Origin of the sequence: Bradyrhizobium elkanii USDA 76, from assembly GCF_023278185.1 — a bacterium.
GTDB lineage: Bacteria > Pseudomonadota > Alphaproteobacteria > Rhizobiales > Xanthobacteraceae > Bradyrhizobium > Bradyrhizobium elkanii.
In genome coordinates this window covers 55,086-111,141 of the sequence record NZ_CP066356.1, presented here as the reverse complement: position 1 = coordinate 111,141, position 56,056 = coordinate 55,086, and the positions used below count along the sequence as shown (strand labels likewise).

The 56,056-nt window shown below is 64.8% G+C and carries 51 protein-coding genes and 1 tRNA gene (1 of these 52 running past the window's edge); 25 read left to right on the top strand and 27 right to left on the bottom strand.

Annotation, left to right across the window (positions count from 1 at the left end; all coding sequences use genetic code 11):
* Positions 1–126: the end of an Hsp20 family protein gene (locus tag JEY66_RS00555; RefSeq protein WP_021082592.1), read on the top strand. 300 nt of this gene lie to the left of the window's left edge; only the last 126 of its 426 coding nucleotides appear in the window; the start codon falls outside the window, past its left edge; the stop codon is at positions 124–126.
* Between the two features lie 50 nt (positions 127–176).
* Positions 177–446, top strand: a complete 270-nt coding sequence (locus JEY66_RS00550) for a BQ00720 family protein (RefSeq protein ID WP_016843536.1) — start codon at positions 177–179, stop codon at positions 444–446.
* A 72-nt stretch (positions 447–518) separates the two neighbouring features.
* Here the strand turns inward: JEY66_RS00550 and JEY66_RS00545 are convergent, their stop codons facing one another.
* Positions 519–866, bottom strand: coding sequence for a DUF6665 family protein (locus JEY66_RS00545; protein ID WP_016843537.1), 348 nt, complete (start codon positions 864–866; stop codon positions 519–521).
* 287 nt (positions 867–1,153) lie between these two features.
* On the opposite strand from JEY66_RS00545, the gene JEY66_RS00540 reads away from it, so the two are divergent.
* Complete coding sequence (locus JEY66_RS00540) at positions 1,154–1,711, top strand: cytochrome P460 family protein (protein WP_016843538.1); 558 nt, start codon at positions 1,154–1,156, stop codon at positions 1,709–1,711.
* A gap of 118 nt (positions 1,712–1,829) precedes the next feature.
* Here the strand turns inward: JEY66_RS00540 and JEY66_RS00535 are convergent, their stop codons facing one another.
* The 3 genes from JEY66_RS00535 to JEY66_RS00525 form a co-directional block, all read right to left on the bottom strand.
* Positions 1,830–3,359, bottom strand: coding sequence for an AMP-binding protein (locus tag JEY66_RS00535; protein WP_016843539.1), 1,530 nt, complete (start codon positions 3,357–3,359; stop codon positions 1,830–1,832).
* 205 nt (positions 3,360–3,564) lie between these two features.
* Positions 3,565–4,695 (bottom strand): DUF5938 domain-containing protein, encoded by a 1,131-nt coding sequence (locus JEY66_RS00530; RefSeq protein WP_016843540.1) that lies wholly within the window; start codon positions 4,693–4,695, stop codon positions 3,565–3,567.
* 36 nt (positions 4,696–4,731) lie between these two features.
* Complete coding sequence (locus JEY66_RS00525) at positions 4,732–5,535, bottom strand: SDR family NAD(P)-dependent oxidoreductase (protein ID WP_016843541.1); 804 nt, start codon at positions 5,533–5,535, stop codon at positions 4,732–4,734.
* Between the two features lie 329 nt (positions 5,536–5,864).
* On the opposite strand from JEY66_RS00525, the gene JEY66_RS00520 reads away from it, so the two are divergent.
* Positions 5,865–6,503, top strand: a complete 639-nt coding sequence (locus tag JEY66_RS00520) for a TetR/AcrR family transcriptional regulator (RefSeq protein WP_050383465.1) — start codon at positions 5,865–5,867, stop codon at positions 6,501–6,503.
* Between the two features lie 214 nt (positions 6,504–6,717).
* Here the strand turns inward: JEY66_RS00520 and ptsN are convergent, their stop codons facing one another.
* The 8 genes from ptsN to JEY66_RS00480 form a co-directional block, all read right to left on the bottom strand.
* Positions 6,718–7,179 carry a PTS IIA-like nitrogen regulatory protein PtsN gene (gene ptsN / locus JEY66_RS00515; RefSeq protein ID WP_016843543.1) on the bottom strand — a complete coding sequence of 154 codons (462 nt, stop codon included), beginning with the start codon at positions 7,177–7,179 and terminating at the stop codon, positions 6,718–6,720.
* A 231-nt stretch (positions 7,180–7,410) separates the two neighbouring features.
* On the bottom strand, positions 7,411–8,010 hold the full coding sequence (gene hpf, locus JEY66_RS00510; RefSeq protein ID WP_016843544.1) for a ribosome hibernation-promoting factor, HPF/YfiA family: 600 nt from the start codon (positions 8,008–8,010) through the stop codon (positions 7,411–7,413).
* Positions 8,011–8,195: 185 nt separating this feature from the next.
* A complete protein-coding gene (gene rpoN / locus JEY66_RS00505; RefSeq protein WP_016843545.1) occupies positions 8,196–9,851 on the bottom strand; it encodes an RNA polymerase factor sigma-54 in 1,656 nt (551 codons plus the stop codon).
* Positions 9,852–9,941: 90 nt separating this feature from the next.
* Positions 9,942–10,928 (bottom strand): LPS export ABC transporter ATP-binding protein, encoded by a 987-nt coding sequence (lptB, locus tag JEY66_RS00500; protein ID WP_018269289.1) that lies wholly within the window; start codon positions 10,926–10,928, stop codon positions 9,942–9,944.
* Positions 10,929–11,270: 342 nt separating this feature from the next.
* Positions 11,271–11,993, bottom strand: a complete 723-nt coding sequence (locus JEY66_RS00495) for an LptA/OstA family protein (RefSeq protein ID WP_026192041.1) — start codon at positions 11,991–11,993, stop codon at positions 11,271–11,273.
* Positions 11,994–11,998: 5 nt separating this feature from the next.
* On the bottom strand, positions 11,999–12,727 hold the full coding sequence (lptC, locus tag JEY66_RS00490) for an LPS export ABC transporter periplasmic protein LptC (RefSeq protein WP_018269292.1): 729 nt from the start codon (positions 12,725–12,727) through the stop codon (positions 11,999–12,001).
* 154 nt (positions 12,728–12,881) lie between these two features.
* On the bottom strand, positions 12,882–13,496 hold the full coding sequence (locus JEY66_RS00485) for a ribonuclease D (protein ID WP_016843549.1): 615 nt from the start codon (positions 13,494–13,496) through the stop codon (positions 12,882–12,884).
* Positions 13,497–13,726: 230 nt separating this feature from the next.
* On the bottom strand, positions 13,727–16,510 hold the full coding sequence (locus tag JEY66_RS00480) for an autotransporter family protein (protein ID WP_129964797.1): 2,784 nt from the start codon (positions 16,508–16,510) through the stop codon (positions 13,727–13,729).
* 440 nt (positions 16,511–16,950) lie between these two features.
* Here JEY66_RS00480 and JEY66_RS00475 point away from each other — a divergent pair, with 440 nt between their 5' ends.
* The gene (locus tag JEY66_RS00475) at positions 16,951–18,219 is read left to right on the top strand and encodes an MFS transporter (RefSeq protein WP_016841255.1); all 1,269 of its coding nucleotides are present in this window, start codon (positions 16,951–16,953) and stop codon (positions 18,217–18,219) included.
* Between the two features lie 57 nt (positions 18,220–18,276).
* Here the strand turns inward: JEY66_RS00475 and JEY66_RS00470 are convergent, their stop codons facing one another.
* The gene (locus JEY66_RS00470; protein WP_016841257.1) at positions 18,277–19,173 is read right to left on the bottom strand and encodes a LysR family transcriptional regulator; all 897 of its coding nucleotides are present in this window, start codon (positions 19,171–19,173) and stop codon (positions 18,277–18,279) included.
* 93 nt (positions 19,174–19,266) lie between these two features.
* Between JEY66_RS00470 and styA the strand changes: the two genes are divergently transcribed.
* A complete protein-coding gene (gene styA, locus JEY66_RS00465) occupies positions 19,267–20,517 on the top strand; it encodes a styrene monooxygenase subunit StyA (RefSeq protein ID WP_016841259.1) in 1,251 nt (416 codons plus the stop codon).
* A gap of 129 nt (positions 20,518–20,646) precedes the next feature.
* Positions 20,647–21,174: a flavin reductase family protein gene (locus JEY66_RS00460; RefSeq protein WP_026192042.1), complete on the top strand. Its 528-nt coding sequence runs from the start codon at positions 20,647–20,649 to the stop codon at positions 21,172–21,174.
* Between the two features lie 470 nt (positions 21,175–21,644).
* Here the strand turns inward: JEY66_RS00460 and JEY66_RS00455 are convergent.
* Positions 21,645–21,731, bottom strand: a tRNA-Leu gene (locus JEY66_RS00455).
* A gap of 146 nt (positions 21,732–21,877) precedes the next feature.
* On the opposite strand from JEY66_RS00455, the gene JEY66_RS00450 reads away from it, so the two are divergent.
* Positions 21,878–22,849: a complex I NDUFA9 subunit family protein gene (locus tag JEY66_RS00450; protein ID WP_018269295.1), complete on the top strand. Its 972-nt coding sequence runs from the start codon at positions 21,878–21,880 to the stop codon at positions 22,847–22,849.
* 183 nt (positions 22,850–23,032) lie between these two features.
* On the opposite strand, the gene JEY66_RS00445 is transcribed toward JEY66_RS00450, so the two are convergent.
* The gene (locus JEY66_RS00445; protein ID WP_016839973.1) at positions 23,033–23,839 is read right to left on the bottom strand and encodes an undecaprenyl-diphosphate phosphatase; all 807 of its coding nucleotides are present in this window, start codon (positions 23,837–23,839) and stop codon (positions 23,033–23,035) included.
* A gap of 263 nt (positions 23,840–24,102) precedes the next feature.
* Here JEY66_RS00445 and JEY66_RS00440 point away from each other — a divergent pair, with 263 nt between their 5' ends.
* The 3 genes from JEY66_RS00440 to JEY66_RS00430 all read left to right on the top strand — a co-directional run bounded on the left by JEY66_RS00440 (position 24,103) and on the right by JEY66_RS00430 (position 26,871).
* Complete coding sequence (locus tag JEY66_RS00440; protein WP_016839974.1) at positions 24,103–24,795, top strand: glutathione S-transferase family protein; 693 nt, start codon at positions 24,103–24,105, stop codon at positions 24,793–24,795.
* Positions 24,744–25,940 carry a tRNA epoxyqueuosine(34) reductase QueG gene (queG, locus tag JEY66_RS00435; RefSeq protein WP_016839975.1) on the top strand — a complete coding sequence of 399 codons (1,197 nt, stop codon included), beginning with the start codon at positions 24,744–24,746 and terminating at the stop codon, positions 25,938–25,940. Before JEY66_RS00440 ends, queG begins: the two co-directional genes overlap by 52 nt.
* A gap of 133 nt (positions 25,941–26,073) precedes the next feature.
* Complete coding sequence (locus JEY66_RS00430; protein WP_016839976.1) at positions 26,074–26,871, top strand: acyl-CoA thioesterase domain-containing protein; 798 nt, start codon at positions 26,074–26,076, stop codon at positions 26,869–26,871.
* Positions 26,872–26,972: 101 nt separating this feature from the next.
* On the opposite strand, the gene JEY66_RS00425 is transcribed toward JEY66_RS00430, so the two are convergent.
* On the bottom strand, positions 26,973–27,440 hold the full coding sequence (locus JEY66_RS00425; RefSeq protein WP_016839977.1) for a nuclear transport factor 2 family protein: 468 nt from the start codon (positions 27,438–27,440) through the stop codon (positions 26,973–26,975).
* Positions 27,441–27,597: 157 nt separating this feature from the next.
* On the bottom strand, positions 27,598–28,389 hold the full coding sequence (locus JEY66_RS00420; RefSeq protein WP_018269296.1) for an alpha/beta hydrolase: 792 nt from the start codon (positions 28,387–28,389) through the stop codon (positions 27,598–27,600).
* 229 nt (positions 28,390–28,618) lie between these two features.
* Between JEY66_RS00420 and infC the strand changes: the two genes are divergently transcribed.
* The 3 genes from infC to rplT all read left to right on the top strand — a co-directional run bounded on the left by infC (position 28,619) and on the right by rplT (position 30,172).
* Complete coding sequence (gene infC / locus JEY66_RS00415; protein WP_026192043.1) at positions 28,619–29,158, top strand: translation initiation factor IF-3; 540 nt, start codon at positions 28,619–28,621, stop codon at positions 29,156–29,158.
* A 378-nt stretch (positions 29,159–29,536) separates the two neighbouring features.
* On the top strand, positions 29,537–29,737 hold the full coding sequence (gene rpmI, locus JEY66_RS00410; RefSeq protein ID WP_008539890.1) for a 50S ribosomal protein L35: 201 nt from the start codon (positions 29,537–29,539) through the stop codon (positions 29,735–29,737).
* Between the two features lie 75 nt (positions 29,738–29,812).
* Positions 29,813–30,172 carry a 50S ribosomal protein L20 gene (rplT, locus tag JEY66_RS00405; RefSeq protein WP_018269297.1) on the top strand — a complete coding sequence of 120 codons (360 nt, stop codon included), beginning with the start codon at positions 29,813–29,815 and terminating at the stop codon, positions 30,170–30,172.
* Positions 30,173–30,187: 15 nt separating this feature from the next.
* Here rplT and JEY66_RS00400 read toward each other — a convergent pair whose 3' ends face one another.
* Positions 30,188–30,598 carry a hypothetical protein gene (locus JEY66_RS00400; RefSeq protein ID WP_026192044.1) on the bottom strand — a complete coding sequence of 137 codons (411 nt, stop codon included), beginning with the start codon at positions 30,596–30,598 and terminating at the stop codon, positions 30,188–30,190.
* A 208-nt stretch (positions 30,599–30,806) separates the two neighbouring features.
* Here JEY66_RS00400 and pheS point away from each other — a divergent pair, with 208 nt between their 5' ends.
* The 5 genes from pheS to JEY66_RS00375 all read left to right on the top strand — a co-directional run bounded on the left by pheS (position 30,807) and on the right by JEY66_RS00375 (position 36,919).
* Positions 30,807–31,889, top strand: coding sequence for a phenylalanine--tRNA ligase subunit alpha (pheS, locus tag JEY66_RS00395; RefSeq protein WP_026192045.1), 1,083 nt, complete (start codon positions 30,807–30,809; stop codon positions 31,887–31,889).
* A gap of 191 nt (positions 31,890–32,080) precedes the next feature.
* The gene (locus tag JEY66_RS00390) at positions 32,081–32,515 is read left to right on the top strand and encodes an endonuclease domain-containing protein (protein ID WP_038372709.1); all 435 of its coding nucleotides are present in this window, start codon (positions 32,081–32,083) and stop codon (positions 32,513–32,515) included.
* On the top strand, positions 32,512–34,920 hold the full coding sequence (gene pheT, locus JEY66_RS00385; protein ID WP_018269298.1) for a phenylalanine--tRNA ligase subunit beta: 2,409 nt from the start codon (positions 32,512–32,514) through the stop codon (positions 34,918–34,920). The genes JEY66_RS00390 and pheT overlap by 4 nt, the downstream gene beginning before the upstream one ends.
* A gap of 242 nt (positions 34,921–35,162) precedes the next feature.
* On the top strand, positions 35,163–35,939 hold the full coding sequence (locus JEY66_RS00380) for a sulfite exporter TauE/SafE family protein (RefSeq protein WP_018269299.1): 777 nt from the start codon (positions 35,163–35,165) through the stop codon (positions 35,937–35,939).
* 35 nt (positions 35,940–35,974) lie between these two features.
* Positions 35,975–36,919, top strand: coding sequence for an MBL fold metallo-hydrolase (locus JEY66_RS00375; protein ID WP_018269300.1), 945 nt, complete (start codon positions 35,975–35,977; stop codon positions 36,917–36,919).
* 251 nt (positions 36,920–37,170) lie between these two features.
* On the opposite strand, the gene JEY66_RS00370 is transcribed toward JEY66_RS00375, so the two are convergent.
* Positions 37,171–38,583, bottom strand: coding sequence for a flavin monoamine oxidase family protein (locus JEY66_RS00370; protein ID WP_018269301.1), 1,413 nt, complete (start codon positions 38,581–38,583; stop codon positions 37,171–37,173).
* A 198-nt stretch (positions 38,584–38,781) separates the two neighbouring features.
* On the opposite strand from JEY66_RS00370, the gene JEY66_RS00365 reads away from it, so the two are divergent.
* On the top strand, positions 38,782–39,663 hold the full coding sequence (locus tag JEY66_RS00365) for a YiiX/YebB-like N1pC/P60 family cysteine hydrolase (RefSeq protein WP_240536770.1): 882 nt from the start codon (positions 38,782–38,784) through the stop codon (positions 39,661–39,663).
* A 3-nt stretch (positions 39,664–39,666) separates the two neighbouring features.
* Here JEY66_RS00365 and JEY66_RS00360 read toward each other — a convergent pair whose 3' ends face one another.
* Positions 39,667–41,871: a TonB-dependent receptor domain-containing protein gene (locus JEY66_RS00360; protein ID WP_370145644.1), complete on the bottom strand. Its 2,205-nt coding sequence runs from the start codon at positions 41,869–41,871 to the stop codon at positions 39,667–39,669.
* Positions 41,872–42,018: 147 nt separating this feature from the next.
* Between JEY66_RS00360 and nikR the strand changes: the two genes are divergently transcribed.
* Entirely contained in the window at positions 42,019–42,456 is a 438-nt protein-coding gene (nikR, locus tag JEY66_RS00355) for a nickel-responsive transcriptional regulator NikR (RefSeq protein ID WP_016840000.1), read from the top strand.
* Positions 42,457–42,568: 112 nt separating this feature from the next.
* Here the strand turns inward: nikR and JEY66_RS00350 are convergent, their stop codons facing one another.
* Together JEY66_RS00350 and JEY66_RS00345 are read right to left on the bottom strand one after the other, a co-directional pair.
* Positions 42,569–43,516: a beta/alpha barrel domain-containing protein gene (locus JEY66_RS00350; RefSeq protein ID WP_016840001.1), complete on the bottom strand. Its 948-nt coding sequence runs from the start codon at positions 43,514–43,516 to the stop codon at positions 42,569–42,571.
* A 7-nt stretch (positions 43,517–43,523) separates the two neighbouring features.
* Entirely contained in the window at positions 43,524–44,693 is a 1,170-nt protein-coding gene (locus tag JEY66_RS00345; protein ID WP_016840002.1) for a CaiB/BaiF CoA transferase family protein, read from the bottom strand.
* A 170-nt stretch (positions 44,694–44,863) separates the two neighbouring features.
* Here JEY66_RS00345 and JEY66_RS00340 point away from each other — a divergent pair, with 170 nt between their 5' ends.
* The 4 genes from JEY66_RS00340 (at position 44,864) to JEY66_RS00325 (ending at position 49,902) form a co-directional block, all read left to right on the top strand.
* Positions 44,864–45,787, top strand: coding sequence for a LysR family transcriptional regulator (locus JEY66_RS00340; RefSeq protein WP_016840003.1), 924 nt, complete (start codon positions 44,864–44,866; stop codon positions 45,785–45,787).
* Positions 45,788–46,150: 363 nt separating this feature from the next.
* A complete protein-coding gene (locus JEY66_RS00335) occupies positions 46,151–47,440 on the top strand; it encodes an IS4 family transposase (RefSeq protein WP_209910253.1) in 1,290 nt (429 codons plus the stop codon).
* Between the two features lie 192 nt (positions 47,441–47,632).
* The gene (locus JEY66_RS00330) at positions 47,633–49,045 is read left to right on the top strand and encodes an MFS transporter (RefSeq protein WP_018269307.1); all 1,413 of its coding nucleotides are present in this window, start codon (positions 47,633–47,635) and stop codon (positions 49,043–49,045) included.
* Between the two features lie 104 nt (positions 49,046–49,149).
* Entirely contained in the window at positions 49,150–49,902 is a 753-nt protein-coding gene (locus tag JEY66_RS00325) for a sulfate transporter family protein (RefSeq protein WP_016841521.1), read from the top strand.
* 97 nt (positions 49,903–49,999) lie between these two features.
* Here JEY66_RS00325 and JEY66_RS00320 read toward each other — a convergent pair whose 3' ends face one another.
* The 5 genes from JEY66_RS00320 to JEY66_RS00300 all read right to left on the bottom strand — a co-directional run bounded on the left by JEY66_RS00320 (position 50,000) and on the right by JEY66_RS00300 (position 56,046).
* Positions 50,000–51,502, bottom strand: a complete 1,503-nt coding sequence (locus JEY66_RS00320) for a DHA2 family efflux MFS transporter permease subunit (RefSeq protein ID WP_016841520.1) — start codon at positions 51,500–51,502, stop codon at positions 50,000–50,002.
* A 62-nt stretch (positions 51,503–51,564) separates the two neighbouring features.
* Positions 51,565–52,077, bottom strand: coding sequence for an isoprenylcysteine carboxyl methyltransferase family protein (locus tag JEY66_RS00315; RefSeq protein WP_016841519.1), 513 nt, complete (start codon positions 52,075–52,077; stop codon positions 51,565–51,567).
* The gene (locus JEY66_RS00310; RefSeq protein ID WP_026192047.1) at positions 52,074–53,126 is read right to left on the bottom strand and encodes a type III polyketide synthase; all 1,053 of its coding nucleotides are present in this window, start codon (positions 53,124–53,126) and stop codon (positions 52,074–52,076) included. Before JEY66_RS00310 ends, JEY66_RS00315 begins: the two co-directional genes overlap by 4 nt.
* Positions 53,127–53,279: 153 nt before the next feature.
* The gene (locus JEY66_RS00305; protein ID WP_016841517.1) at positions 53,280–54,908 is read right to left on the bottom strand and encodes an MFS transporter; all 1,629 of its coding nucleotides are present in this window, start codon (positions 54,906–54,908) and stop codon (positions 53,280–53,282) included.
* Entirely contained in the window at positions 54,895–56,046 is a 1,152-nt protein-coding gene (locus JEY66_RS00300; protein ID WP_038374062.1) for an HlyD family secretion protein, read from the bottom strand. The genes JEY66_RS00305 and JEY66_RS00300 overlap by 14 nt, the downstream gene beginning before the upstream one ends.
* Positions 56,047–56,056: the final 10 nt, after the last annotated feature.

Here is a 56,056-nt window from a genome sequence, read left to right as displayed (position 1 = left end):
TTCGTGCTGGCGGAGGGGATGCAGGTGCTGGGCGCGGATCTGAAGAACGGGTTGTTGTCGATTGATCTGGCCAGGCCGGAACCTGAACGGGTCATTAAGACAATCGCTATCAATGAGCACGAATAATAGAAACAACGAGCGGACTCGACCGCTTATCTGACTGAGGAGTCGAGACCATGAGTGAACTGAGTACCACCACCATCGAATCCGAGAGCGTCACGCCGGAAGCGCTGGCCCATCTGGGCGAAGGTCATATCGCCTATGTGAAGCAGGTCCGCTCCGAGGACGTGCCAGATCTCTTTCCGCAGGCGCCGAAGATCGCGCCGGGCCTCAAACTGTTCGCACTGCACGCCGCCGACGGCACGCCGATCATGCTGACCGACAGCCGCGAAGCCGCGGTCGCGAATGCGTGGAGCAACGAGCTGCAGGCCGTCAGCGTCCATTGACGCAGGGTTGAATTAGCATCCGCGAATTCAATGCGCGGGCATGCCTCGACACCGAGGCGGCCCGCGCGTTTTTTATGGCGATGTGGTCGACGTGGCGAGCAGCGGGCCCATGCTGAGCTGCACCTCGCCGGGCACGTTGTAATCGCGCATCAGCATGCGGTTGTTGCGCAGCCCGCAGGCCTCCCGCTGCACCACGAACATCCAGAGCGCATGGCCGGCCTCCCGCACCAGGAGGCGCCGTGCCTGTTGTGTGGACGCCGGTGCTTCAGCGCGCGGATGGGCGGCGTCGAACTCGCGCAGCCTGGCGAGCGCCTGTTCCAGCGCGCGGCCCATGCGGCCAAGCGCACTCGCCCTCTCTTCGGCGAGCTCGTAAGCGAGAACGTCGACGGGAACGCGATCAAGGCGAAAATCGCGGGACATCAGCCATCCCTTGGTTCGATATTGCGCGTGTTCGTCTTCTGGCGTGACCGGCCGCTTGTCAATAGGCGCTCACACTTCTCAATTCCTCCGGTCGCGGCCGACTCTATTTGAGCCGTTCTTTGCGTCGCTTTGGACGGCGGCTCCATTTCGCTCGTCGCAATTCCGTGCTGTTATCAGTTCCCGCGACCAGCGTTCAGCGCAGTCCTGAGCTTTGCAGAGAGCAACGTCGCGATAAGGGGATTTCCAGCAAGATTCATTCGCCGCCAAATCGATAAGGAGATGCGACCATGCAGAAGAGCTCGCTGATCAATCTCGTTGCTTCGGTGTCGATTTCCGCCCTCGCGACTGGTGTCGCGATTTCCGCGCAGGACAAGTACAGCCTGCAGGTGCCCAATGGTCTCGCGTTCTCCGAGTTCAGGGGATACGAGGACTGGCCCGTGATCGCGATCAGCGAGAACGAAGGCGTCATCGCCGCGATCCTGGGCAATCCGGCGATGATCGGCGCATTCCGGGAAGGCATACCCGGCAATGGCAAGCCGTTCCCGGATGGCGCCAGGATGGCGAAGATCCATTGGATCCCGAAGAAGCAGGAGGCGTATCCCGGTCAGCCGACGGTGCCGGGCGCGCAGCACGACGTCGACTTCATGGTCAAGGACAGCAAGAGATTCGCGGACAGCGGCGGATGGGGATACGGCGCGTTCGAGTATGACGCGGCGTCAGATGTGTTCAGGCCCGCCACCACGGCGGACAACCCGCCCCAGGAAAACGACGCGAAGTGCGGCTACGCCTGCCACACGGTGGTACAGAATCGCGACTACGTCTTCACCGAGTACGGCAAGAGGTAGACACCGGATCGCACGGGCTAAAGCATGATCCGGAAAAGTGCGCAGCGGTTTTCCGAAAAGATCATGCTCAAACAAGAAGCTAAAGCGCGATGACGATTCGACCCAATCTCATCGCGCTTTAGCGTGGCACCAGCCGCGCGCGGATGTCCGGCTTCAGGACCTTGCCGACCTTGGAACGCGGAAGATCGTCCCAGACCTCGATCTGCTTCGGCGTCTTGACGCTGCCGATCTGCTGCTTGACGAAGGCGGCGAGCGCGGTCGCCTCGACGGTGTGGCCGGCGCGCGGCTGCACCACGGCGACGATCCGCTCGCCCCATTTGTCGTCGGGCAATCCGATGACGGCGCAATCCTGCACCGCCTCGTGGGCACGCAACGCGTTCTCGACCTCGATCGAGTACACGTTGAAACCGCCGGTGATGATCATGTCCTTGGCGCGATCGACGATGTACAGGTAGCCGTCGCCGTCGATGTAGCCGATATCGCCGGTGTGGTGCCAGCCATGCGCCGAAGCCTCGCGCGTGGCCTCGGGGTTCTTGTAGTAACCTTCCATGACCAGCGATCCGCGCACCACGATCTCGCCGCGCGATCCCGCCGGCAACAGCTTGCCGTCGCCATCCATGATGCCGGCCTGAACCAGCGGGCCGATCCGCCCGGCCGACGAAAGTCGCTCCATCGCGATGGTGCCGTCCGGATTGTAGTGATCGGCGGGCGGCATCATCGAGATCATCATCGGCGCCTCGGTCTGGCCGAACAGCTGCGCCATCGGCCCGATCCGCTTCAGGGCTTCCGCGAGCCGCGTCGCCGAGATCGGTGCCGCGCCGTACCAGAAGCATTGCAGCGAGCTGCGATCGGCCGCGTCGAGCCCGGGATGATCGAGCAGCATGTAGATCACGGTCGGCGGCAGGAAGGTGTGGGTGACGCGATAGCGCTCGATCAGCGCCAGGAACTCGCCGATGTCAGGGTGGTGCATGATCACGACGCGGCCGCCCAGCGTCATGATCGGAAAACAGAGCACGCCGGCGGCATGCGTCAGCGGCGCCAGCGCGAGATAAATCGGACGGCCCTTGAACGGGTAACCCATCAGGGTCAGCGCGGTCATCGCTTCGATGTTGCGTCCCGACAGCATCACGCCCTTCGGCTTGCCGGTGGTGCCGCCGGTGCCCGGGATCATCGCGAGATCGTCGATCGCCTCACGCTGATAGACTTCATCAGTAAGGCCGCCGAGCCAGCGCTCGAATGACGGCGCGAACGGCAGCTCGGCGTCGAGACAGACCAGCGTACGCAGCTTGGGCAGATCCTGCCTGACGGCGTCGACCATCGGCGCGAAGCTCGAATGGAACAGCAGCAGGCTGCAATCGAACTGGTCGAGAATGAACTTGTTCTCGGCCGCCTCGTTGCGCGGATTGATCGGGCACCACACGGCGGCCGCGCGCGAGATGCCGAACACGCAGGCGAAAGCGAGCGGATCGTTGCCGGACAGGATCGCGACCTTCTCGCCGGGAGCGATGCCCGACCGCTCGAGGCCGCGCGCGATGCGATAGCTCAGCCGCTGCACCTCGCCGTAACTGAGGTCGCGCCCATCCATCGTGAGACACGGCGCGTCGGCGCCGAGCGAGGCACCCTTGTCGAGATAATCGATGAAGCGCATGGTCGCCTCTCAAGCATCATGAGGTTGGGTTGGGCTCGAATCGCGACGGAAGTCCACCTCTCCCTTGGGAGAGGTCGGCGCGTAGCGCCGGGTGAGGGGTTACGGCCCATCATCGGAGCCGCGGCCCCTCACCCGATTTGCTGCGCAAATCGACCTCTCCCCAACGGGGAGAGGTGAAGAACGATCGCGGTCGCAGCCGCGTCGCTCAATCATGCACGGTCAGGACCGGCTTGCCGACCAGCCCAAAACTGCGCAATTGCCCGAGCAGTTCGCGATGGCCGAACGCCTGACAGCCGGAGGCGAAGCCTACGCGCTTGGGCGGCTGCTGCAGCAGGTGCGCGGCAGCATAGGCCTGCAGCATGCCGGTCTGCTTGTAGTTGCTGTTGCCGTAGATGACGCAGTGCGCGCGCCCCAGCGGGCCGGAGGCATACACCGAATCCAGCGACTTGTTGACGCGCGGGTTCTCGCGCGGCGGCATGGTGTTCATCACGCCGGCAGCGGTCTGCGCCAACGCGGCGTAGCGATCGTCGGGATTCATGTCCTTGGTCGCCTCCAGCGCGGCGGCGACGATCTGCGGCACGCCCAGCATCAGCGCACGATTGAACACGCCGCCCAGCACCTTCACATTGGCCACGCGCGGATCTTGCTTGAACCACACCGGGTGCGAGGTGCCGCCCCACGGCAGCGCCAGCGCCAGCTCGTGCTGGCCGGGGATGGCGAGGTTGTAGAGGCCGGCATCGGGCTGATGCTCGACGTACTTGTTCTGCTCCAGGTAGTACGCCTTGGCCATCGCGGCGTTGACCAGGATGGTCTGCGTCGAGGCGATGGTCGGGCTGCCGCCCCAGAACACGGCGATGTCGAGCGTGTCGAGGCCGGGCGTTTCCAGGCACAGCTGCGCAGCGATCTCGCCGGTGGTGTACATCTGCGCGATGCCCGGCGCCAGCAGCAGGCCGGCATTGGCGAACCTCGTGCCGAACTCATGTTCGAGCGTGATCAGCCAGTCCTGCTCGCCGGTCGTGTCCGTATAGTGGCACCTGGCAGCCAGGCAGGCCTGTACCACCTCGCCGCCGAACTTGGCGAAGGGGCCCACAGTGTTGAGCACCACCGACGCGCCCTTGAACAATTCGGTCAGCGCGGCCACGGTGTGCGGCACCGACACGACCTCGTAGTCGGCGGTCTCGATGCCGGCCACGTTCGACTTCATCGCGGCGTTGAGCTTCTCGGCGCTGCGGCCAGCGGCGATGAAGGGGATGTTGTACTCGCGCAGAAATTCGCAGACCAGCCGGCCGGTATAGCCGGAAGCGCCATAGACGATGACGGGCTTCTTCTCGCTCATTGCGATCCTCCGAAATGCTTGTTGTCAGCCTTGTTGCTACATGCCCATGCCGCCGTCGACCGGCAGGCCGATGCCGGTGATGAAGCGCGCATCGTTCGAACACAGGAACACGGCGGCGTCGGCGATGTCGGAGACCTCGGCGAGCTTGCCGAGCGGGGTCTGCTCCACCACCGAGCCGACCGCCGCGTTGACGTCGGGCGCGAGACCGATCTTCACGATGTCATTGGCGAGCTGCAGGCCCATGTCGGTCGGGATCAGGCCGGGATAGATGCAGTTGACGCGCACGCCGTAGCCGAGCTTGCCGGCTTCCATCGCGCCGACGCGCGTCATGCGGTCGACCGCGGATTTGGTGCCGGAATAGACCGCGATGCTCGGAAAGGCGATCGTCGCCGCGACCGAAGCGATGTTGACGACCGCGCCGCCCTTGCCCGCGGCGCCGCCCGGCCGCATCGCACGGAAGGCGTGCTTCATGCCGAGCACGGTGCCGACGATGTTGACGTCGCACATGCGGCGCGCGTCCTCGGCCTTGATGTCGGCGACCAGCGAGGTGATCTCGATCCCGGCATTGTTGATCAGGATGTCGAAGCCGCCGAGGGTTTCGACCGTCGCTGCGGCGGCCCGCTCCCATTGCGCATCGTCAGTGACGTCGAGCTTGACGAAGCCGGTCTTCACCCCGGCCTTGGCGATCTCGGCGGCGCTGGCCTTGCCGGCGTCGTCGAGAATATCGCCGATCATGACCGCGGCGCCGGACCGCGCCAGTGCCTGCGCGATCGCCGCGCCGATCCCCCGGGCGCCGCCGGTGACCAGGGCTTTCCTGCCTTCAAGGCTCTTCCCACTCATGACGTAGTCCTCCCTTTGCTTGCCGATTGATGGTGGTGCTGAGGCAGCGTGGGCCGGGGGCCTGCGCATTTGAAGCGCATTGATGGTCGCGGCCGGCGTCGGCAGGGCGCAGCGTTGGCGCGCCCCGGCGGTGCATTTCCTCCTGGTTTGTCGATTGGTCAGCCGTCTTGACGGTTGTCCAAATTATTGGACCAACCCTCGTCCAGGAACTTGACACTTGTCAAGTCTCAATTTGACAAGTGTCAAAGAGGGTGGTTGTGAAGAGATGGAGCGCGCCGCGGTCGCCGCGGTATAGTCGCTTGAGGGAAGAAGCAGAGGAAAGGCACGGAATGGCGCGGCAAGCGACAGGGGCGGCCCAACGCGTGGCTGTGGCGGCCGAGGCGCTGCGCGACGAGAAGTTCAACGCGCGTCGCGTCGAGCTCGCGGAGGCCGCGCTGGAAACGCTTGGCGAGCTCGGCTTCGCACGCACCAGCCTGCGCGAGATCGCGCAGAACTCCGCATTCACGCACGGCGTGTTTCACTACTACTTCAGCGACAAGCTCGACCTGATCTGCTGCTGCGTCCGCCACTACAAGGCGAAATGCGTGACGCGCTATGACGAGGTGGTGACGACAGCACGCAGCCGCGACGAATTGACCGAAGGCTTCCTCGCCAAGCTCGCGGCCACGCTCGAGAACGAAGCGCGCATGCATCGGCTCTGGTACGATCTGCGCTCGCAGGCAATGTTCGAGCCCGCGTTCCGCAAGGATGTGCTCGAGATCGACAAGAGCCTGGAAGCGATGATCTGGCGCATCGCGACGCGCTACGCCGAGCTCGGCAACAAGCGGCCGGCATCGTCACCGGCTGCGCTGTACGCGCTGTTCGACGGCCTGTTCCAGAGCGCGCTGCTCCGGCATCTCGCCAATGACGAGAAGGCTATCCCCGATCTGCTCGACGAGGTCCGCCGTCTGCTGCCGACGATCTGCTGAGAGACTTGCGAAGCATGCAGCTTCGTAGCCCGGATGGAGCGAAGCGAAATCCGGGACTGAACTATCCGCGGTTAGAGTAGCCCCGGATTGCGCTTCGCTTCATCCGGGCTACGGGGCCTGAACGATCGACAACGCATTGGCGCACGCCAGCGCGTGACGCACTGGCTGCGCTCTGATGACAATGGCGCGAAAACGAATTCGCGAATTCGGATGATTACGCCGCGCTCGCCGGCGGCAATGCGAGCACCGAGTAGATCGCCTGGGCGTCGCGCGAGGCACGCAGCTTCTTGGCGACGTCCTGGTCGCGCAGCAGGCGGGCGATCCGCGCCAGCGCCTTGAGATGGTCGGCGCCGGCGCCTTCGGGGGCCAGCAGCAGGAAGATCAGGTCGACCGGCTGGCCGTCCATCGCCTCGAAATCGATCGGGCGCTCGAGGCGGGCGAAGAAGCCGAACAGCTTCTCCAGCTTGGGCAGCTTGCCGTGCGGAATGGCGACGCCATAGCCGACCGCCGTGGTGCCGAGCTTCTCGCGCTGCAGCAGCACCTCAAAGATGGCGCGCTCATTCTGCCCGGTCAGAGCGGAGGCACGCGCGGCAAGTTCCTGCAGCGCCTGCTTCTTGCTGATGACTTTTAAAGCCGGGAGAATCGCCTCGGGTGCGACCAAATCGGTAATCGGCATTGGGACGTTCCGAGGTGAATGACCGTCAGGTTGCGAAATAGGCTTTACAGCGGCGGCGTCAAGAAGATGAGGTGGGATGCGGGCTTAGCCCGGGTCCGGTTGGCAGGGCTTCTACTCCAACGTATCGGCGGTGCCAACACCTGCGAACCCTGTTCCGCCTCCCTTGTTCCTGGAGGCGGCGGACCATAAGCAGGGCTGGCTCCGGACGTCAATGCCATCTGCCAACTATCCTCAAGGGCTCACCGCCGGCGGATCGACCCAGCCGACATTGCCATCCGTACGGCGGTAAATGATGTTCAACCGGCCGCTGCCGCCATGCTGGAACACCAGGCAGGAGGCGCCCGTCAGATCGAGCTCCATCACGGCTTCGCTGACCGACAGCCGCTTCAGCGCGGTGGTTGCCTCGGCAATGATCACCGGGCTGTATTCGGTGACCTCGTCCTCGTTCTCGGGCGCCTCGATGACGTAGCTCGGCGCGTCGAGCCCGACGCCGTTCAATTCGGCAAGCGCGGCAGTCGCGGCATAGGTCTTGCGGGCGGAACGATCCTTCAGCCGGCTCTTGTAGCGGCGCAGACGCTTCTCGATCATCAAGAGCGCGGCGTCCGCACTGGCATAGGCGTCGGCGGCATTGGATTCGGCTTCCAGCGTGATGCCGGAATCCAGATGCAGCGCGCAATCGGTTCGGAAGCCGAAGCCATCCTTGCTCAGCGTGATGTGACCCGAATAGTTGCCATCAAAATACTTTCGCAGGACCTCGTCGGTGCGCTCGCTGACGCGCGCGCGAAGCGCCTCGCCGATGCTGATGCTCTTTCCCGAGATTCGAAGGGTCATTTGATGCCTCAATTGCTGGATGCCGCGATCACTCTTGCAGGAGCATGATGCTTGCTGGGCTTCCGGTTACCTCCCCTTCTGGACGACGCTCGACCTGGAAAGATTGAGACTATCCCGATTTGGCGCGAACGCAACGAGCGCATGGCCCAGTCCGTACCCGGACGGGGTCACGCTCAAGAAGTAACCTAAACGGGGGCCGTATCGCGCGACCGGTCGGATGAGGAGGCAGGGGCCGAAAGGGCATTACCGAGCATGCTCTGTTTGTCACGGCGTCGCTGCACCGAGGATGGTATCCGCATCGCCTCGCGGTACTTCGCGACGGTGCGGCGGGCGATATCAATGCCCGAGGCGCGCAAACGTTCCACGATCGTGTCGTCGGACAGGATTGCCGACGGCGCCTCGCCGTCGATCAATTGCTTGATGTGGTGACGCACCGCTTCGGCCGAATGCGCCTCGCCACCGTCGGCCGACGCGATCGAGGCGGTGAAAAAATACTTCAATTCAAAACTGCCGCGATTGGTCGCCATGTATTTGTTGGCGGTGACGCGCGACACCGTCGATTCATGCATCTGGATCGCGTCCGCGACCGCCTTCAGATTGAGCGGCCGCAAATGCGCGACGCCATAAGTGAAGAAGCCATCCTGCTGGCGGACGATTTCGGTCGCGACCTTCAGGATGGTGCGGGCGCGCTGATCGAGCGCGCGGACCAGCCAGGTCGCATTCTGCAGGCAGTCGGTGAAGTACGACTTGTCACCGTCCTTGCGGATCGTCTTCGACAGCTCAGCGTAATAGGACTGGTTGACCAGCACGCGTGGCAGAGTGTCGCTGTTGAGCTCGACATGCCAGCCGCCGTCGGGACCCGGACGCACATAGACGTCAGGCACCATGGTTTGCGTCCGCGCGGTGCCGAACTTCAGTCCGGGCTTCGGGTCGAGCCGGCGGATCTCGGCGATCATGTCGGTGATGTCTTCGTCGTCGACGCCGCAGAGCTTTCGCAAGGCCGCGATGTCGCGCTTGGCGAGCAGGTCGAGATGCTCGACCAGCGCCTGCATCGCCGGATCGTAGCGATCGAGCTCGCGCAGCTGGATCGCGAGGCATTCGCTCAGGTTTCGCGCGCACACGCCCGGCGGGTCGAATTTCTGCAGCACCGCGACGACCTCGTCGACCGCTTGCTGCGACGCACCGAGCCGCTCGGCGGCCTGACCGAGATCGGCCGGCAGGTAACCGGCGTCGTCAACCAGGTCGATCAGATACTGCCCGATCATGCGCTGCGCCGGCGCCGAGAACGCCACCGCGAGTTGTTCGGCGAGGTGGTCGGCAAGCGTCAGCTCGGCGGCCACGAAAGCTTCGAGATTGTACTCGTCGTCGCTGGAGGCGCCGCCGCCCCATTCGGTGTAGACCGACGGCGGTGCATCCTGAGCGGCGCGCGCCGCCGCTTCCGCCGGCTCCTCGGAAAACACGTTGTCGAGGCGGGTATCGAGCGTCTGCTCGATCTCGGCGCGGCTGCCGAGATCGCGGTTCAGCCATTCCTCCTGGCCGGGCTCGAAGGCGGCCTCGCCGCCTGGGCCTGCGGCCATGTCGGAAGCGTCGCCATCGTCCCCATAGCTGCTGGAACCATCGGAATCGCCGTAATCCGGCCGCTCCATGGCGGGCTCGCCCGCCACCGGCGGCTCCGGTCCGTCGGCCGCCCGCTCGAGCAGCGGATTGCGCTCCAGCTCTTCCTCGACAAAGGCCGACAGATCCAGGTTCGACAGTTGCAGCAGCTTGATCGCCTGCATCAGCTGCGGCGTCATCACCAGCGACTGCGACTGGCGGAACTCTAGTCTTTGCGTCAGCGCCATGGAGACAAGATCGACCTTAAAAGTTGGCTCGATTCTTGCTTATATTAGTCCGAAGCCCTTGTACACGGCTTGACGGATCGGAAAATAGCGCTAGAGGCGGAATTCCTCGCCAAGGTAAAGCCGACGGACATCGGGATCATTAACGATCTCCTCCGGGCTTCCCTCAGTCAAGATTTCACCAGCATAGACGATATAGGCGCGGTCGGTCAGGCCGAGCGTCTCGCGGACGTTATGGTCGGTGATGAGCACGCCGATGCCGCGGTTGGTGAGATGGCGGACGAGGTCCTGGATGTCGCCGACCGCGATCGGGTCGATGCCGGCGAACGGCTCGTCGAGCAGCATGTAATTCGGGCGCGTCGCCAGCGCACGCGCAATCTCGACGCGCCGGCGCTCGCCGCCGGACAACGCGATCGACGGGCTCTTGCGCAGCCGCGTGATGTTGAACTCGTCGAGCAGCGAGTCCAGCTCGTGCTCGCGCTTCTTCTTCGAGGGCTCGACGACCTCGAGCACGGCGCGGATGTTCTGCTCGACCGACAGGCCGCGGAAGATCGAGGCTTCCTGCGGCAGATAGCCGATGCCGAGGCGCGCGCGCTGGTACATCGGCAGCTTGGTGACGTCGTGGCCGTCGAGCTCGATGGCGCCGCGATCAGCCTTAATCAGCCCGGTGATCATGTAGAACACGGTGGTCTTGCCGGCGCCGTTGGGCCCGAGCAGGCCGACCGCTTCGCCCCGCCGCACATAGATGCTGACGCCGCGCACGACCTGGCGGCTGCCAAAACTCTTTTCCACGCTATGCACAGCCAGATAACCCGGCCGCTTGATCAGCTGCGGCGCGGCGGGCGCGCTGTTCCTGGCCGGCCTGGCACGCGCCGGTGCGGGCGCTGCTGCCGGCTGGGATCGCGGCAGCTCGACGCCGGGAGCCGACGCGGCGCGCGCCATCGGCGGCGCATCACGCACCGGAGACGTCAGCATCTCGCCGAACTCGTCGCCGAGCGCCGTGATGTCGTCATGCGAGCGCGCAAATCCGGTATTGCGTTTCGCAGAGCGCCGCCGGAACATGCCGAGAAAATCCACCATCCCCGCTTCGCTTCAGCCTTTCACGGTGATCCCGCGACCTTGCCTGCGCATCGATCGATTCGCATGCGAAGCCGCAAGCATGAGCCGGAAATCGGAATACCGGCCTTCCCGCGCGACAAAAGCGGACGCGTTTGCGCGGAGATCATGCTCGAACAACACGGCAAAGCGCGATCACCCGCGCCTTGAATGAATGGATGCCCCTGTCCCGGCCGACATAATCCCCCTCGAGGCGCATTGTTCGGCCGGGCCGCTGCAGTAGATACAGTCTCGCCCCGCCGGCTTCAACCTCGCGGCCGCAGAATATTATCTAACCAATTGATTCTGCTTGACCTTACGTGAGACTTACTTGGACTTGCCGCCCGGAATCAGCTGCAGCGGCGACGGGGCCGGGGCTGAGCCGGGGGCGGCCGGCGTGCCGCACTTGCCGCTCTGTCCGCCCGGCGACTGGATGAACAGGCCCTGCACCTTGCCATTGTCGGCTTCGACGCGCGAGACGCCGGTGGTCATGTCGACCAAAAGGCGGTCGCCGCGCAGCACATTCTGGCACTGGGTCAGCACCACCTGGCTGCCGCCGCCGCCGAGCATCGTGATCAAATTGGTCTTGGTGTCGAAGATCGCGGTCTCGCCGGTGACGACCTGGTCCTTCTGGGTCACGACGACATTGCCCTTCGCCTCCAGCCGCTTGATCGAGGAGGCGCCGCCGGGGCCGGGCGTTGCCGACTGCATCGGTGCGGCGCCCTTGGCGGCTGCACCCTTGGTGCCGGTCGGGGCGGGCGCCGGCGCCTGGGTCGATTTATCCTCGTAGAACACGACCAGCGTCTTTGACGTCATGGTGGTGTCGCCCTGCACGACCTTCACATTGCCGGCGAAGGTCGCCTCCTTTTTCTTGTCGCGCATTTCCAGCGAGGCGGCCTCGATCTGGATCGGCTGGTCGCGGTTCTGCGAGAAGCCCTGCATGGCGTTGGGCACGCCGCTCATCGAGCCCTGCGCGAACGAAGCACTCGCGGCGAAAAGAGCGAACAGGAACGCCGCAATTGCCATGCCGTGCGGAAAACGTCTCATCATCAAAATCATTTCGTGTTGGCGGATTTGCGCGGCTTCGGTGACGGCGGCGGCGGTGGAGCGGGCTCGGCCGGCGGGGCGGCATTGTTGTCGCCGAGCTTGTCGAGATTCATCACGACATTGCCTTCGAACCGCACCAGCTCGCCGCTGTTGTAGATCCGAAGCCTGTCGGCGGTGAGCGTGCCGTCGAGCAGCTTGACGTCGACATGCTCGTCCGACGACACGTTGCCCTTGTTGATGTCGACGAAGGCCTGCGTCAGCCGGGCCTCATAGCCGGTGGACGACTGCAGGAAGATGTCCTGGCGCAAGTCGAGCAGCTGCTTCTTGTTGTCGAAGAAGCCGGTGCGCGCATCCATTGTCACTGTCGACTGATCCTGTTGCGCCACCTTGGCGCGGATCGTCTTCAGCTCGACATGGTCGGGATCGGTGACGTCCTGGATCGCCGCCTTGGCCCACATTTCGTAAGGCCGTCCGTCGTTGGAGAAGCCGGCGATATGCGGCGCTTCCATCGTGATCTTGGTGCCGGACACGACGAGATTATCCATCTCGAGCGGCAGCTTGGGGATCAGGTCGTGGAACGGATTGAACAGCGCGATATAGATGATCACGGCCATCGCCAGCCCGACCATCGCGGGCACCGCGACGCGCAGGATCCGCACCATGCGGCTGTGCCGCGCGGCGGCGGCGAAGCGCGCCTCGAGGCCCGTGACATAGGCTGGATTCTGAACCGAATTCACCTGAGCTCCAGAGGCGCGAAACTGCCCTATTCTAGCCGGAGCCGCCCAAATATGCAGCCCGGACCTCGCCTCGCGCCCCCCGCACCGGACCACGCGTGAACAGTTTGGCCGAAACGGGGCGGAACTGCCCCGGCCGCGACGAATTCGGCGCACATCATGAATGGGCGAAAATGTCCTCGGCCTCCCAGCCGTCGAGATCGAGCCTGGCGCGGGTGGGGAGGAAGTCGAAGCAGGCCTGGGCGAGGTCTGTCCGTCCCTCGCGCGCGAGCATGACATTCAGCTTGTCGCGCAGCGCATGCAGATGCAGCACGTCGGAGGCGGCGTAGGCGAGCTGGGCCTCGCTGAGGCTTTGCGCGCCCCAGTCGCTCGACTGCTGCTGCTTCGACAATTCGACGTTCAGCACCTCGCGCACCAGATCCTTCAGGCCGTGGCGATCGGTGTAGGTGCGCGACAGGCGCGAGGCGATCTTGGTGCAATAGACCGGCGTCGGCATCACGCCGAACGTGTTGTAGAGCACCGCGACGTCGAACCGTGCGAAATGGAAGATCTTGGTGATCTTGGGATTGGCGAGCAGCGCCTTCAGGTTCGGCGAATCGGTGTGGCCCTTCGGAATCTGGATCACGTCGGCGGTACCGTCGCCGTTCGACATCTGCACCACGCAGAGCCGGTCACGGTGCGGATGCAATCCCATGGTCTCGGTGTCGATCGCCACCGAGTCGGTGTAGCGGGACAGATCGGGCAGGTCGCCGCGATGCAGGCGGATGGTCATGCTGTCAAAAACCTCGTCGAATCGCCGTCGGAATAAACTACCGTCCAATCCGCCGACAGGCGAGCATGCGCCAGTCTTCGGATCGCACCGGCATCGGGGCCGGTCAGGACCGGACACGGGCAGCGGGAATCCTCAATTGTTCCGGCACAGATCGTTCAGGGTGTACCGCCATTGTGCAGCGGAGACAATGGGTTGCTATCCCCGCCGCGCGCCCCCGCGAGGGCGCGTCATCACTGCCAGCTGACGCGCAGGCCGAAGCGGCCGGTGATATCCTCGCGATGGAGGCTGTCCACCGAGGTCGTGTAGCCCGCGCTCGCATAGGCGCTGATCGTGCGATTGAGCTGCGCGGAGACGCCAGCGCCGATCTCGACGGCGGTGCCACGGCTTTGCACGCCGATCAGGTCCGTCGTCGCGAACGCGATGCTGCGGTCATTCGCGGCGGTGTGCCAGAGATTGGCCTCGAGATAGGGACGCAGTTCGGCCGTGCCGACGACGAAGGTTGCCGGAATGCGCACGCCGAGCCGCCCGGTCAGCGTATCGGCACTGCCGAGCGCGACGCTCGAGAACATGTCGTTGAAGCTGTCGAACGACTGCCGTTGCCAGATCAGCTGCGCCTGCGGCTCGATCGCGAGAAAGCTGTTGAGCGGGATCGGTGCGCCGGCTTCCAGCGATGCAGCGACGCCGGTGCCCGACACCCGCGCGCCGACCTGACGATCCGACTGCGGGCTTGCGCCGTAGAAGCTGCCCATCAGCACGGCGTCGACATACCAGCCCGACGGGCCGACATGGGTCCAGTAGCCGCCGATATTCTGGCTGTCGATCGAGAGCGTGCCGGTGCGGACGTCGTTGAGGCCGAGCGCGAAGCCGTTGATGTTGCCGCTGGCCCAGCCATACGCATAGAAGAAGCCGGCGCGATCATGATGCTCGGGCGCGGACTGGAAGCGCAGGATGTCGACGCCGACCTGCACGCCGGCCATGGTGCCGTCGAAGGCGGGGCTGACCGTGCCGGCCCAGCTCTGCGAGCTGTGCGAGCCATAGGCACGCGCCCACGCCGCCGGCTGTTCGCCGCCGCCGGTCAGCAAGGCCTGATCGCCCTGGCGCTGATGGAAGGTGCCGAGCGTCGCCAGCCCGAGCTTTTGCGCCACCTGCGGCAACGCCGAATAGACCGACACCTCTTCGCGGTAGAGCTGGACCGGCGCAGCGCCTGCCGGCGGCGGCGTCAGCGACGACAGATCCTCCGCGGGCAGCCCCGGAGGCGGCGGCACCACATTGGGCGATGAAGGCGGCGCCGGTGCAGGCGCAGCCGGCGGCGCAGGCGACGCCGTGCCGGGCAACAATGTCGAGCGCAGATACCAGTTGTTGGCGCTGCCGGCGGAAACGCCGCCGCGGAACAGCAGATATTCGTGCGCGCCCGCCACGACGGCGTTGGAGAGACCGAATGCGCCCGCAGCCGTGGTGCCGCCGTTGACGGCCTGCACCACCATGATGCCGTCGGCGGTGGTCAACGCGCCCGCGCCGCCGGCATTAGTGACGGTCACCGCGGTCGAGCCCGACGCATTGCCGCCGGAGATGACGAGCCGATCCGACGGCGACCCGTCGCCGCCGAGCACGGTGCGCAGATAGAGACCGCCGCCATTGCCGACATAGTTGCCCGCGATCGTCAGGCTGTTCGCGGCGGTGGCGCCGCCATTGGTCAGATTGATCACGCCGGCATTGGTGACGGTGATCGGCGGTCCGCCCGGAAACGGCGTGATCGACGGATTGGCGCCGTTGCCCGCCAGCAGGCTGGTGCCGGCCGCGATCGACACATTGCCTGTCAGCGACGTCTGCAGCGTCAGCGAACCGCTGTTGATGAAGGTGTTGGCGAAGGTGCCGGTACCGGCCCAGGTCCAGTCATTACCTTCCATCGTCAGCGTCTGGAATCGCGCGAACGCATTGTCGACCGTGCCGCTGCCTTGCAGCCGCACCTGGTTGCCGCCGCCGCCGCCGTCGGCAAGGCCAACGATCTGTGAACCTGTTTGCAGGATCATCGTCACCGCGCCGCCGCCGCCCGCGAGCGCCGTGCCGCCGTTGCCGGCGATCAGGCCGGCATTGACGATGGTGGTGGCGCCGTTGAGCGTGCGGATTGCGGGTCCCGCCTGGCTGATGATCTTGCCGCCCGCGAGGTTCTCGATGCGTGCGGTGAACGACGATCCGGCGGTGTTGGAGAACACGCCGTCGGCATTGACGCCGCGCGCCTCGATCGTGCCGCTGTTGCGCAGGACGCCCGCATTGCCTTGCATGAACACGGTGTTGTTGGCGGTGCCGCCCGCATCGCCACCGGTCGTCAGCAGCGTGCCGGTATTGGTGATGGTCGCAAACTGGCCGGCGGAGAAGATCGCACGGGCGCCTGCGCCGGCCGTGGTGATGGTGCCGCTATTAGTGAAGGTGTTGCTGTCGCCGGTCTGCACATAAAGGCCGTGCGATTGCGGGCCCTGGGTGGTGATCGTCCCGGTATTGATCAGCGTGTTGTTGTTGTGCTGCGTGAGACCGGTGATGGCAAGGCCGCGCGAGGTGCCGTTCTGCGTCGTGATCGTGCCGTTGTTGATCAGCGTGTTGCCGTTGCTGCTGGCGGCGATCGCATTGCTGCCGGCGCCCGAGGTCGTGATCACGCCCGACGCGCCGTTGGTGAAGACATTGCCGTCGCCACTGCCGAAGATGCCGGTGCCACCGCCGCTGATGCTCAGCGTGCCGTTGTTGGTGGCGGCGCTGCTGGAGACAAGGCCGATCGCGGTCGCTCCGGCGCCCGGCGTGATGCCGGCGCCCTGCAGCACGTTCACGGTGACGTTCGAGCTGCCGGCAACGGCCTGCACGCCGGTCGGCGAGGGATTCGGCGCGGCGGTCGAGCAGGTTACCGTTTGCCCGCTCGCTGGCGCGAGGCTGTCGCAGGCCGCAAACGCCGGCGAAGCGGACAACAGGCAACCGCCACTTAAGGCCGTGCACGACAGGATCGCCGCGAGCCGCGAGGAAACCATGCCCTTACTCCACCGTCGGCGTGAAGCCGAGCCCCGGCCTCGCGCCATCTGCTACCCCCCGCCCCGCTCTCGGCTTCCGCCGATCCGCTCCGTTCAAGCTTGAAACGATTTGCAGCGACCTGTTGCGCGGTCGCCACAGACGGAACCGTGAGATGCATCAGCACGATTCACATCCTTGACGTGCGTACGCTTTCAAGGTTGTGAAGTACAGCATTCACCCGTTGCAGTTATTAGTCGATACAACCGGAAACAATTGCCGTTGGGCGCCGGACGTCCCGCTCTCCCCATCCCTTGCCGACCTCGGCGTGATGCGCACCACCAGGCAATTGCCCGCGCGCTTTCGATTTCGATGGAACTGTTGCCCCCGCGCCCCATGAAATCGTCCCGCGCCCACCCTATCTGTTGCCAGCCCGAACCCGCCTTCCAATGAAATGAGCCTTATGTCCGACCAGACCATCGCCGCGCCGATCGACGACGACCAGCAGGAGCGCGGCTTTTCGCGCTACCAATCGTTCCTGATCGCGCTGCTGGCCTTCACGCAATTCACGCTGATCCTCGATTTCATCATCATGTCGCCACTCGGCGCCATCCTGATGCCGTCGCTGAACATCACGGCCGGGCAATTCGGCGTCGCGGTCTCGGCCTACGCGTTCGCGGCCGGCATTTCCGGCGTCCTCGCCGCCGGCTTTGCCGATCGCTTCGACCGCAAGCGGCTGCTGCTGTTCTTCTATGTCGGCTTCGTGCTCGGCACCGTGCTCTGCGCGCTGGCGCAGAACTTTCACGTGCTGCTGCTCGGCCGCATCGTGACCGGCATTTTCGGCGGGGTGATCGGCTCCGTCGTGCTTGCCATCGTCACCGACCTGTTCCCGCTGCAACAGCGCGGCCGCGCGATGGGCGTCCTGCAGACGGCGTTCGCCGCGAGCCAGGTGCTCGGCGTTCCGGCCGGCCTGTTCCTGGCCAATCACTGGAACTGGCACATCTGCTTCGTGGCCATCGTCGGCCTGTCGATTGCCGCGATCGCGGCGATTGCGATCGCGATGCAGCCGGTCGATGCCCATCTCAAATTGCAGCACGACAGCAATCCGTTCCGCCATCTGATCGCAACCGTGGGGCAGCCGCGCTACACGCTGGCCTTCCTGGTGACCACGCTGCTCGCGACCGGCGGCTTCATGCTGATGCCGTTCGGCAGCGCCTTCACCGTGCACAATCTCGGCATCGACATCGTCCACCTGCCGACGATCTATCTCGTCTCGGGCCTGTTCAGCATCATCATCGGGCCGCTGGTCGGCCGCGCCAGCGATGCGTTCGGCAAATATCCGACCTTCGCATTCGGCTGCGTGGTGACCGTGATCATGGTGCTGATCTACACCAACCTCGGCCACGTCTCGCTGCTGACCGCGATCGTGGTCAACGTGCTGATGTTCATCGGCATCTTCTCGCGCATGATCCCGTCCCAGGCGCTGATGTCGGCAATCCCCGACGCCAGCCAGCGCGGATCGTTCAGCGCGGTCTCGGCATCCGTGCAGCAGCTGTCGGGCGGGTTGGGCTCGGTCTTTGCGGCGGCGATCATCGCGGAAAATCCCGACGGTTCGCTGCTGCATTTCGACCGGCTGGGCTATATCGTCGTCGCAACGACCATTATTTCGATGATCGCGATGTATTTCGTCCAGCGGCCGATCGCGCGACGCGCGGGCCGGCGGATCGTGTGACGGCAGGGGCGGCGGCGATCGCCAGCGCTCTCAAATTCCAAGCATCGGCCGACGTGTTCAGCCAATCGCAAACATGTCGGCACGCTCAATGATCAGATCGCGGAATAGTCTCGCGCGATGCGACATCCAATGCGGGTCAGGATAGACGAGATGCATCGGTAGCGATGGTACCGCATAATCCGGCAGCAGATGAACAAGCCGGCCTGCGGCGATGTGTTCGACGGCGCACCAGGTTGGCAGCACCGCGACGCCGAGCCCCTCAACCGTCGCGAGCGTCATCACGTCGGCGTCGTCGCAGTTCATGGACGGCGCGATCTCGACCACATGGCGGCCGGTCTCGGCTTCGAACGTCCACTGATTCCGCGGGGACAAGCGCGAATACGTTATGCTCGGCATGCGGCGCAGATGGTCGGGGAGGAGCGGGGCCTGATGCCGTGCGAGCAGTGAAGGGGCCGCCACCAGGAGGCGCTTGATGGTGCCGACCCGCCGCGCCACCAGCGAGCTGGAGTTCAGCATTCCGATCCGAACTGCCAGCTCCGTCCCGGTCTCCACCAGGTCGACGAACTGCTCGGTGAAGCTCACGTCGAGCCGCACGTCGGGATAGCGGTAAAGATATTCTGCGAAGATGCCGCGGAAAAAATAACGACCGAACGAGGTCGGCACGGTGATCCGCAAGGTCCCCGACGGACTGCGAACCCGGCTCTGCGCCGGCGTGCTGGCACTTTCCAACAGCGCGACGATATCCTTGGCGAGCTTGAGCACGCGATCGGCCTCCGGCGTCGGACGAACCTTGCGCGTGGTGCGGACAAACAGCCGGCAGCCGAACTCCGCCTCCAGCAGCGCCACTCGCTTGCTGATGGCCGGCTGTCCGAGGCCCAGATCGCTCGCGGCCTGGCTGAAGCTGCCGGCCTCCATCACCCGAATGAAGGTTTGCAGCGCATCGATCCGATCCATGCATTCCTCCCAGGAATTTGTAATATTCTTATCATTCCCTACAAGAACACAGTCGATCCGGTCTAGCTTCTCGGCAACCAGGGAGGATCAACAATGAACAAATCGATCGGGATCGTCGGCGCCGGGATCGGCGGCCTGCATCTGGCTCTTTATCTGCAACAGCATGGAATCCAGGCGACGGTGCTGACCGACCGCACTCCGGAGCAGTACGCCTCGGCACGGCTGATGAACACGGTCGCCCACCACAGCGTCACCATCGCGCGTGAGAACGAGCTAGGCGTGAACCATTGGGATGACGCGGCCACGATCTACCACCACCACGACCATTTCTTTAACTTCCCAGGCAACGGGCTGCTGTTTCGCGGCGCGTTCAAGAAGCCGAGCCGGGCAGTGGATTACCGCATGTACCTGCCCGCGCTGATGAAGGATTTCGAGGATCGCGGCGGCAGCATCGAATATGCCAGCATCCAGGACGACGACATCCCGGCTCTGGTTTCACGCTTTGACCTTCTCGTCGTGTCGACCGGCAAGGGTGCGCTCGGGCGAATGTTCACCCATCGGCCGGAGTTGTCCCCCTACAGCCAGCCACAGCGCCTGCTCTGCGTGGGCCTCTATGACGGCGTCGATCACGGCAGCCCGGACGGTGACGACCCGCGCGGTGTCACGCTCTCGGTGTCGCCCGGGCATGGCGAGATGATCGTCATTCCGACGCTGTCATTCAACGGCATGAAGACCGCGCTCCTGATGGAGAACATTCCCGGCGGCGACATGGCCGATCTGGTCTCGCTGAGCTACGACGCGGACCCTGCAGCCTTCCGTCAGACAATTCTCGACAAGCTGGAAAAGCATCATCCGCACACCTACAACCGGATCGACACCCATCGCTTCGGGCTTGCCCAGCCGCTCGACCTGCTGCAGGGCGCAGTGGTGCCGACCGTGCGGCAATCGTCGGTCGCCTTCGATGGCGAGAAATTCGCCGTCGCGCTGGGCGACGTCCATTCAGTGGTCGACCCGTTGATGGGCCAAGGCGCCAACATCGCCTCCTACGCCGCCTTCGAACTCGGCAAGGCGATCGTGGAAACGGTGGCCTTCGACGCTCGCTTCGTTGAGGAGGTGGATCGTGCCCGCGAAAATCGCGTGTTCGCGGCTGCGCGCTGGACGAATCTGATGCTGCGGCCGCCGTCCGAGGCGATGGGTCGGCTGATCCTCACCATGGCGCAGGACCGAGAGCTCTGCGACGAGTTCACCGATAATTTCAACTACCCGGAGCGCCAGTGGGATCGTGTCGCGACCGACAAGCGCATCCACGCTTGGATCGACAGGCGCGCGCCGCTCGCCGCCTGACGCAACAATGATCGCGAGCCGGCCGTACGGTCCACTTGCGCCAGGCCGCGTCCGCGTGCCGACAAACCATCTCTCGAGCCACACGCCGAAAGGCGCGACCTCTTGCCGTTTCGCCATGGAGCGCCATCGATGAACCCGCATCCCGATCCGGCGAGCTTCCGGGCGGCCGCTGCGCGATTCCCCACAGGCGTGACAGTCGTGGCGAGCATCGACCGCGACGGCACTCCGGTCGGCATGACGGCCAACAGCTTCACACCCGTCTCCACCAAACCGCCAACCGTGCTGGTGTCGGTGATGCGAGGGCGGACCTGGCAGGCGATCATGGATTCGAAGCGTTACGCCGTGAATGTCCTTCACGCGGAAGATCTCGCACTCTGCGCGCACTTCTCCGGCGGGCCGCGGGCCGAAGGCTCGCCATCGCTGGTCAAACGGGAAGAATTTCCCGTCCTGTCGCAAGCGATCGCCCAGTTCGCTTGCGACGTGGTCCGATCAATCGACGTCGCCGACCACACGCTGTTCATTGGCGAGGTCCGCTGGTGCCGGCAGCGAGACGGTTCCCCGCTCACCTTCTATTCCAGCCGATTCTGCAACGGGCTCGGTGCGGCGATCATGCCCGCGGAGACCGTCGCCTATCCCGCCGACGGATGGGCGATCTAAGGCGAAGCGCGAAGGCTTTGCTCGACGACCCCTGGAGCACCCGAAAATTGCAGCGCACTGGAGCGGCGGCCGACGAGAGAACGATCGCGAGCGCCAGCTGAGCAGGATGCGCTAAGCTCGTCTCAAAAGCCCGTTCAAAGGTGTTGGAATGAAGATCGGGAACAGAGTCGAAGTCGTAGCAATTCCAAAAGCGCTGCCGGAAACATAGAGAGGCAGGCGTTATTCGTGAAGTGCCTCGGCCGCCATTTTTCCGATCGTCGATCTCAGAGGACGCCTGGTCGAACTCGAAGGTCGAGGAGTCCAGCTACATGCACTCGATTTGGATCGAACGAGATTACGTCCGTCGCGTCTAACGACGAGAAATGGGGGCCAACGGTATAATCGCTGTCTCGCCTCTACCCTCGCTGGGTGACGGCTTCGCCGCACCCACCCTCCGGATACTGAGCGATTTCAATCGCTTAAAAAGGGGGTGGTGCCCAGGAAAGGACTCGAACCTTCACGGCCGTTAAGCCACTGGCACCTGAAGCCAGCGCGTCTACCAATTCCGCCACCTGGGCATGTGGAGCGGCTTAGTAAGGATCGGTTGCGCGCTTGTCAAATTCGCGATTGGAAATTCAAATACCCTGTACAGGATAAGGCCGATGGCGTATCGCCAGACGGTTAACCCACGTCAATCGCTCTCGAATCCCACAGGAATCACCCCATGGCATCGAACCTGGACACGCTCGTCACGGTCTTCGGCGGATCGGGTTTTCTGGGGCGGAACGTGGTCCGGGCGCTCTGCAAGCGCGATTACCGCGTCCGAGTCGCGGTGCGGCGGCCTGAACTGGCCGGCCACCTGCAGCCGCTCGGCCGTGTCGGACAGATCCATGCCGTCCAGGCCAATGTGCGCTACCCGGCCTCGGTCGAGGCGGCGATGCGTGATTCGCATATTGCCATCAACCTGGTCGGCATCCTGGCCGAGGGCGGCGGGCAGAGCTTCGATGCGGTGCAGGTGAAGGGCGCCGAGACCATCGCCAAGGCGGCGGCTGCTGCCGGTGGGCGGAGGATGGTCCATGTCTCGGCGATCGGGGCCGACGCGGATTCGCCCTCGAGCTATTTCCGGGCCAAGGCGGAGGGCGAGGCGGCGGTGCTGGCGGCCTTGCCACAGGCCACCATCATGCGGCCGTCGCTGCTGTTCGGGCCCGAGGATCAGTTCACCAACCGGTTTGCGGCGCTGGCACGGATGTCGCCGGTGCTGCCGCTGGTCGGCGGCGGGGTCAATACCGTGCAGCCGGCCTATGTCGGCGACGTCGCGAACGCCGTGGCCGATGCCGTGGACGGCAAGGCGAAGCAGGGCGCAACTTACGAGCTCGGCGGGCCGGAAGTGCTGACCATGCGCGAGGTGATGCAGATCATCCTCAAGATCATCCAGCGCGATCGCATGCTGGCGCCGCTGCCGTTCGGCCTCGCCAAGTTCCAGTCGTACTTCCTGCAGTTCGCGCCGGGGCCGTTCACACTGACGCCGGACCAGGTGGCGATGCTGCGTTCGGACAATGTGGTGTCCGACGCCGCCAAGGCCGCCGGCCTGACCTTCGCAGGCCTCGGTATCTCGCCGGATTCGATGGAAGCGATCGCCCCGCAATATCTCTGGCGCTTCCGCGCGGCGGGTCAGTTCCAGAAGAAGAGCGCGTAGGCGTTACCGCGGAAAGACTGCGCCCCCTCTCCCGCTTGCGGGGGAGGGTTGGGGTGGGGGTTTCACCGCAAAACGACTCTCTTGGTGTGGAAAGAGCCCCCACCCGGATTGCATCTGCGATGCAATCCGACCTCCCCCGCAAGCGGGAGAGGTGAAGACCGCTGACGCGGTGAGAGCTGTTCCTTACCGTCCCATCGCCAGCGCGATCAGGCCGAGCGTGCCGACGATCACGCGCCACCAGGCGAAGAAGGCGAAGCCGCGGCGGGTGACGAAGTTGAGGAAGGCCCGCACCACGATCATCGCGGTGATGAACGACACCACGAAGCCGACCGCGATCACGCTGAGATTGTCGGAGGTGAAGTCAGCCCGGTTCTTGTAGAAATCATAGGCGAACGCGCCGACCATGGTCGGGATCGCGAGGAAGAACGAGAACTCCGCCGCTGAGCGCTTGTCGGCGCCGAGCAGCATCGCCGCCACGATGCTGGCCCCCGAGCGCGACACGCCGGGAATCATCGCCAGGCACTGCGCGACGCCGATCCAGAAATACATCAGCAGCGGGAAGCGCGTCGCATCGTCCTCGTACACTTTGAGATCGAGCTGATCGACCCACAGCAGCACGGCGCCGCCGACGATCAGCGTGAAGCAGACCACCCACGGATTGAACAGGAACTCCTTGATGTATTTCCCGGCGATCAGGCCGATCACGACCGCGGGCAGGAACGCCACCAGCACGCCGATCACGAAGCGGCGGTCGTCGGGATTGGTGAACATGCCGAGCGCCACGCGCCACAATCTGACGAAATAGAGCGCGACGATCGCGAGGATCGCGCCGAGCTGAATCAGGATCGCAAAGCTCTTCCAGAAATTGCCTTCGCCCAGATTGAAGAAGCGCTCCGCAAGCAGCAGGTGGCCTGTCGAGGAGACCGGCAGGAACTCCGTGACGCCCTCGACGATGCCGAGAATCACCGCCCGCAGCATATCCGTCATCATGTTGTGGCCTGCCCTGTGTGGAAAACGGGATTCTTCTCGCTTATTCGCACATTGGCCGCAATCGCAAAAAATCGTCAAACAATGGGTTACCCGGCCGATTTGCTGAGCTATAGCGTTTTTGTGACCCGCACCATCTGCGGGGATGGCTACCGGTTTGCGTGCTGACGCGACATAGAGACGACCGGAACTGGTCTGGCCAAAGCACAGGTCCAGGCCGCACAGGTTGATGATTTCTTAAGCGCCGCGAAACTACCAAGGGCTTCATGTATACGCTGTATCACCATCCGTTCTGTCCGCATTCGCGCTTCATTCGGCTCGTGCTCGGCGAGTATGGGCTCGATCTGCGCCTTGTGGAGGAACGGGTGTGGGAACGGCGCGAGGCGTTCCTGGCGCTCAATCCGGCAGCCACCACACCGGTGCTGATCGCCGAGGGTTTTCCGCCGATTCCGGGTGCGCCCGTGATCGCCGAATATGTCGACGAGGCGCACGGCCTCGATGCCGGCGACCGGCGGCTGTTGCCGACGTCGACGGCCGAGCGCGTCGAGGTGCGCCGGCTGATGGCGTGGTTCAACGAGAAATTCTTCGAGGAAGCCTCCAACCCGCTGGTGACCGAGCGGATCTACAAGCGCTTCATGAGCGAGGACAATGGCGGCGGCCCGCCGGCGCCCGACATCATGCGCGCCGCCAAGGTCAATGTGCGCTATCATCTGAGCTATATCGGCTGGCTGGCGAAGACGCGGAACTATCTCGCCGGTGACCGCCTGACCTACGCGGACCTCGCCGCCGCGGCGCATCTCTCGGCGATCGACTATCTGGGCGACGTGCCATGGAGCGAGGACGACGCGGCAAAGTCGTGGTACGCGCGGGTGAAGTCCCGCCCGTCGTTCCGCCCGCTACTCAGCGAATGGCTGGCGGGGGTGCCAGCGTCGCGCACCTATGTGGACCTCGACTTCTGAATCCGGCAGTCAGGCTCTCCGCTTCCGATCTCAAGGCAGCGCTGCAGCGCGAGGCGCATGCGCTCGGCTTCGATGCCATCGGCTTCACCGCGCCTGACGCGACCAGCGAGGCCGGAAAATATTTCCTCGAATTCCTCGGCTCCGGCGGCCATGGCGACATGGACTGGCTCGCGGTCAATCCGGAGCGGCGCACCGATCCGCGCGTGCTGTGGGGCGGCGTGCGCTCGATCATCATGCTCGGCGTCAATTACGGGCCCGACGAGGACCCGCTCGACATCCTTGCGCGCCGGTCGCGTGGCGCGATCTCGGTCTATGCGCAGGGCGACGACTATCACGACGTGATCAAGAAGCGGCTGAAGGTCCTGGCGCGCTGGCTCGCCACGATCACCGGCGACGAGGTGAAGGTGTTCGTCGACACCGCCGCGGTCATGGAGAAGCCGCTCGCCCAGGCCGCCGGCATCGGCTGGCAGGGTAAGCACACCAATCTGGTGTCGCGCGAATTCGGCTCATGGCTGTTTCTCGGGGCGATCTATTCGGCGACCGAGCTGCCGCGCGATGATGCCGAGGCCGATCATTGCGGCAGCTGCCGCGCCTGCCAGGACATCTGCCCGACCGCGGCGTTTCCCGCGCCCTACAAGCTCGATGCGCGGCGCTGCATCTCGTATCTGACGATCGAGAACAAGGGTCCGATCCCGCACGAATTCCGCAAGAGCATCGGCAACCGCATCTATGGCTGCGACGATTGCCTCGCGGTGTGTCCGTGGAACAAGTTCGCGCAAGCGGGGCGCGAGCAGAAGCTCGCCGCGCGCGATGCGTTGCGGGCGCCCGCGCTTGCCGATCTCGCACAGCTCGATGATGCCGCTTTCCGCGCGCTGTTCACGAAATCGCCGGTCAAGCGTATCGGCCGCGACCGCTTCATCCGCAATGTGCTGATCGCGATCGGCAACTCCGGCGATGCAAGCCTTGCCGCTGAAGCGCGGCGTTTGCTCGACGATGCGAGCCCGCTGGTGCGCGGCGCCGCGGTGTGGGCGCTGTCGCAACTGATCGCTCGCGATGAGTTCGCCACGCTTGCGTCGCGAGCCGGCGGCGAGCCCGACGTCACGGTGCAGCAGGAGTGGCGCATGGGCTCCGTCCCCTCATCCTGAGGAGCGCGCAGCGCGCCTCGAAGGATGAGGCCACAGACCGGACCTCATGGTTCGAGACGCCGCTACGCGGCTCCTCACCATGAGGGTGAAGAGTCTTGATTTCATCGCGCCATTCCCGTCATGGTCGCGCGCCATGACAAACCAACCCTTCTTCACCAGGCACGGCGACGGCTTCATGCCGACACCAGTTGCGAACGGACCGTGGAGTCCGGAATCCCTGCACGGCCGCGTCGTGATCGGCCTGCTCGCCTTCGTCATCGAGGAGCGCCACGGCTCCGACGATTTCGTCCCCGCGCGGCTGACGGTCGACATGTTCCGGCTGCCCAACATCACGACGCCGATCGAGGTGACGACCAAGCTCGTGCGCGACGGCATGCGCATCAAGATGATCGAGGCCGAGTTTGTCTCCGGCGGCACCAGCATGGCGCGCGCCTCCTGCCAATTGTTGCGCAAGACGGAAAATGCGCCCGGCAATGTATGGTCGCCGCCGAACTGGCAGGCGCCCGCACCGGCCGAAATTCCGAAGCCGACCGATCCGAGGCTCGGCATGAACGGCAAATGGGAGACGCGGCCGATCGTCGGCCATATGGGCTCGCTCGGCGAGCGACGACTGTGGATGAGCGAAGTGCGCGAGCTCGTCGCGGGCGTGAAGATGACGCCGTTCGTCCATGTCGCGACCGGCGCGGATTTCGCCAGCCCCTTCGCCAATGCCGGCGACCAGGGGCTCGGCTACATCAACAGCGACGTCACGATCTATCTGCATCGTTTGCCGGTGACCAACTGGATCGGCTTCGAGGTCGTCAACCACCACGCCACCGACGGCATCGCGATCGGCGAATGCTGGCTCTATGACGAGAAGGGCCCGATCGGCACCTCCACCGTGGCGGCGCTCGCCCAGCGCAAGCCGATGACCAGTCCGCCGCCGCCGTAATTCTCCGCCGTCATTCCGGGGCATCGCGCAGCGATGAACCCGGAATCTCGCGCCTACACTTCTGGATTCCGGGTTCGCGCTTCGCGCGCCCCGGAATGACGTCAAACCAGATGCCGCTGCATCTCCGGCCGCGCTTTCAGCTCCGCGCCCTGCTTGCCGACGATCTTGGCGATGCGCTCCGGCGCGAAGTTCAAATCGACGAAAGCCGGCGCGGTGTTGGCGACCTCGTGGTACTCTGTGATCTTGCCGTCACGCAGCCGCATGATCGCGACGCCCTCGAACATCGCGCGCGCTCCCTTGGCTTCCGGCAAGGTCGAGCGGTAGCTGAACGTGTAGCGTGCGTAGAGCGTGGTGCCGTCGCTGACGGGATCGTGCATCACCCAACGGAAATCGGTCGCGGTCCGGTAGAACCAGTCGTCGATCATCTCGGCGATTCTGCCGTGGCCCTTGAAGGCACCGTAGAACACATCGTGATAGACGCCGTCCTCGGTGAAGAGATTTGCAAAGGCCTTGCCGTTGCGCGCTTCGACCGCGTCGCAGAACGCGCGCAGCATCGTTGTGGTTTCCATGACGTCTCTCTCCGGTGCTTGTGACCATCCTTCGAGGCTCGCTTTCGCTCGCACCTCAGGATGGCGACTTTGTTCGTAGCCGTCACCCCCGCGCAACGGCGAAGCCGTTGTCGCTGGAGGAGGCCGCGAAGCGGCCGTCTCGAAGGGCGGGGCGTGGCTAGATCTCCGCCACCGCGGCGATGATCCGGGCGATGTCCTGCGGACGCGACAAGCGGTGGTCGCCGTCCTGGATCATGGTCAGCACGACGTCCTCGGCCGGCAGGCGGTGCACCAGCGCGAAGGCGTGCTTCCACGGCACGTCGGGATCCTGCGCGCCCTGCAGGATGCGCACCGGGCAACCGACGTCGATCTTGCTGCCGAGCAGCAGGTGGTTGCGGCCCTCCTCGATCAGATTGCGGGTGATCGGATAGGGCGTGCCGTCGCCATATTCGGACGGACGCAGCCACATGCCCTTGGCCTCGATCTTGGCGCGGACCTCCGGCGAGAAGGCCTTCCACATCAGCTCCTCGGTGAAGTCGGGCGCCGGCGCGATCAGCACGAGGCCGGCGAGCTGTGCTTTCCCGTTCCCGCGCCTGGCGATCTCCCGCGCAAGCAGCAGCGCCATCCAGCCGCCCATCGAGGACCCGATCACGACCTGCGGCCCGCTGCAGAACTGCGAGAACACGGCCACGCTCTCCTCGAGCCAGCGGCCGATGGTGCCGTCGGCGAACTCGCCGCCGGATTCGCCATGGCCGGAATAGTCGAACCTGACGCAGCTGCGGCCGTGCTCGGCGGCCCACGCGTCGAGCGCCAGCGCCTTGGTGCCGGCCATGTCGGACTTGAAACCGCCGAGCCAGATCAGTCCCGGGCCGCCGCCGGCACGGGCCCGCACCGCGATCCGGCGTGCTTCACTGCCCTCGCCGACCTCGATGAAGGCAGGTTCCTGTTCCGATGCGGCGGTTTGGCTCATGGTTCGGTCACTCGCGTGTCAGACATCTGCTTTTCAATTGTCGCGCGGCAGCGGTCAACGGCTGTAAGCCCCGCCTTGCGGAGCAGACGCGCCCGCTATATGTGCCGGGCGTGGCCAAAATGCCTCGCAATTGGCGGTTTTGCCGCTTAAAGAAGCGAGTTCGCTTGCCCGTCGCAGCATCTTGCTTCAAAATATCTGCCTTCCCTTTCACAACTTTGGAGAGTTACCCATTCGCCGTCCCAATAGAGCCCCGCCCACAGTCGCCAAAGAAGGGCCGCGCACCAATGATGAGATTCGCAACGCACAGATCCAGCTGATCGATGCGGAAGGTGTCAATCAGGGCACCGTCGAAACCATGGTGGCCATCAAGATGGCCATGGAAGCCGGCATGGATCTCGTCGAGATTTCGCCGAATACCAGCCCTCCCGTCTGCAAGATCATGGACTACGGGAAGTACAAGTATTCCGCGCAGAAGAAGGCTGCCGAAGCTCGCAAGAAGCAGAAGGTCGTCGAAATCAAGGAGATCAAGCTCCGCCCGATGATCGACGATCACGACTACGACGTGAAGATGCGCGCGATGCAGCGCTTCTTCGAGGAAGGCGACAAGGTCAAGATCACCTTGCGCTACCGCGGTCGTGAGATGGCGCACCAGGAGATCGGCACCAAGCTGTTGGACAAGGTGAAGGCCGACGTCGCCGAATTCGCCAAGGTCGAGCAGGACGCGAAGTTCGAGGGCCGCCAGGTCGTGATGGTGCTGGCGCCGCGCTAGTTCGAATTTGTCGCTTTGTTGAAATGAAACAGCCCGTCAGGCGATCTGGCGGGCTGTTTCGTTTCCGTAGCCCGGATGGTGCGCAGCGCAATTCGGGGGCCGGTGCGTCCGCGGCTCGACCTGCCCCGGATTTCGCCGCGCTCCATCCGGGCTAGCCGGTTCCGACCCCGATTTCCCGCCGCAAACGTTGCAAAACCGCCGATCCTCTGTCATAAGCCGGGCCTTCGCCGCCCGGCTGATCAAGGGCTGCCGTGGCGACGTCTGGTGCAGGTTCTTTCAATTCGGAAAAAACCTTAGCACTTTCAACGCTCTAACGAGCATTTTAGCCGGCCGGACGCCTCTCGGGGCGATTTTCGTGCTGTGCGACAGGAGAGCCAAATGCCCAAGTTGAAGACCAAGTCGGGCGCTAAAAAGCGCTTCAAGGTGACTGCCACTGGCAAAGTCATGCACGCCCAGCGCGGCAAGCGCCACGGCATGATCAAGCGGACGAAGAAGCAGATCCGTCAGCTGCGCGGCACCCGCGTGCTGTTCAAGACCGACGGCGACAACGTCAAGAAGTATTTCTTGCCGAACGCCTGATCGCGCTGATCCGCTTGAACCCTCGCCGCGGCTGCGCGGCGCCCCGTCACCTCTTCCAGATCAAGGATTTCCGTCATGTCTCGCGTCAAACGCGGTGTGACCGCTCACGCCAAGCACAAGAAAGTCTACAAGGCCGCCAAGGGCTATTACGGCCGCCGCAAGAACACCATCCGCGTCGCCAAGCAGGCCGTCGAAAAGGCCGGCCAGTACGCCTTCCGCGACCGCAAGCGCAAGAAGCGCACCTTCCGCGCGCTCTGGATCCAGCGCATCAACGCCGCGGTCCGTCCGTTCGGCATGACCTACAGCGTGTTTATCAACGGCCTCTCCAAGTCGGGCGTCGTCGTCGACCGCAAGGTGCTGTCGGATCTGGCGATCCACGAGCCGGTTGCGTTCCAGGCGATCGCCGAGAAGGCCAAGGCCGCGCTGGCCGCCTGATCCTAGCGGGCGGCCCTAACGCGATTTGGGGCCCGCTTTCAGCGCCTTCTGCGAATAGCGCTGGGCGACGATCGCCCGGCAGAACGCCGTGAACGAGCGGTACATGGTGCCGCTTTCGTTGTCGTATTTGTGGTCGCAGCGCTTGAGCTGGCTGGCATAGGCCTTCTTCTGCGGCGCTCTGAGGCCGGACAGGAAGTCCCCCTCGCACCTCTTCTCGACCACGGTGCCGAACTGGACGTCTCCGCTGGCGCCGTACTCGCACGCCTCGAAGATCTTCATCGCGCGGTTGCAGCTCGGCGCCTTCTGAAGCTCCGCGATGATGTCGCCCATCTGGGTCGATTTGGCGGGACATTCCTCGGTCGCGGCATGCACCGTGGTGAGCATCAACAGCACCGCCGGCATAGCCAGGCAAGATCGCAGCAACATCGCGTGGGCCTCCTTGAACTCCCCCTTGGGTAGCCCGGCCTCCGCGCGGGGTTCAATGCTGCCGGCCATCGGCCCGAAATGACCGGCTTTTCGCTTGACGTTACCGCCTTCGGGCGGCGACAACCCAGCCGAATTTTGGCGCATGGTACCGGTTCGGGTAGCGGTTCTTCCCACCGGATCATGCCCCGCTCAAGCGCAGGAATTGACCGTGTCCGACCTCGCAACGCTCGAACAATCCATCCTCGACCAGATCGCCTCAGCCGCTGACGAGGCCGCCCTCGAGGCGGTCCGCGTCTCGGCGCTCGGCAAGAAGGGCTCGATCTCGGCACTCCTTGCGACCCTTGGAAAAATGTCGCCGGAGGAGCGCAAGACCGAGGGCGCGAAGATCAACCTCGCCAAGGATGCGGTGACGCAGGCGCTCGCGGCCAGGCGCGACGTGCTGAAGGCGGCCGCGCTCGATGCGCGCCTCGCCGCCGAGACCATCGACGTCACGCTGCCGCTGCGCGAGGCGCCGGCGGAGACCGGCCGCATCCATCCGTTGAGCCAGGTCTGGGACGAGCTCACCACGATCTTCGCCGACATGGGCTTTGCGGTCGCCGAGGGACCCGACATCGAGACCGACGACTACAACTTCACCAAGCTGAACTTTCCGGTCGGCCATCCGGCGCGCGAGATGCACGACACCTTCTTCTTCAACCCGAAGGAAGACGGCTCGCGCATGCTGCTGCGGACCCACACCTCGCCGGTGCAGGTGCGCACCATGCTGACCCAACAGCCGCCGATCCGCGTGATCTGCCCGGGCCGCACCTATCGCATCGATTCCGACGCGACGCACACGCCGCAATTCCATCAGGTCGAGGGCCTCGTGATCGACAAGGGCTCGCATCTCGGCCACCTCAAATGGATCCTGCACGAGTTCTGCAAGGCGTTCTTCGAGGTCGACCACATCAACATGCGGTTCCGGCCGTCGTTCTTCCCGTTCACCGAGCCGTCGCTCGAGGTCGACATCCAGTGTCGCCGCGACAAGGGCGAGATCCGCTTCGGCGAGGGCGAGGACTGGCTGGAGATTCTCGGCTGCGGCATGGTGCACCCCAACGTGCTGCGTGCCTGCGGCCTCGATCCCGACGTTTACCAGGGTTTTGCCTGGGGCATGGGCATCGACCGCATCGCAATGCTGAAATACGGCATCGCCGACCTGCGCCAATTGTTCGACAGCGACGTGCGCTGGCTCAGCCACTACGGCTTCAAGCCGCTCGACATCCCGTCGATCGCGGGAGGGCTGAGTACGTGAGTCTCGTTGAGTGCCCCGATGCGACACGAGCCCCCACCCTGACCCTCCCCCGCAAGCGGGAGAGGGAATGGATGGAGTGTGCTCACCGGTCTCGAATGGACACGAAAACCCCCTCACCTCGAGCAGTCGAACTCCCTCTCCCGCTTGCGGGGGAGGGCTGGGGTGGGGGTCTCTCAGCACCGGGGTTGCTCATGGTCGATCCTGAACATCCGGACTGGAAGGTATCCACTCGACTGCGCGCAAATGCGCGTGCGCTCAGACGTAACTTGACTGATGCGGAGCGCATCCTCTGGTCGGAGCTGCGCGGCAATCGCCTGAACGGCGCAACCTTTCGCCGTCAGGTACCCATCGATAATTACGTCGCCGACTTCGTCTGCCACGCGGCAAAGCTGGTGATCGAACTCGACGGCGGTCAGCACTTTTCGGACGAAGGCGAACGCGCCGATGCCGCACGCTCAGCCGTCATTGAGACCAAAGGCTTCAAAGTCCTTCGCTTCAGCAATCTCGACGTCATGACAAATCGTGCAGGCGTCCTTGAAACAATCGCCGCTGCCATCGCGGAGAGAGCCCCCACCCTAACCCTCCCCCGCAAGCGGGAGAGGGGACAAGAGAAATCATCGTCATGAAGTTCACCCTCTCCTGGCTGAAGGAACATCTCGATACCGACGAGCCGCTCGAAAAGCTCGCCGACAAGCTCACCATGATCGGGCTCGAGGTCGAGAACATCGAGGACAAGGCGAAGGCGCTGGCGCCGTTCACCATTGCGCGCGTGATCTCGGCCGAGCAGCATCCGAATGCGGACCGGCTGCGCGTCTGCATGGTCGACACCGGCGACGGGGCTGAGCCGGTGCAGGTGGTGTGCGGCGCGCCGAATGCGCGAGCCGGGCTGATCAGCGTGTTCTCGCCGCCCGGCACCTACATCCCCGGCAAGAACATCACGCTCGGCGTCGGCACTATCCGCGGCGTCGAGAGCCGCGGCATGTTGTGCTCGGCGGCGGAATTGCAGATCTCGGAGGACCACGACGGCATCATGGAGCTGCCGGCGGACGCACCGCTCGGCAAGGGCTATGCCGACTGGGCCGGGCTCGGCGATCCCACCATCGAGATCAATTTGACGCCGAACCGGCAGGACTGCACCGGCGTGCACGGCATCGCGCGCGATCTCTCCGCCGCCGACATGGGCAAATTCAAGGACCCCGGCATCAAGCCGATCAAGGGCGAATTCCCCTGCCCGGTCGAGGTGAAGGTGGAAGACGCCACGCTGTGTCCGGGCTTCGCGCTGCGGCTGGTGCGCGGCGTGAAGAACGGCCCGTCGCCGGAATGGCTGCAGAAGCGGCTGACCTCGATCGGCCTGCGTCCGATCAACGCGCTGGTCGACATCACCAACTTCATGACCTACGACCGCGCCCGCCCGCTGCACGTGTTCGACGCCAAGAAGGTGCAGGGCAATCTCACCGTCCGCCGCGCCAAGGACGGCGAGACGCTGCTCGCGCTCGACGGCCGCACCTACACGCTCGACAGCAATATCTGCGTGATCGCCGACGAGCACGGCGTCGAATCGCTTGCCGGCATCATGGGCGGCGAGGCCTCGGGCTGCGACGACAACACCACCGACGTGCTGATCGAATCGGCGCTCTGGAACGAGATCAACATCGCGCAGACCGGCCGCAAGCTCGGCATCAATTCGGACGCGCGCTATCGCTTCGAGCGCGGCGTCGATCCGGCCTTCATGGTGCCCGGGCTCGAGCTCGCGACCAAACTGGTGCTGGAGCTGTGCGGCGGCACGCCGTCCGAGAACGTCGTGGTCGGCAAGCAGTTCGGCGAGGATCGCGTCATCGATTTCCCGCTCAGCGAAGTGAAGCGCCTTGCCGGCATCGAGGTGCCGCTGGTCGAGGTGAAGCTGATCCTCACCCGGCTCGGCTTCATGCTGGCCGGCAACGGCCCCGTGGTGAAGATCGCGATCCCGTCCTGGCGCACCGACGTTCACGGCAAGGCCGACATCGTCGAGGAGATCGTGCGCATCGTCGGCGTCGACAAGGTGCCGATGACGCCGTTCGAGCGCGGCGAGGAGCCGCGCAAGCCGGTGCTGACGCCGATGCAGCTGCGCACCCGCCGCGCCAAGCGCGCGCTCGGCGTGCGCGGCATGGTGGAAGCCGTGACCTGGTCGTTCATCACCAATGACGCGGCAAAACTGTTCGGCGGCGGCCAGAGCGAGCTCGTGCTCGCCAACCCGATCGCGGCCGATCTCTCCGACATGCGGCCGAGCCTGCTGCCCGGCCTCGTCGCGGCGGTTCAGGCCAACATCAACCGCGGCTATCCTGACGTGGCGCTGTTCGAGGTCGGCCAGGTGTTCCGCGGCGACCGCCCGGAGGACCAGCTGGTGGCCGCCTCCGGCGTGCGCCATGGCTTCGCCTCGTCGAAGGGGATCGGACGGCACTGGACCGGCTCGGCTGTGGCGGATGCGATGGATGCCAAGGCCGACGCCTTCGCCGTGCTGGCGGCCGCCGGCGCGCCGGTGCAGGCGCTGCAGATCGTGCCCGGCGGCCCGGCCTGGCTGCATCCGGGACGCTCCGGCACCATCCAGATCGGCCCGCAGAACGTGCTCGGATACTTCGGCGAGCTGCATCCGCGTGCCGCCGAGGCGCTCGGCGCCGACGGCCCGATGATCGTGTTCGAGGTGATCCTCGAGCGCATCCCGCAAGGCAAGCAGCGGGCGACGCGCGCCAAGCCGGTGCTGGAACTCTCGGCATTCCAGCCGGTGTCGCGCGACTTCGCCTTCATCGTCGATCGCAGCGTCAAGGCGGGCGACATCGTCCGCGCGGCGCAGAATGTCGACAAGAAGCTGATCACCGATGTGACCGTGTTCGACGTCTACGAAGGCAAGGGCATCGATCCCGACAAGAAGTCGATCGCGATCGCGGTAACGATCCAGCCGCGCGAGAAGACCATGACCGACCAGGAGATCGACGCGGTCGCGGCCAAGGTCGTCACCGAGGTGACCAAGAAGACCGGCGGCACGCTGCGCGGGTGATGTGAACCACAGGCGGTCCATCGCACCGTCACCCTGAGGAGACCGCGTAGCGGCCGTCTCGAAGGGTCGACGGCCCGGCTGTGGCCGATTCATCCTTCGGGGCTCGCTCCGCTCGCACCTCCGGCGACAAAGGCGAAGCCTTTGCGCGGGGATGACGGTCTGACAAAAGTACAGTTACGTTAGAACCGTAGTGCGGGCGGGCACGCCGGACAGCAAATCGAACCTCCCTTCCAGCCTCCCGCATGACCTCCTTCAGCCTGATCCCCTCCGACATCTCGACCAGCATCGCGCTCGCGATCTGTGCGATCGCCTTCGTGTCGGGGACGGCGCGCGGTTTCTCCGGCTTCGGCTCGGCGCTGATCTTCATGCCGCTCGCGAGCAGCGTCGCGGCGCCGCGGCTGGTGGCGGCGCTGCTGCTCGTCATCGACTTCATCGCCGCCACGCCGTTGCTGCCGAACGCCTGGACCCACGCCGATCGCAAGGCGACCGCAGTCATGGTCGCCGGAGCGCTGGTCGGCGTTCCCATCGGCACCTATTTCCTGACCGTGCTCGAGCCTGTCACCACACGCTGGATCATCTCGTGCTTTGTCGCGGCGCTGCTCGCACTGCTGCTGTCGGGCTGGCGCTACCACGGCAAGGAGCACGTCGCCCTCTCCGTCGGCGTCGGCGGCCTCTCCGGCTTCTGCAGCGGCCTCGCGCAGACCGGCGGCCCGCCGATCGTCGCTTACTGGCTGGGACGCCCGATCTCGTCGGTGATCTCGCGCGCCAACATCGTGCTGTTCTTCGGCGCCTCGGATTTCTTCTCGCTGGTCAGCTACTGGTTCACCGGCCTGATCACGATCGAATCGGTCAAGTTCTCGCTGATCGTCGGCCCGATCTACGGCGTCGGCGTCTGGTTCGGCGCCGCGCTGTTCGGCAAGGCGAGCGAAAAGGTGTTTCGCGCGATCTGCTACGCGCTGATCGCGGCTGCCGTCATCGTCGGCCTGCCGGCGCTTGATGGCATCTTGCGCGGCGGCTAGGGTCGCAGCATTCAAAAGAGACCAGGGAGACACCGATGATCGATCGCCGCAATGCATTGAAACTGGCGCTCGGCAGCGCCGCCGTACTCGCGGCGCCTCACGTGCGCGCGCAAACCGACAAGGCGCGGACCCGCATCGTGTTCCTCGGCACCAAGGGCGGACCGCGCGTCGGCATCGGCGCTTCGAACCCCGCCAATCTCGTCGTCGTCAACGACACACCGTTCGTGATCGATTGCGGCATGGGCGTCAGCCGCCAGCTCGTGCGCGCGGGCGTGCCGATCCCGCAGGTCAAGTACATCTTCATCAGCCATCATCATTCCGATCACAATCTGGAATACGGCAATCTGTTCTACAACGCCTGGGCGGCCGGCCTCTCGACGCCGATCCATTCGTTCGGCCCCAAGGGCATCGAGGCGATGACCAAGGAATATTGGGAGCTGAACAAGTTCGACGTCGAGACCCGGATCGAGGACGAAGGCCGGCCCGATCCGCGCAAGCTGCTGATCGCGAAAGACATCAGCGACGACGGCGTGGTGCTGAAGACATCGGATGTCACCGTGACCGCGTTCCGCACGCCGCATCCGCCGATCACGGATAACTTCGCCTACAAGTTCGAGACGCCGGACGGCACCATAGTGTTTTCCAGCGACACCGCCTACAACCCGAAGCTCGCCGAGTTTGCCAAGGGCGTCGACGTGCTGGTGCACGAATGTCTCTACGTCCCCGCGGTCGATCGCCTGGTCGCCACGACCAAGAACGGCGCCACGCTGAGGAAGCATCTGCTCGACAGCCACACCTCGACCGAGGACGTCGGCCGCATCGCCGCCGCTGCCGGCGTGAAGACGCTGGTGCTGAGCCACTTCGTCCCCGGCGACGATCGGCAGGTCACCGACGATGACTGGACCCGGGACGTGAAGAAGAACTATTCCGGCCGCATCGTGGTGGCCAAGGATCTGATGGAACTGAAGCTGCCGGTGTGAGGGGCACGCGGCAACGCAAGCACACTGTTCAGGCTCCCTCCCCACATCGCGCAACATATTCGGTGTCGTCCCTGCGAAAGCAGGGGCCCATAACCACCAACGATCATTGTTGTGCAATGCTGGAACGACAAGTCCCGTTCACAACATCGGTCACGGAGTATGGGTCCCGGCTTTCGCCGGGACGACATCTCTTGCGCGGCAACGTCTTTCGGCCAGCATGACAAATCGCAGCGCCTGATCTTCCCCAGCGATCAATTCATCGCACCGGAGCGAGGAGGCGTGCGGCGCTTGTGTTTTGCGGCGGGCGCTGCGGGCGCCGGTGTCGCTTCCTTCACCCCGCCGATCCTGCGCAGCGCGGCGTCGGCGGCGCGCTCGCCACTATCCCAGGCGCCGTCGATCGTGCCCCACAGCGTTTCATGGGTGGCCTCGCCCGCAAGATACATCGCGCCGATCGGCTCGGTCAGGATCCGGCGCGAGAATTGTGCGCCGGGTGCAGCGGCCGACATCGCGCCGAGGATGAAGGGCTGTGCATTCCAGCGCGTCGCGCTGGTCTTCTTCACGGCGGCGCCGACCTCGCTGCCATAGAGCTTGGTCAGCCATTCCACCGCGAAAGCCGCCATCGCCTGCTCGCCCTGCGCGGACAGGTCGCGACCGAACGAACCCGCAACGTCGATCGTGCACAGCGAGGAGCCCGCGATATTGCCGTAGAGCAGCGCCGTCTTGGTCGAATTGCTCTGCTCGATGATGACGTCGTCGCGCGACAGCCCGAGCGGATTGCCGGGAATCTGCAATGCGATGCGATCGTAGCTGCCGAGGCTGAGCTTGGCGGCGGCATCGAGCGCGCGCTTTGGAAGCTCCGGCGCGAACTTGATATTGCCGCTCGCGAGCACGTTGCTCGACACGGTGACGATGGCGGCGCGCGCGGTGATCTTGCCGGAGGGCGTTTCGACCATGACGTCGCGATTGCTCCACAGGATGCGCTGCGCCGGCGTCGACAGCGCCAGCGGCAGTCCCTCGCCGAGCTTTGCGATCAGCGCGCCGAGCCCCTGCCGGCAGGCGATCGCGGTGTTGCGATCCTGCGCGCGCACCTTGTCGACCGCGGAAAGATCCATCAGATCCTTGCCGCAGAAATTGGGCCCGAGCAGGAATTCCGCGGTGCCGGCCCAATCGCCGAGGTCCTTCGGCATCGCAGCGGCGCAGGCGATATCGGCCTTGCGCGCAGCGTCGTCGATGGCGCGGTTGGCGCGCACCAGCGCCGCCAAAAACTCCTCGGTCTCGCCGGGGCGGGCATAGCGCCGGCCGATCCGGATCTTCTGGCCCGCGGGGGCCGTGACGATGTCGAGGCCCGCGGCGCGGGCCAGCCGGATCATCGGATTGGTTTCGGGATTGTGCATCCAGCGCGCGCCGCGGTCGAACGGCACGCCGAATGCCGATGCGTCGGTCTGGCAGCGACCGCCGACCTGGCCGGCCGCCTCCACCACGATCACCTTGCGATTTGCGGCAACGATCCGTCGCGCCGCGGCGATGCCTGCGGCACCCGCCCCGATCACGACGATGTCGGCCTCGCGCGGCGGCGGCTGCGCAGCAAGAACCCGGCCGCCCAGCGCGGGCACCAGCGCGAAAGCTGCGGACGCCGACAGGAAATCGCGGCGGGTCACTGTCATGACATAGCTTCTGGCATGGTTTCCGGGGACTTGCGGAGAACGGGAACGCTTCGCGAACTGTGCCGCATCTCACCGACCGCAGCAACCATCATGGTAAATCAATCATGATTGATCCGCCGATGGCATGAACTAAATTGCAACGGCTTGCGACCATGATTAAGTCAGCACAAGCGGTCGTAGAACCGCTGGGGGGAATTCATGGGCGTAATGCTCGATACCGTCGGTAAATGGATCGCGGGGTACCTTCAAAAAGAAGTTCCCGGTTACGAGCCGTTCACGCCGAGCGACCCGGACCATCTGCGCAGCATCATGCAGCCCGGTGATGTGCTGCTGGTCGAAGGCAACAACCGGATTTCCGGCATCATCAAATACCTCACGCAGTCGACCTGGTCGCACGCCGCGCTTTTTGTCGGACCGATCGACGGCGCGTTCGAGCCTGACGGCGAACAGCATGTGCTGATCGAGGCCAATATCGGCGAGGGCGTGACCTCCGCGCCGCTGTCGAAATATCTCGCCTACCACACCCGCCTCTGCCGTCCGGTCGGACTGTCGTTCGAGGACCGCACCACGGTGTGCCGCTACGCCATCAACCGCATCGGCTTCGGCTACGACACCAAGAACATCGTCGATCTCGCGCGCTATCTGTTTCCGCTGCCGATCCCGCAGCGCTGGCGCCGCCGCATGATCGCGTTCGGCTCCGGCGATCCGACCAAGATCATCTGCTCGGCGCTGATCGCGCAGGCGTTCGACGCCGTGCGCTATCCGATCCTGCCCAAGATCACGCGCGCTGCCAGCCGCAAGGCGCGCCGCGAGATCCTGCATATCCGCGATTCCTCGCTCTACATGCCGCGCGACTTCGACATCTCGCCCTATTTCGAAGTCGTCAAACCCACCATCGTGCACGGTTTCGACTACACGGCCCTGCACTGGGCCGACAAGCAGAAGCCGCTCCAGGAGGTAGCCGGCGAATTTGGTGTGTTTCCAGAACATAAGTCGCCGCCGCTTGTTCCTGAAGCGACTGACGAAGAGACGGCGCTTCCGGCTGCGGAAATGACCGCGGAAGGTCGCGCGCAGGTGTGACGATCAGAACGTCGCCGCAAGCGTCAGCCGAACGGCAAGCGGCTCGGCGGGATGCACATGGCGGTCGGCGACGCCATCGATCGGTTCGCCCGGCAGCCGCGACAAATAGTAGTATTCGATCTGGTTGGTTTGCGCGTTGAAGAGATTGAGGACGTCGAGCTGTAGCCGCATCCCGTTGTCGAATTTGTAGCCGGCGCGGGCGTTGACGATGAAGGACGACAGCGAGCGCACGCTGTCGTCCTCGATCAGCGGGCGCGGGCCGAAATAACGGGCGCGCAGGCTGCCGAACCAGCCGGTCTCGCGGCCGAAGGTGACGCCGCCGCTGGCGACCCACGCGGGGGCGCCGGGAATGAAATTGCCGACCGGATCGACATCCGCGAAGCGGGCGCGGGTGTAGGCGAGATCGAAATCAAAACTCATCCACGGCAGCAGCCTGTACTGGTTGGTCCACTCGACGCCGACCCGCCGGCTCGGCCGGCTCGGTTCGGTGGTACCGGCATCGCCGACGAACAGCAGCTCGGAATCGAAGTCGAGCACGAACACGGCAAGCGACGAGGTAAGGCCGTCGATCGCCCTGGTGCGGATGCCGAGCTCGACGCCCTTCGAGCGCACCAGCAGCGGCACGCGATCGAGCGGCGTCACCTTGTCGTTGGGATCGACGGTGATGGTCGCGCCCCTGATGTCGTTGGAATGCAGGCCGAAGCCGGCATTGCCGTAGAACTCGGTCCTGGCCCAGGGGCCGAGCACGATGCCGGCCTTCGGGCTCGTCATCGCCGCCTGCGCGTCGCCGGAATTTTGCGGCGTGTCGCTCAGCACGTGGCCGGCGAAATAATCCTCGCGGATGCCGACCGTGGTGCGCAGCCAGTCGGTCCAGCGCGCGGTGGTATCGGCCCACAGCGCGACGCTGCCCTCCTGCACCTGGTCGTTGCGCACGGTGGACAGAATCTCGCGCTGCACGGTCTTGAACAGGCCGACATTGATGTCGTCGTAGCGGGTCTGGACGCCGACCCGGGTCTGGGTCTCGACGCCGGCGAAGCGAAGGTCGAGGGCATGGCTGGCGTCGAGGCCATAGACGGTGCGCTTGTCGGTCTGGCTGAACTGGTCGCCATTGACGGGGGCGTCGAGGAAATAGGTGAAGTCGTTATAGAGCTGCAGCGACGAGCGGATCACATAGGCGTTGAGCTTGCTCTGCCCGTAGTCGCTGGACTGCGCCCAATTGCCGGACAGGCTGAAGCGGCTCGAGGTGCCGCCGTCGGTCGGATTGAGCGAACCGTAACGATCGATCAGGCCCTGGTCGATCGCGCGCTGCGGGACCTGGTCGGTCGAGTTCCAGCCATTGGAATAGGCCATCGCCGTCAGCGAGAAGCCGTCGGTCGCGGTGCCGTGGCTGTAGCGCAGCACGCCGTTGAGCTTGCGGATATCGTCCGGCACGTCCCAGGGACCGTTGTATTTGTTGGCCTCGAAGGCCGCGAGCAGCGTTCCATCGCCGGCCTTGGCCGAGCCAGCTGCCATCGCACGCTGATAGCCGAAGCTGCCGACGGTCAGCTCGACGATGTTCTTCGGCAGTCCATTCAGATAGTTGATGTCGACCGCGCCGGCGGAAGCAAAGTCGCCCTTGTCCGCGTAGTAGGGACCCTTGCGGACGTCCATCGACCGGATCAGCTCCGGGATCAGGAAATTGATGTCGGCGTAGCCCTGGCCGTGACCATGGGTCGGCATGTTGACCGGCATGCCGTCGACGGTGATGGCCAGATCAGTGCCGTGATCGAGATTGAAGCCGCGCAGAAAATATTGATTGGCTTTGCCCTCGCCGGAATGCTGGGTGACGATCAGGCCTGGTACCGCCTCGAGAACTTCGCCGACGCGCGAGACCGGCCGCGCATTCACCTCGTCGCCGCTGATCTGCAGCGCACTGGCGGCGGTCGGTTGGAGATCCGATGCAGAAACGGTTGCAGAGCCGCTGGTGATGCCGCTGGTCGCGGCGGTGGATTGGCTCGGCTGCGGCGCTGCCGGCCTGCGACCGCTGGCGGCTATATGGTGTGGACGCCGCGACGGTCTGGCGTGCTTGGGTGGCGCCTGATCGGGCGACGTCACCGTCACCGGCGGCAACTGCCCAGGCGCGGGAGGAAGCGTCTGCGCTTCGGCAACCGGCGCCAATGCTGCAATGGATGCGGCGGCGGGAAATATCCGCCATGCAGTACGACGCAACGCGCATGCCCCCGCATGATACCTGTTACAGTCACGCGACGACCGCACCAGTCCAACCAACCCCGGCAAAGCGACGCTAGCAAGCGCAGTATGACGTTACAAGAAAAATGTCATACCGCCGGACAATCGAGCCACCACGGATAATCCATGCAACGCATCACCATCACCATCGAGGATGACCTGCTCGCGGAGATCGACGCTGCCGCCGGGGCGCGCGGCTATCAGAACCGCTCCGAGATCATCCGCGATCTCGCACGCGCCGGCCTGCAGCAGAGCGCGGAGAACGCACCGTCAGGACAATGCGTCGCCGCGCTGGTCTATGTCTACGACCACGCCGCGCGCGATCTGTCGAAGCGGCTGGTGCAGAATTTCCACGGCCATCACGACCTGTCGCTGGCGACGCTGCACGTCCATCTCGACGACGACAGCTGCATGGAGGTGACGGCGCTGAAGGGTGCCAGCAGCGAGGTCCGGCATCTCGCCGATCACGTCATCGCCGAACGCGGCGTGCGTTACGGCCGCGTCGTGATGATCCCGACCGCGCCGGACAAGAAGCCGCGCAAGCGCGGGCATGGGCACGATTGAGAGCGTGTCGTCTCGTAGCCCGGATGGAGCGCGGCGAAATCCGGGAAGCTCCGTCCGCGGGCGCAAGGCCCCGAATTTCGCTTCGCTCCATCCGGGCTACGCAACGAATACGCTACGCCGCCCTCGCCTTGGTGCCGCGCGGCAGGCCGGCGCGGGCGAGGCCGCCATAGAGCGCCTCATTCGGCATCTCGGATTTCAGGATCGCGCGCACCGCGACCAGGCGATCGAGATCGATGCCGGTTGGAAATCCCTTGCTCTCGCAGAGGAAGACGAGGTCCTCGAACACGACATTGCCGGTGGCGCCCGGCGCGAACGGGCAGCCGCCGAGGCCGCCGAGCGAGCCGTCGAGCACGCGGGCGCCCTCGTCGAGCGCGGCGGATGCATTGGCGATGCCCATGCCGCGGGTGTCGTGCAGATGCACGCAAACCGGCTTGGAGCCTGCGATCTTCACCGCGCCGCGCGTCAGCTCGCCGACCTGCTTCGGCCCGGCATAACCCACCGTGTCCGCAATCGCGACCATGTCGACGCCGACCTCGTAGAGCTTCTCGGTGAGGCGCAGCACCTCCTTCGGATCGACCGCACCCACGATCGAGCAACCCAGCCCCATCGAGATCGCGGCATTGACCAGCGGCTTGTGCGCGCTGGCATCGCGAAGCTCGCAGAGACGCTTGATGTTCTCGATCGCCGATTCGCGCGAGCGGTTGGCGTTGGCCTGGCTGTGCTCCTCGGTCGCCGACACCACCGAGGCGATCTCGGCGACGCCGGAGGCCAGCGCCTCGTTGACGCCGCGCTCGTTCAGCGCCAGCGCGACACCATGCGCGCCGGGCAGCGCGGCAATGGTCGCGACAACGTCACGGACATCGACGAACTGCGGAAACGTCTTGGCCGGCAGGAACGAGCCGACCTCGAAATGCCGGACGCCCGCGGCATATTCATCGCGCACCCAGCGCTCTTTCGCCGCAGTCGACGGGAACGTCTTCACCAGCTGCAGGCCGTCGCGCAGGCCGACCTCGCGCAGGCTCACCTTGTCGCTCGGGTAGATATCGTGGACGCGGGTCATGTCAGCCTCACGCAGCGTTTCCGGTTGATGAAATTGTCTGTTGTGCGAGCTCGGCGCGGACATCATCGGTATCGGCGCCAAGCACCGGCACTTTCAGGCCTTCGCCGATATGTCGGCCGTTCCATTCGACCGGCAACGCAGGGACGCGGAACGGCTTGCCGTCGGCATTGAGATTGTTGACGAGTCCGCCGGGCCGTAGCACATGCGGATCCTGCAGCAGGTCCTCCGGCCGATTGATCGGCGAGAAGCAGATGTTGAGCGCGTCGAGCCGCGCCGAGAGGTCGGCGACGTTCCATCCTTTGATCACCTCGGCGACGCGCGGAATGATCCGGTCGCGCGCCATGATGCGGTCCGTGGTCGAGCGCAACGTCGGATCGTCGGCGAATTCCGCCAGACCAAACTCGCGGCAGAAGCTCTGCCAATGACCTTCGGTGACGACGCCGATGAAGATGCGATCGCCGCCGGCGGCATCGAAGATGTCGTAGATCGGCCAGGCATGCTCGCGTTCCGGCATCGAGCGCGGCTTGCGCCCGGTCATCTCGTACTCGACCATGTGCTGGGCGACCAGGAACAGGCAGTTCTCGAACAGGCCGATGCGGATGTCGGCGCCGTTCTGGTGACCGCCGCGCCTCTGATAGAGCGCGGCGAGGATCGAGATCACGCCGAACATGCCGCCCATGATGTCGTTGGCGGAGGAACCGACGCGCTGCGGCTTGTCGCGCGTGCCGGTCATCGCGGCGAGCCCCGACATCATCTGCACGACCTCGTCGAGCGCCGGGCGATGATCGTAGGGGCCGGACAGAAAGCCCTTGTGGCCGGCGATGATCAGCTGCGGATATTTTTGGCGAAGCTGCTCGGCGCCAAGCCCCTGCTTGTCGAGCTGGCCGTCGCGAAAATTCTCCAGGAACACGTCGGCGCTGGCAAGCAGCCGGTGCATGGTGTCGCGGTCCTCGGGCTTGGCGAAGTCGAGCACGACGCTGCGCTTGCCGCGGTTGAACAACGGGAAGAACGAGACTCCCATGCCGCCGAGCGAACGGGTCTTGTCGCCAGCGGGCGGTTCGACCTTGATCACCTCGGCGCCGAGTTGCGCCAGGATCATGCCGCAGGTCGGCCCCATCACCATGTGGGTCATCTCGACGACCCTCACGCCTTCCAGCGGCAGTCCGCTCCCGGTCATCGGTTTCTCCGTGCTCGTTGCGCTCTTGTTCTGACGCGTTTCTTCATGCGAACCGGTATCCGCTTCGCTCGAAAACGCTTTGTGATCGGCGCAGGTTAGGCTTCCGCACGCTATCTGAAAAATATAACCTGTCGAATAGTGTATTCGTGGTTCTAGAACGCTGAACCCTCATGGATTCGCGCCAGCTTCGCTATTTCATCGCGGTTTACGAGCAGCGCAACCTGTCCCGGGCCGCGGACCAGGCCAACGTCGCGCAATCCGCGCTCAGCCACCACATCGCCAATCTCGAGGCGGAATTCGCCACGCCACTGTTCGAGCGCAAGCCGCGCGGCATGGAACCGACCGCGGCGGGCGAGCGGCTCTATGAACATGCCCGCATCATCCTGCGCGCGATGGCGGCGGCCGAGCGCGAGATCAAGGAAGGCGCCAGCGTGATCGCCGGCGACATCTCGATCGGCATGGCCAATTCCGGGATGAAGGCGATCGGCGTGCCGCTGATGCGGACCGTGCTGACGAAATATCCGAACCTGAAGCTGTCGCTGACCGAGAGTCTCTCCGGCGCGACGCTGCTGCATCTGCTGAGTTCCGAGGTCGACCTCGCGCTGGTCTACAATCCGCCGTCGGAAAAGGACCTGATCGCCGAGCCGGTGCTGGAGGAACAGATGTTCTGCGTCGGCACCGAGAAGCTGATCGGCAAGAAAACGCCAATCACCTTCGAGGAGGTGACGCGGCTGCCCCTGATCCTGTTGCGGTACGGACTATCGGCGCGCGCACTTCTGGATGATCCCGTGCTGCTGAAGCGGCTCGAGGCCAATGCGATCATGCACCTCAACTCGACCAGCGGCATGATCGGCGCGCTGACCGCGGGCTTGGGCTGCACGATTGCGACCACCCATTTCGTCAGCGAGCCGTTGAAGGCACGATCGCTGGTCGCGCGCGAAGTCATCGAACCAAAGCTGACCCGCACCCTCTATCTTTGCCGCTTGCGCAACCGCCCGATGACCTACGTCATGGAGGAGATGTGCCGCCTGATCCGCGCCCTGATCGCAGATCAGGTGGGCCGCGGCGCCTGGGAGGCGACGCTCCTGATCTGAATGCATGACTCAGTGGTTGCATAACAGGTTCAGTGTCGTCCCTGCCTAGTGCGCAATTGCGCACGGGAGCAGGGACCCATAACCACCGAACCGCAAATTTGCGCACCCGTGGGACGACGAGTCCCTTTCACGACACCCGCCGCGGAGTATAGGTCCCTGCTTTCGCACTAGGGCATGCACATATTTGGTGCGGCGGATTGACTCGGGATGGAGACAGGGGATTCCAGAATCGGCGATCCGTGTGATTTCTATTGCGACGCTCCAGGTTGGACGGGGGTGTCGGGTGTTGTTACGAATTGACTGGACGTTAGGACGGTTCGGGGATCGTCGTCTCGATAAAGGGGGGCGGCGCTCGTCGAACGCATGGTTGCGGGCAAGACGGTCTGCCTGCGGCGGCTTTCCAGGGGTGATCGTGCGCTGGAGGTGCGGTTCAACCGCTTTCTCGGCCACGACAAGGTGACGGCGGAGCGGATCATCGAAAGCTGGGGCGACAGCACGGTTGCCGCGGTAGAGGGCCGCCATGTGCTGGCGATCCAGGACACCAGCGAGATCCACTTCAACACCACGCCGCAACGCCGGCGCGGGCTCGGCGAAATCGGCAAGGGCAATAACCACGGCGTGCTGCTGCATCCGCTGCTGGCCGTGGATGCCGACGATGGCAGCTGTCTTGGACTTTTGAGTGGGCAGGTATGGACGCGCCAGGGGCGTCGCACCACGACGCATGACGCACGTGACTTGTCTGACAAGGAATCGCAACGCTGGATATCCACCGCCATTGCGGCCAAGCCGCTGCTCACCGCTGCCGGAACGGTGACGGTCCTCGGTGATCGCGAGAGCGATATCTTTGCCCTTTATGCCAGCTCGGCCGAGCAGCACTTCCATGTCATCGCGCGCAGCATGCATGATCGCAAGCTTGCCGACCGCACCGGCCTGTATGAGGCCACCGACGCCATGCCTGTGGTGGATCGGAGGGCGATCCAACTGCCTGCGCGCGCGGCGCGACCGGCACGTCAGGCCCATCTCGAACTCCGCTTTGGCGCAATCGAGCTTGCCCGCCCGCAGAGCAAGTTCCTGCGCCATTTGCCGAAAAGCTTGCCGCTGGCGGTGGTCGACGTGTGCGAGATCAATGCCGGGCCCGGCGCAGAGCCGCTGCACTGGCGTCTGATCACCTCTCACGAGATCGCCACCGTCGACGACGCCTGGCGTATCGTCGAATGGTACAAGCAGCGCTGGATCATCGAGCAGTTCTTCCGCGTCCTGAAGACGCAAGGCCTCAAGCTCGAAGACAGCCAGATCGGAACCGCCGATCGTCTCCTCAAACTGGTCGCTATCGCCGCCAAGGCAGCCGTCATCACCATCCAGCTTCTGCAAGCGCGCGATGGCGGTCAGCAGCCCATTCGCGTTGCCTTCAACGACAACGAGATCAACGCGCTTGCCGCCCTCAACCGGAAACTCGAGGCCAGGAGCAAGCGACTGAAAAACCCACATCCGCCCGACAGCCTCACCTGGGCAGCCTGGATCATCGGCCGCCTTGGCGGTTGGGACGGCTACCCGTCGTCTAAACCTCCAGGCCCCATCACCTTCAAAAATGGCCTCGAATACTTCCTGGCCGTCGCAGCAGGATGGAGCCTCAGAGATATGTGCATGCCCTAGTGCTTTCGCAGGGACGACAGTTGAACAAGCCGTTTGACAGGTGAATCAAAGCAACCTTTCCCCCTGAGTTCGAAAATATCGAACGATCCCTTCGATATGTTGGTCTGGATTTCTGGCTGCCCACTGCCAAACATGGGCGATGCGTACGCCCTCGCAAGCAGGGCGGCCACGGGAGCCCCCAGGAGGACCAGAATGAGCGCCGTCGACGTCGACACTGCGATCGATCTCGCCAACAAGACAAGCGGATCCGACGAGATTTCGCGACGGCTCGAGGCGCTGCCCACGTCCGGCTACGTCTGGCGGCTGGTGATCCTGCTCTCGCTCGGCGGCTGCTTCGAAATCTACGATCTGTTCTTCACCGGCTATATCGCGCCGGGCCTCGCCCGGAGCGGGTTGATGACCACGACGACGCAGGCGTTCTTCGGCTTCTCCGGCATCGGCGCCTTCGTCGCGGCGACCTTTGCGGGCCTGTTCATCGGCACTTTCTGCCTCGGCTTCCTAGCCGATCGTTTCGGGCGCAAGGCGGTCTTCACCTGGTCGCTGCTGTTCTACACCGCGGCATCGGTGATCATGGCGTGCCAGACCACACCGGGCGGCCTGCTGCTGTGGCGCTTCATCGCCGGGATCGGGATCGGCATCGAGGTCATCACTATCGACGCCTATATCACCGAGCTGGTGCCGAGCTGGATGCGCGGCCGGGCGTTTGCGATCAACCAGGCGGTGATGCTGTCGGCAGTGCCGATCGTCGCCGCGCTGTCGTGGTGGCTGGTGCCGCTCTCGCCGCACGGCATCGACGGCTGGCGCTGGGTGGTGCTGATCGGCGCCGCCGCCAGCACGATCATCTGGGTGCTGCGGCTCTACGTTCCGGAAAGCCCGCTCTGGCTGGCCCGCCATGGCCGCACCGCTGAGGCCGAGAGGATCATGCGGACGCTCGAGGCCGCATCGCCGACGGCTGCGCCGCGTCCTGCCCCCGCGGTCGCAACCGCACCAGTTCGTGCGCCGGTCGAGACCGGCTATGCCGACCTGTTCAGGCCGCCCTACGTCTCGCTGGTCGTGCTGTTCATGATCTTCAATCTCTGCCAGGCGTTCGGCGTCTACGGCTTCTCCAACTGGGTGCCGGCGCTGCTGGTGCAAAAGGGCATCAACGTCACCAAGAGCCTGCAATATTCCTTCATCATCGCCTTCGCCTATCCACTCGCGCCGCTCCTGGCCGCAACCTTCGCCGACCGCTTCGAGCGCAAATGGATCATCTGCGGCGCGGCTGCCGCGATCTCGGTGTTCGGCCTCGCTTTCTCGCAGCTCACCGAGCCGGTGCTGCTGATCGCCAGCGGCGTGCTGGTGACGGGAGCCAACATGACGCTGTCCTACGCCTATCACGCCTACCAGACCGAGGTGTTCCCGACCGCGATCCGGGCGCGCGCCGCGGGCCTCGTCTATTCGATGAGCCGGCTCAGCGCGACCTTCTCCGGCTTCATCGTGGCGTTCATGCTGAAGGAGGCCGGCGCCGGCGGGGTATTCGGCCTGATCACCGCGGCGATGGTCATCGTGATCATTGCTATCGGTGTCTGGGGACCGAACGTCCGCGGCAGGCCGCTCGACGCCTAGAGCATTTCACTCGAAAACGCTCGCACCGCGGCACAAACGGCACTTGCCGAAGCCATATTGGGTGTCTACCTCTCGCGGGTCATTTGTGCAGAGGTAACCCAGTCATGTTAGCCGCCGCCGTCAAGGCGCTTTCGCAAATCCTGTCGCCGCCGATGCGCTCGATCCTGTGGCGCTCGATCGGGCTTGCGCTGGTGCTGATCACCGTGCTGGCGATCGGATTGCAGCGGCTGCTGAGCTGGTTTGCCGACACAGGCGAGGTCTGGGCCGAAGGCATGCTCGGCCCCAACTTCCATTCCACGCTGCACGTGCTGTCCTGGATCGTCTCGATCTCGGCGGGCCTTGGCGTCGTGCTCGGCGGCATCTTCCTGATGCCCGCGATCACCTCGCTGGTGGCGAGCCTGTTTGTCGACGACGTCGCCGACCATGTCGAGCGCGAGCATTATCCGGCCGACCATCCCGGCGTGGCGCTGCCGGTCACGCTCGCGACGATCGAGGGCGTCAAGACCGCGCTGCTGACGATCCTGGTCTACCTCGTCGCGCTGCCGTTCGTGCTGTTCGCGGGCGCAGGCTTCATCATCTTCTTCATCGCGACCGCCTGGCTGCTCGGCCGCGAATATTTCGAGCTTGCGGCGATGCGGTTCCGCTCACCCGATGACGCCAAGGCGATGCGCAAGGAGAACGCGGCGACAGTCTTTACCGCGGGCCTGTTCATCGCGGCCTTCGTCTCGATCCCGATCGTCAATCTGGCGACGCCGCTGTTCGGCATGGCCTTCATGGTGCACATGTACAAGCGGCTGTCAGGCCCGCGGCGCGAGCTGATCGAGCCGGCGCGGCGAACCAACGTGTCCTCGGTCTAGAGCTTTTCCCGTTCCGATGGAATCGGAACGGGCTCTAGATTCTTGTTTTGACGCGTTTTCTTCACGCGAACCGGTATCCACTTCGCTCGAAAACGCTCTAGGTGGTATCCGGAAGCGCCGGCAGCGATGCCGGTACCCGATCGCTTGCGAAGGGCACGAGCAGCAGTCCGACGATCGCCACGCAGGCGAGCATCGCCCATGCCTCGTTGACGGTGAGTGCGAGCGACGCTCGTTCGACCAACGGCCGGATGAACGCCACCGTCGCGTCGTCCGGCAGACCCGGCGGGCGATCGATCAGCAACTTCGGATCGAGCCCGATCGCCTGCGCCGCGGTGACATCCCCCGCCAGCAGGCGCACGCGGAAATCCTCGCCATAGATCGGGCTTCGCGCATAGAGGATGGTATCGATCAGGGCGATCCCGATCGCGCCGCCCAGATTGCGCATCAGGTTGAACAGTCCGCTGGCGTCGGCAATTTCCGCCTCCGGCAGGGCGCCCAGTGCAATGCGCGTCGGCGGCAGCAGGCAGAACATGATCGCGACGCCGCGCACGACCTGCGGCCAGAACATCTCGGCAAAATCCGCCGTACGCGGCTGAATGGCGCTCCAGCCGAGGCCGAGCGCGAACAAGGCGAAGCCCGCGCCGGTCAGCCGCCGCGCGCCGATGCGGCTTTCGAGGATCGCCGCAAGCGGCGCCGCGACGAGCTGCGCAACTCCCGTGACCAGCATGACGGTGCCGATCTCGAAAGCGTCATGGCGGCGGACGAAACCGAGGAATACCGGCATCAGATAGGTCGATCCATACAGGCCAATGCCGAGGCAAAAGCTCAGTCCGCAACCGATCGCGAACGGACGCCGCTTGAAAAGCGTCAATTGCGCGATCGGATAGGCCGCGCGGAGCGTGCGCCGGATCAGCAGCGCCATCCCGGTAATGCTTCCGATCAGCAGGCCGAGACAAGGCATCGCGGCCCAACCGCGTTGCGGCGCTTCCTTCAGACCGATCATGAAGCTTGCGAGCGTCGCCGCGAGCAGGACAAGCGACCATTTATCCAGTCTGGCAAACGCGCGAAGCTGCACGCCTTCCTTCGGAAGCAGCAACGGCGTGACCACGGCTGCCACCGCTCCCGGAACCAGATTGACCAGGAACAGCCATGGCCACGACCAGGTCTGCGTGATCCAGCCGCCGACGACGGGTCCAACGGTCGGCGCGAGCACCGCGACGACGCCGCCGATCGTGGTGGCCACCGGATGAAGCCGCGCCGGGAACAGCGTGAACACGGCGGAGAACACCGCGGGGATCAGGACGCCGCCGGAAAATCCCTGCAGCACGCGAAACGCCAGCAGCGCCGCAAAACCGCCGCTGAGGGCGCAGCCGACCGACGCGACGGTGAACAGGCTCACGGCAAGCGCGAACAGCCATCGCAACGACAGCGCATGCGTGAACAGGCCGGTCAGCGGGATCGCGATCACTTCCGCGATCAGATAGGCGGTCTGAATCCAGCTCATCGCCGCCGGCGAGATCGCAAGCGCGCGCTGGATCGTCGGCAACGAGGTTGCGACGACCTGGATATCGAGAATCGCCATGAACATGCCGAAGCACATCAGGAGGAAGCCGGCCCAGGTTGCAGCCGATGGGCCGTCGGTTCGGTGATCCGCCCCCTTGCTCATGGCGTGCTTGCGCGTGGCCAGTCGGAGACGGAGAGCGCGCGGTTCTCGACCCGAATCCGGAGCGCAAGCATCGCGAGATTGACGAGGGTAAAGATCAGCGCCAATCGCGGCAGGTGCAGCGCGAGGGGTAGCAGCGCGATTTCACCAACCACGACGGCGTAGTTTGGATGCGGGAAATATCGGTACGGCCCGGATGCGATCAGCGGCGCGCCCGGCAGCACGACGATTCGCGTGGTCCATCGCGGCCCGAGCGCGGCGAGGATCCACACCCGCAAGCCTTGCAGCACTAGGAAACCCGCCAGCGCGGCCAGATTGACGTCCTGGTTGCGGCCCCAGATCCACAGCGCGGTCAGCCAGCCGGCGTGAACCAGGACAATGAGCGGGTAGTGATTGGCGCCGACCTCGACCGCGCCTTGCGCGAGAAGCCGCTCGGTGTTGCGACGTGACAGCACGAGCTCGCCGAGACGCTGCAGCGTGACCAGCGCGAGGATGACCGACGCGAAGCTCACGCCGCGTGCCTGAGCGCAACGCAGCTGAGCGTGAAGCCCGGCCCGAGCGCCGTGAGCAGCGAGCGCGGCGGCAATCCCTTGGCGCAGGCTCGCTCCAGAACAAAGAGAACCGTCGGGCCCGACATGTTGCCGCAAGCCGCGATGACGTCGCGTTCGTGATCGAGCGTGCCCTGATCGAGAGAGAGTGCCCGCTCCAGCGCGGCGATGACCTTGGCGCCGCCGGGATGGCAGAGGAAGCGGTCGACGTCATTGGCCGTCAGCTGCATCCGCGCGAGGATTTCGGCGATGGCCGGACCAACATGGTTGCGGACGAAATCCGGAATGGTTCGCTGAAAGACCACGCCGAATCCCTCCGGATCGACCGTCCAGCCCATGATGTCGAGCGTATCCGGCCACAGCTTTTCGCCCGTCGCCTCGATCCGCGTCGCACCACCGTCCCCGGCTCGCAGCACGATCGCGGCCGCGCCATCGCCGAACAGGCTGGCCGCAACGATATTTGCCTTGGTGAGCTCGTCGTGCCGGACCGCGAGCGTGCAGAGCTCGAGCGCAACCAGCAGCACGTTCGCTCCCGGCCGCGCTTCGGCCAGCCGCGCCGCGATCGACAGGCCGGACACACCGCCCGCGCAGCCGAGGCCGAACACCGGCACGCGCGACACATCCGTCCGCAGACCGAGCTTGCCGGCGACGCGCGCCTCCAGCGACGGCGTGGCTATTCCCGTCGAGCACACCGTGACCACGATATCGATGTCCCCGCCGGTCAGGTCGGCGCGCGCAATCGCCTTGCGGGCCACGTCGACGTACAATGTCTCCGCGCCCTCGAGAAACGCCCGCGTTCGCTCCGGCCAGCCGCGCCGTTCGAGATACCATTCGATCGGCTTGACGCCGTAGCGATGCTGGATACCGGTGTTGGCGAACAGGCTGGAGAGCGTCTCGAATTCGGCGTAGCGGTCGGCGAGGAGATTGCGCGCGGCCTGCAGGACCTGTCCCTGATGGAATAGATGCGGTGGAACCGCCGTCGCCAGGGAAACAAGCGCGGCCGTCTGCTTCATTTCGATCATCGTGGCTCCATTTCCCCCGCTCTTGGAACCGCGCGATGAGCAAAATATTTCAACACGCCTGCGACATAGCGCGAGCGCCGCATTCACTATAAATTGACCCGGCATAAATTGACCCGGCGGCGATATCCGCGCCTTCCTCGCAAATCAGGAAGCGGCGGCGCCCAGCCTGCGCATCACGTTCTTCACGAAGCCAAGCGGTGCCGGCGACAACGGGCCCTGCGGCGCGCGCGTGATGAAGGCGACCAGGACCAGCGCTAGGATCGCAAGCCAGAAGCACAGCCAGAAGCCGTCGATATAGGCGAGCGTGTTGGCCTCGCGCTGCACCAGCGCCGCCAGCGTGCCGACGGCGCGCCCCGTCGCTGTCCCGATGCCGTGGCCGGAAAATTCACCTGCCAGCCGCTTGAGCAGGTTCACGACGTCGATATCGCCGTTCTGCACATGCTGTCCGAGGTAGTTGGAATGGATCTGCTCGCGGACCCGCAGCCAGGTGACCATCAGCGCGACGCCGATCTCGGCGCCGCCAAGGCGCATGATCTGGATATAGGCCGTGAACGCCGTCGCCCGCGACGGATCGGAATTCGACAGCGCCATGATGATGATCGGCAGCAGCGTGAACGCCTGCCCGATCGACGTGAGCAGGACGATGCCGACAAAATCCTCGCGCGCCCAGACATGGCTCAGCTGCGTGCCCCAGAGATTGGCCGCCGCGAATGCCGAGAAGCCGAGCACCACGACGATACGCGGATCGAAGTGGCGCAGCAGCAAAATCGAGATCGGCACCAGCACGAACATCGGCAGCGCGCCGTAGGTGAACAGCAGCACGCCCGACTGCTCCGGCCGCAGCGCGCCGATAGTGCCGAGGAAGTTCGGCACCAGCGACGAATTCGACAGGCTGGTCAGCGTGTACAGCAGGATGACGATCAGCGAGAGCCCGATATTGCGCGAGAACAGCACGTTGAAATGCGCCCAGGGCCGGCGCGCAACCATCTCGTTGATCATGAAGGCGATGATCAACAGCCCGCCGCCGATCAGAAGCGCCATCACCGTGCCCGACGAGAGCCAGTCCAGCCGGTTGCCCTGATCCAGTCCGGCATAGACCATCGACACCCCGGCGCCGAGCAGCAGCATGCCGCCCCAATCGGCATGGTGCAGCAGGTCGCGGTTGACCGGCTCGTTCGGCGTGCCGAGATACACCATCAGCCCCATCAGCGGCGCGATCACCACGCCTTGCCAATACAGCCACTGCCAGCCGAGATGCTCGACATAGAAGCCGACCAGCGAGCTCGACGAATCGAGCGCGAAGCCGACGCGGATCGAATACATCGCGATCGCCGGCAGCCACCATCGGATCGGCAAATTGCGCAGGATGATCATCAGCGTCGCCGGCACGAAGGTGCCGAGCAGCATGCCGTGGGCGATGCTGAGCGTGATCAGCATGGTGTAGTCGCGCACGAACGGGATGGTCAGCGAGACCACCGCATAGACCAGGCTCGGAATGCCGAGCACCCGGCGCAGGCCGAACACGGTGGCAAGCCAGGCCACCGCAGGCGCGACGAAGATCTGCGAGCCGATCGCAGCCGTCGAGAGCCAGGCGCCCTCGTCGAAGCTGAGCGAGAACGCACCGCGCAAATCGGGCAGGCCGACCGAGGTCAGGCGGCTGTCGAAATTCGCCAGGAACGCGCCGAGCAGCACGGCGACGACCGCGAACAGCGGATAGCGCGCGACGTCGCCGCGCGAGACCGGACCACGGTCGCGGTCGTCACTTTCCGCCATTGGCGACCGCCTCGCCGGTGTCGATCCGCGTGACGACCGACATGCCCGGCAGCAGGCGCTCGAGCAATGGCTGGCCCTTGTCGAACTGGATACGCACCGGAATGCGCTGCACCACCTTGGTGAAATTGCCGGTGGCGTTATCGGGCGGCAGCAGCGCGAATTGCGATCCGCTCGCCGGCGCGATGCGCTCGACGATGCCGCGCAGCTTCTGGCCCGCGAACGTATCCACGGTCACCTCGACCGGCTGGCCCGGCTTGACGTTGGTCAGCTGGGTCTCCTTGTAGTTGGCGATCACATAGACGTTCGGCAGCGGCACGACATTGATCAGATTAGCGCCGATGTTGACGTAGTCGCCTGGCTGCACCTGGCGTTCGCCGGTGACGCCGTCGAACGGCGCGACGATCTTCGTATAGCCAAGCTTGAGCTTGGCCGATGCCAGCAGCGCCTTGGCGGCGTCGAGGTCGGCGGCACGCTGCTTCTTGGTGCCCTGCAAGACCTCGAGCTGATGGCGCTGCGCCGCTATCACCGCGCGGCTGGCGCGCACGTCGGCCTCCGCCTTGGCGTAGGATGCGGTCGCCTGCTCGAGCCGCTGCCGCGTGCCGGCGTCGGTTTGCGACAACGACTGCTGACGCTCTTCCTCCTGGCGTGCCAGGGTCTGCTGCGCCTCTGCAGACAGCCGTGCAGCCTCGGCCTGCGCGATGGTCGCATATTGCAGCTCGACCTGGTTGTTGAGGTTGTCGAGCACGGCCTGGGCACCGACCACGCCGGCCTCGGCCTGCGCCACCTGCGCCTGATAGTCGGCCGGATCGATCTGCACCAGGAGATCGCCGGCCTTGACGCGCTGGAAATCGGAGACGGCGACGGTGAGCACCTCGCCCGACACGCGGCTGGAGAGCTGGGTCAATTCGGCGCGCACATAGGCATCATTGGTGGTCTGGATCGTGGCGCTGCCGACCCAGGCATCCCAGCGACTGGTCGCCACCGCGATGAACACCAGCGCAATGAGCACGGCAAACAGCGGAATCGCGAAACGGCTCCAGAAGCCGCTTGCTACTGATTGCGGCTTGGCCGGTGCTGCCGTTACAGCAGGCGCGGTCTGGCTGGCGGGTGACGGACCACCTTCAACCTGCTCTGCCACACCTCACTCC

Excerpts from the sequence above, each read along its gene's own strand:
- JEY66_RS00550 (WP_016843536.1), top strand. The coding sequence starts at position 177 with ATGAGTGAACTGAGTACCACCACCATCGAATCCGAGAGCGTCACGCCG.
- JEY66_RS00545 (WP_016843537.1), bottom strand. The coding sequence starts at position 866 with ATGTCCCGCGATTTTCGCCTTGATCGCGTTCCCGTCGACGTTCTCGCT.
- JEY66_RS00540 (WP_016843538.1), top strand. The coding sequence starts at position 1,154 with ATGCAGAAGAGCTCGCTGATCAATCTCGTTGCTTCGGTGTCGATTTCC.
- JEY66_RS00535 (WP_016843539.1), bottom strand. The coding sequence starts at position 3,359 with ATGCGCTTCATCGATTATCTCGACAAGGGTGCCTCGCTCGGCGCCGAC.
- JEY66_RS00530 (WP_016843540.1), bottom strand. The coding sequence starts at position 4,695 with ATGAGCGAGAAGAAGCCCGTCATCGTCTATGGCGCTTCCGGCTATACC.
- JEY66_RS00525 (WP_016843541.1), bottom strand. The coding sequence starts at position 5,535 with ATGAGTGGGAAGAGCCTTGAAGGCAGGAAAGCCCTGGTCACCGGCGGC.
- JEY66_RS00520 (WP_050383465.1), top strand. The coding sequence starts at position 5,865 with ATGGCGCGGCAAGCGACAGGGGCGGCCCAACGCGTGGCTGTGGCGGCC.
- ptsN (WP_016843543.1), bottom strand. The coding sequence starts at position 7,179 with ATGCCGATTACCGATTTGGTCGCACCCGAGGCGATTCTCCCGGCTTTA.
- hpf (WP_016843544.1), bottom strand. The coding sequence starts at position 8,010 with ATGACCCTTCGAATCTCGGGAAAGAGCATCAGCATCGGCGAGGCGCTT.
- rpoN (WP_016843545.1), bottom strand. The coding sequence starts at position 9,851 with ATGGCGCTGACGCAAAGACTAGAGTTCCGCCAGTCGCAGTCGCTGGTG.
- lptB (WP_018269289.1), bottom strand. The coding sequence starts at position 10,928 with ATGGTGGATTTTCTCGGCATGTTCCGGCGGCGCTCTGCGAAACGCAAT.
- JEY66_RS00495 (WP_026192041.1), bottom strand. The coding sequence starts at position 11,993 with ATGATGAGACGTTTTCCGCACGGCATGGCAATTGCGGCGTTCCTGTTC.
- JEY66_RS00485 (WP_016843549.1), bottom strand. The coding sequence starts at position 13,496 with ATGACCATCCGCCTGCATCGCGGCGACCTGCCCGATCTGTCCCGCTAC.
- JEY66_RS00480 (WP_129964797.1), bottom strand. The coding sequence starts at position 16,510 with ATGGTTTCCTCGCGGCTCGCGGCGATCCTGTCGTGCACGGCCTTAAGT.
- JEY66_RS00475 (WP_016841255.1), top strand. The coding sequence starts at position 16,951 with ATGTCCGACCAGACCATCGCCGCGCCGATCGACGACGACCAGCAGGAG.
- JEY66_RS00470 (WP_016841257.1), bottom strand. The coding sequence starts at position 19,173 with ATGGATCGGATCGATGCGCTGCAAACCTTCATTCGGGTGATGGAGGCC.
- styA (WP_016841259.1), top strand. The coding sequence starts at position 19,267 with ATGAACAAATCGATCGGGATCGTCGGCGCCGGGATCGGCGGCCTGCAT.
- JEY66_RS00460 (WP_026192042.1), top strand. The coding sequence starts at position 20,647 with ATGAACCCGCATCCCGATCCGGCGAGCTTCCGGGCGGCCGCTGCGCGA.
- JEY66_RS00450 (WP_018269295.1), top strand. The coding sequence starts at position 21,878 with ATGGCATCGAACCTGGACACGCTCGTCACGGTCTTCGGCGGATCGGGT.
- JEY66_RS00445 (WP_016839973.1), bottom strand. The coding sequence starts at position 23,839 with ATGATGACGGATATGCTGCGGGCGGTGATTCTCGGCATCGTCGAGGGC.
- JEY66_RS00440 (WP_016839974.1), top strand. The coding sequence starts at position 24,103 with ATGTATACGCTGTATCACCATCCGTTCTGTCCGCATTCGCGCTTCATT.
- queG (WP_016839975.1), top strand. The coding sequence starts at position 24,744 with ATGGCTGGCGGGGGTGCCAGCGTCGCGCACCTATGTGGACCTCGACTT.
- JEY66_RS00430 (WP_016839976.1), top strand. The coding sequence starts at position 26,074 with ATGACAAACCAACCCTTCTTCACCAGGCACGGCGACGGCTTCATGCCG.
- JEY66_RS00425 (WP_016839977.1), bottom strand. The coding sequence starts at position 27,440 with ATGGAAACCACAACGATGCTGCGCGCGTTCTGCGACGCGGTCGAAGCG.
- JEY66_RS00420 (WP_018269296.1), bottom strand. The coding sequence starts at position 28,389 with ATGAGCCAAACCGCCGCATCGGAACAGGAACCTGCCTTCATCGAGGTC.
- rpmI (WP_008539890.1), top strand. The coding sequence starts at position 29,537 with ATGCCCAAGTTGAAGACCAAGTCGGGCGCTAAAAAGCGCTTCAAGGTG.
- rplT (WP_018269297.1), top strand. The coding sequence starts at position 29,813 with ATGTCTCGCGTCAAACGCGGTGTGACCGCTCACGCCAAGCACAAGAAA.
- JEY66_RS00400 (WP_026192044.1), bottom strand. The coding sequence starts at position 30,598 with ATGTTGCTGCGATCTTGCCTGGCTATGCCGGCGGTGCTGTTGATGCTC.
- JEY66_RS00390 (WP_038372709.1), top strand. The coding sequence starts at position 32,081 with ATGGTCGATCCTGAACATCCGGACTGGAAGGTATCCACTCGACTGCGC.
- pheT (WP_018269298.1), top strand. The coding sequence starts at position 32,512 with ATGAAGTTCACCCTCTCCTGGCTGAAGGAACATCTCGATACCGACGAG.
- JEY66_RS00380 (WP_018269299.1), top strand. The coding sequence starts at position 35,163 with ATGACCTCCTTCAGCCTGATCCCCTCCGACATCTCGACCAGCATCGCG.
- JEY66_RS00375 (WP_018269300.1), top strand. The coding sequence starts at position 35,975 with ATGATCGATCGCCGCAATGCATTGAAACTGGCGCTCGGCAGCGCCGCC.
- JEY66_RS00370 (WP_018269301.1), bottom strand. The coding sequence starts at position 38,583 with ATGACAGTGACCCGCCGCGATTTCCTGTCGGCGTCCGCAGCTTTCGCG.
- JEY66_RS00365 (WP_240536770.1), top strand. The coding sequence starts at position 38,782 with ATGGGCGTAATGCTCGATACCGTCGGTAAATGGATCGCGGGGTACCTT.
- nikR (WP_016840000.1), top strand. The coding sequence starts at position 42,019 with ATGCAACGCATCACCATCACCATCGAGGATGACCTGCTCGCGGAGATC.
- JEY66_RS00350 (WP_016840001.1), bottom strand. The coding sequence starts at position 43,516 with ATGACCCGCGTCCACGATATCTACCCGAGCGACAAGGTGAGCCTGCGC.
- JEY66_RS00345 (WP_016840002.1), bottom strand. The coding sequence starts at position 44,693 with ATGACCGGGAGCGGACTGCCGCTGGAAGGCGTGAGGGTCGTCGAGATG.
- JEY66_RS00340 (WP_016840003.1), top strand. The coding sequence starts at position 44,864 with ATGGATTCGCGCCAGCTTCGCTATTTCATCGCGGTTTACGAGCAGCGC.
- JEY66_RS00335 (WP_209910253.1), top strand. The coding sequence starts at position 46,151 with ATGGTTGCGGGCAAGACGGTCTGCCTGCGGCGGCTTTCCAGGGGTGAT.
- JEY66_RS00330 (WP_018269307.1), top strand. The coding sequence starts at position 47,633 with ATGAGCGCCGTCGACGTCGACACTGCGATCGATCTCGCCAACAAGACA.
- JEY66_RS00325 (WP_016841521.1), top strand. The coding sequence starts at position 49,150 with ATGTTAGCCGCCGCCGTCAAGGCGCTTTCGCAAATCCTGTCGCCGCCG.
- JEY66_RS00320 (WP_016841520.1), bottom strand. The coding sequence starts at position 51,502 with ATGTGCTTCGGCATGTTCATGGCGATTCTCGATATCCAGGTCGTCGCA.
- JEY66_RS00310 (WP_026192047.1), bottom strand. The coding sequence starts at position 53,126 with ATGAAGCAGACGGCCGCGCTTGTTTCCCTGGCGACGGCGGTTCCACCG.
- JEY66_RS00305 (WP_016841517.1), bottom strand. The coding sequence starts at position 54,908 with ATGGCGGAAAGTGACGACCGCGACCGTGGTCCGGTCTCGCGCGGCGAC.